Annotated in this window: 53 protein-coding genes and 1 riboswitch (1 of these 54 running past the window's edge); of the genes, 25 read left to right on the forward strand and 28 right to left on the reverse strand. The window is 47.9% G+C overall.

The window, feature by feature from the left end; all coding sequences use genetic code 11:
* Nucleotides 1–276: 276 nt before the first annotated feature.
* From AZH43_RS17670 to gluQRS, 6 genes are all read left to right on the forward strand, one after another.
* Nucleotides 277–1,320: a hypothetical protein gene (locus AZH43_RS17670; protein ID WP_067672720.1), complete on the forward strand. Its 1,044-nt coding sequence runs from the start codon at nt 277–279 to the stop codon at nt 1,318–1,320.
* A gap of 92 nt (nt 1,321–1,412) precedes the next feature.
* Nucleotides 1,413–1,542: riboswitch (TPP riboswitch) on the forward strand.
* Between the two features lie 143 nt (nt 1,543–1,685).
* On the forward strand, nt 1,686–3,581 hold the full coding sequence (gene thiC / locus AZH43_RS17675; RefSeq protein WP_067672723.1) for a phosphomethylpyrimidine synthase ThiC: 1,896 nt from the start codon (nt 1,686–1,688) through the stop codon (nt 3,579–3,581).
* Between the two features lie 82 nt (nt 3,582–3,663).
* Nucleotides 3,664–4,284, forward strand: coding sequence for an NUDIX domain-containing protein (locus AZH43_RS17680; protein ID WP_067672885.1), 621 nt, complete (start codon nt 3,664–3,666; stop codon nt 4,282–4,284).
* Nucleotides 4,285–4,294: 10 nt separating this feature from the next.
* A complete protein-coding gene (gene cpdA, locus AZH43_RS17685) occupies nt 4,295–5,104 on the forward strand; it encodes a 3',5'-cyclic-AMP phosphodiesterase (RefSeq protein ID WP_067672725.1) in 810 nt (269 codons plus the stop codon).
* 207 nt (nt 5,105–5,311) lie between these two features.
* A complete protein-coding gene (dksA, locus tag AZH43_RS17690; RefSeq protein WP_067672728.1) occupies nt 5,312–5,827 on the forward strand; it encodes an RNA polymerase-binding protein DksA in 516 nt (171 codons plus the stop codon).
* Nucleotides 5,828–5,829: 2 nt separating this feature from the next.
* Nucleotides 5,830–6,747: a tRNA glutamyl-Q(34) synthetase GluQRS gene (gene gluQRS, locus AZH43_RS17695; RefSeq protein ID WP_067672731.1), complete on the forward strand. Its 918-nt coding sequence runs from the start codon at nt 5,830–5,832 to the stop codon at nt 6,745–6,747.
* Between the two features lie 172 nt (nt 6,748–6,919).
* Here the strand turns inward: gluQRS and ftsW are convergent, their stop codons facing one another.
* From ftsW to AZH43_RS17720, 5 genes are all read right to left on the reverse strand, one after another.
* Nucleotides 6,920–8,116 carry a putative lipid II flippase FtsW gene (gene ftsW, locus AZH43_RS17700; protein ID WP_067672734.1) on the reverse strand — a complete coding sequence of 399 codons (1,197 nt, stop codon included), beginning with the start codon at nt 8,114–8,116 and terminating at the stop codon, nt 6,920–6,922.
* A gap of 21 nt (nt 8,117–8,137) precedes the next feature.
* Nucleotides 8,138–9,484 (reverse strand): UDP-N-acetylmuramoyl-L-alanine--D-glutamate ligase, encoded by a 1,347-nt coding sequence (gene murD, locus AZH43_RS17705; protein ID WP_067672737.1) that lies wholly within the window; start codon nt 9,482–9,484, stop codon nt 8,138–8,140.
* 175 nt (nt 9,485–9,659) lie between these two features.
* Complete coding sequence (locus AZH43_RS17710; protein WP_067672740.1) at nt 9,660–9,911, reverse strand: DUF6587 family protein; 252 nt, start codon at nt 9,909–9,911, stop codon at nt 9,660–9,662.
* Nucleotides 9,912–9,951: 40 nt separating this feature from the next.
* A complete protein-coding gene (feoB, locus tag AZH43_RS17715) occupies nt 9,952–11,805 on the reverse strand; it encodes a ferrous iron transporter B (protein ID WP_067672743.1) in 1,854 nt (617 codons plus the stop codon).
* Nucleotides 11,802–12,056, reverse strand: a complete 255-nt coding sequence (locus tag AZH43_RS17720; protein ID WP_067672746.1) for a FeoA family protein — start codon at nt 12,054–12,056, stop codon at nt 11,802–11,804. Before AZH43_RS17720 ends, feoB begins: the two co-directional genes overlap by 4 nt.
* A gap of 171 nt (nt 12,057–12,227) precedes the next feature.
* Here AZH43_RS17720 and xerD point away from each other — a divergent pair, with 171 nt between their 5' ends.
* The 4 genes from xerD to thrC all read left to right on the forward strand — a co-directional run bounded on the left by xerD (nt 12,228) and on the right by thrC (nt 16,687).
* On the forward strand, nt 12,228–13,145 hold the full coding sequence (gene xerD / locus AZH43_RS17725; RefSeq protein ID WP_067672749.1) for a site-specific tyrosine recombinase XerD: 918 nt from the start codon (nt 12,228–12,230) through the stop codon (nt 13,143–13,145).
* Between the two features lie 103 nt (nt 13,146–13,248).
* Nucleotides 13,249–14,061, forward strand: coding sequence for a DsbC family protein (locus AZH43_RS17730; protein ID WP_067672752.1), 813 nt, complete (start codon nt 13,249–13,251; stop codon nt 14,059–14,061).
* A gap of 124 nt (nt 14,062–14,185) precedes the next feature.
* On the forward strand, nt 14,186–15,490 hold the full coding sequence (locus tag AZH43_RS17735) for a homoserine dehydrogenase (protein WP_067672755.1): 1,305 nt from the start codon (nt 14,186–14,188) through the stop codon (nt 15,488–15,490).
* A 57-nt stretch (nt 15,491–15,547) separates the two neighbouring features.
* Nucleotides 15,548–16,687, forward strand: coding sequence for a threonine synthase (thrC, locus tag AZH43_RS17740; protein WP_067672758.1), 1,140 nt, complete (start codon nt 15,548–15,550; stop codon nt 16,685–16,687).
* A gap of 132 nt (nt 16,688–16,819) precedes the next feature.
* Here the strand turns inward: thrC and AZH43_RS17745 are convergent, their stop codons facing one another.
* A complete protein-coding gene (locus AZH43_RS17745) occupies nt 16,820–17,881 on the reverse strand; it encodes a serine hydrolase (RefSeq protein WP_162840087.1) in 1,062 nt (353 codons plus the stop codon).
* Between the two features lie 208 nt (nt 17,882–18,089).
* Between AZH43_RS17745 and gacA the strand changes: the two genes are divergently transcribed.
* The 3 genes from gacA to AZH43_RS17760 are packed head-to-tail and all read left to right on the forward strand — an operon-like array spanning nt 18,090 to nt 21,742.
* Complete coding sequence (gene gacA, locus AZH43_RS17750; RefSeq protein WP_067672764.1) at nt 18,090–18,725, forward strand: response regulator transcription factor GacA; 636 nt, start codon at nt 18,090–18,092, stop codon at nt 18,723–18,725.
* Between the two features lie 20 nt (nt 18,726–18,745).
* Nucleotides 18,746–20,311 carry a sensor histidine kinase gene (locus tag AZH43_RS17755; RefSeq protein WP_067672767.1) on the forward strand — a complete coding sequence of 522 codons (1,566 nt, stop codon included), beginning with the start codon at nt 18,746–18,748 and terminating at the stop codon, nt 20,309–20,311.
* 15 nt (nt 20,312–20,326) lie between these two features.
* A complete protein-coding gene (locus AZH43_RS17760) occupies nt 20,327–21,742 on the forward strand; it encodes a sigma-54-dependent transcriptional regulator (protein WP_406564636.1) in 1,416 nt (471 codons plus the stop codon).
* Between the two features lie 14 nt (nt 21,743–21,756).
* Here the strand turns inward: AZH43_RS17760 and AZH43_RS17765 are convergent, their stop codons facing one another.
* The 4 genes from AZH43_RS17765 to lptF all read right to left on the reverse strand — a co-directional run bounded on the left by AZH43_RS17765 (nt 21,757) and on the right by lptF (nt 26,800).
* A complete protein-coding gene (locus tag AZH43_RS17765) occupies nt 21,757–22,929 on the reverse strand; it encodes a S41 family peptidase (protein ID WP_067672773.1) in 1,173 nt (390 codons plus the stop codon).
* A 27-nt stretch (nt 22,930–22,956) separates the two neighbouring features.
* Nucleotides 22,957–24,504 carry a 2,3-bisphosphoglycerate-independent phosphoglycerate mutase gene (gene gpmI, locus AZH43_RS17770; RefSeq protein ID WP_067672776.1) on the reverse strand — a complete coding sequence of 516 codons (1,548 nt, stop codon included), beginning with the start codon at nt 24,502–24,504 and terminating at the stop codon, nt 22,957–22,959.
* Between the two features lie 122 nt (nt 24,505–24,626).
* A complete protein-coding gene (lptG, locus tag AZH43_RS17775; RefSeq protein WP_067672779.1) occupies nt 24,627–25,697 on the reverse strand; it encodes an LPS export ABC transporter permease LptG in 1,071 nt (356 codons plus the stop codon).
* 2 nt (nt 25,698–25,699) lie between these two features.
* Nucleotides 25,700–26,800, reverse strand: coding sequence for an LPS export ABC transporter permease LptF (lptF, locus tag AZH43_RS17780; RefSeq protein ID WP_067672782.1), 1,101 nt, complete (start codon nt 26,798–26,800; stop codon nt 25,700–25,702).
* 159 nt (nt 26,801–26,959) lie between these two features.
* On the opposite strand from lptF, the gene AZH43_RS17785 reads away from it, so the two are divergent.
* The 4 genes from AZH43_RS17785 to AZH43_RS17800 all read left to right on the forward strand — a co-directional run bounded on the left by AZH43_RS17785 (nt 26,960) and on the right by AZH43_RS17800 (nt 29,859).
* Nucleotides 26,960–28,408, forward strand: coding sequence for a leucyl aminopeptidase (locus AZH43_RS17785; RefSeq protein WP_067672785.1), 1,449 nt, complete (start codon nt 26,960–26,962; stop codon nt 28,406–28,408).
* Complete coding sequence (locus tag AZH43_RS17790; protein ID WP_067672788.1) at nt 28,401–28,808, forward strand: DNA polymerase III subunit chi; 408 nt, start codon at nt 28,401–28,403, stop codon at nt 28,806–28,808. Before AZH43_RS17785 ends, AZH43_RS17790 begins: the two co-directional genes overlap by 8 nt.
* Before the next feature lie 36 nt (nt 28,809–28,844).
* The gene (gene blhA, locus AZH43_RS17795; RefSeq protein ID WP_067672791.1) at nt 28,845–29,474 is read left to right on the forward strand and encodes a cell division protein BlhA; all 630 of its coding nucleotides are present in this window, start codon (nt 28,845–28,847) and stop codon (nt 29,472–29,474) included.
* Nucleotides 29,475–29,640: 166 nt separating this feature from the next.
* A complete protein-coding gene (locus AZH43_RS17800) occupies nt 29,641–29,859 on the forward strand; it encodes a hypothetical protein (RefSeq protein WP_067672793.1) in 219 nt (72 codons plus the stop codon).
* 84 nt (nt 29,860–29,943) lie between these two features.
* Here the strand turns inward: AZH43_RS17800 and AZH43_RS17805 are convergent, their stop codons facing one another.
* The 7 genes from AZH43_RS17805 to glnK all read right to left on the reverse strand — a co-directional run bounded on the left by AZH43_RS17805 (nt 29,944) and on the right by glnK (nt 36,086).
* The gene (locus AZH43_RS17805) at nt 29,944–30,489 is read right to left on the reverse strand and encodes a VTT domain-containing protein (RefSeq protein ID WP_067672796.1); all 546 of its coding nucleotides are present in this window, start codon (nt 30,487–30,489) and stop codon (nt 29,944–29,946) included.
* A gap of 110 nt (nt 30,490–30,599) precedes the next feature.
* Nucleotides 30,600–31,259, reverse strand: coding sequence for a riboflavin synthase (locus AZH43_RS17810; protein WP_067672799.1), 660 nt, complete (start codon nt 31,257–31,259; stop codon nt 30,600–30,602).
* A gap of 24 nt (nt 31,260–31,283) precedes the next feature.
* Nucleotides 31,284–32,576: a DNA adenine methylase gene (locus tag AZH43_RS17815; RefSeq protein ID WP_067672802.1), complete on the reverse strand. Its 1,293-nt coding sequence runs from the start codon at nt 32,574–32,576 to the stop codon at nt 31,284–31,286.
* The gene (ribD, locus tag AZH43_RS17820; RefSeq protein WP_067672804.1) at nt 32,573–33,661 is read right to left on the reverse strand and encodes a bifunctional diaminohydroxyphosphoribosylaminopyrimidine deaminase/5-amino-6-(5-phosphoribosylamino)uracil reductase RibD; all 1,089 of its coding nucleotides are present in this window, start codon (nt 33,659–33,661) and stop codon (nt 32,573–32,575) included. The genes AZH43_RS17815 and ribD overlap by 4 nt, the downstream gene beginning before the upstream one ends.
* 23 nt (nt 33,662–33,684) lie before the next feature.
* Entirely contained in the window at nt 33,685–34,143 is a 459-nt protein-coding gene (nrdR, locus tag AZH43_RS17825; protein ID WP_005013430.1) for a transcriptional regulator NrdR, read from the reverse strand.
* Nucleotides 34,144–34,293: 150 nt separating this feature from the next.
* Nucleotides 34,294–35,688, reverse strand: coding sequence for an ammonium transporter (locus tag AZH43_RS17830; RefSeq protein ID WP_067672807.1), 1,395 nt, complete (start codon nt 35,686–35,688; stop codon nt 34,294–34,296).
* Between the two features lie 59 nt (nt 35,689–35,747).
* On the reverse strand, nt 35,748–36,086 hold the full coding sequence (gene glnK / locus AZH43_RS17835) for a P-II family nitrogen regulator (RefSeq protein WP_067672810.1): 339 nt from the start codon (nt 36,084–36,086) through the stop codon (nt 35,748–35,750).
* 275 nt (nt 36,087–36,361) lie between these two features.
* Here glnK and AZH43_RS17840 point away from each other — a divergent pair, with 275 nt between their 5' ends.
* Both AZH43_RS17840 and AZH43_RS17845 read left to right on the forward strand, forming a co-directional pair.
* Nucleotides 36,362–36,589 carry an accessory factor UbiK family protein gene (locus AZH43_RS17840; RefSeq protein ID WP_067672813.1) on the forward strand — a complete coding sequence of 76 codons (228 nt, stop codon included), beginning with the start codon at nt 36,362–36,364 and terminating at the stop codon, nt 36,587–36,589.
* 66 nt (nt 36,590–36,655) lie between these two features.
* Nucleotides 36,656–38,143, forward strand: a complete 1,488-nt coding sequence (locus tag AZH43_RS17845; protein WP_067672816.1) for a YifB family Mg chelatase-like AAA ATPase — start codon at nt 36,656–36,658, stop codon at nt 38,141–38,143.
* Nucleotides 38,144–38,230: 87 nt separating this feature from the next.
* Here AZH43_RS17845 and AZH43_RS17850 read toward each other — a convergent pair whose 3' ends face one another.
* Together AZH43_RS17850 and AZH43_RS17860 are read right to left on the reverse strand one after the other, a co-directional pair.
* Nucleotides 38,231–38,995 (reverse strand): TorF family putative porin, encoded by a 765-nt coding sequence (locus AZH43_RS17850; protein ID WP_067672819.1) that lies wholly within the window; start codon nt 38,993–38,995, stop codon nt 38,231–38,233.
* Between the two features lie 370 nt (nt 38,996–39,365).
* Entirely contained in the window at nt 39,366–40,136 is a 771-nt protein-coding gene (locus AZH43_RS17860; protein WP_067672825.1) for a TorF family putative porin, read from the reverse strand.
* Nucleotides 40,137–40,873: 737 nt separating this feature from the next.
* Between AZH43_RS17860 and AZH43_RS17865 the strand changes: the two genes are divergently transcribed.
* Nucleotides 40,874–42,181: an OprD family outer membrane porin gene (locus tag AZH43_RS17865; protein WP_067672828.1), complete on the forward strand. Its 1,308-nt coding sequence runs from the start codon at nt 40,874–40,876 to the stop codon at nt 42,179–42,181.
* 85 nt (nt 42,182–42,266) lie between these two features.
* On the opposite strand, the gene ppa is transcribed toward AZH43_RS17865, so the two are convergent.
* Together ppa and AZH43_RS17875 are read right to left on the reverse strand one after the other, a co-directional pair.
* A complete protein-coding gene (gene ppa / locus AZH43_RS17870; RefSeq protein WP_067672831.1) occupies nt 42,267–42,803 on the reverse strand; it encodes an inorganic diphosphatase in 537 nt (178 codons plus the stop codon).
* Nucleotides 42,804–42,921: 118 nt separating this feature from the next.
* Nucleotides 42,922–43,320: an MAPEG family protein gene (locus tag AZH43_RS17875; protein ID WP_067672834.1), complete on the reverse strand. Its 399-nt coding sequence runs from the start codon at nt 43,318–43,320 to the stop codon at nt 42,922–42,924.
* Nucleotides 43,321–43,425: 105 nt separating this feature from the next.
* Here AZH43_RS17875 and AZH43_RS17880 point away from each other — a divergent pair, with 105 nt between their 5' ends.
* A complete protein-coding gene (locus AZH43_RS17880) occupies nt 43,426–43,806 on the forward strand; it encodes a hypothetical protein (protein ID WP_067672837.1) in 381 nt (126 codons plus the stop codon).
* Nucleotides 43,807–43,857: 51 nt separating this feature from the next.
* Here AZH43_RS17880 and AZH43_RS17885 read toward each other — a convergent pair whose 3' ends face one another.
* From AZH43_RS17885 to AZH43_RS17910, 6 genes are all read right to left on the reverse strand, one after another.
* Nucleotides 43,858–45,534, reverse strand: a complete 1,677-nt coding sequence (locus AZH43_RS17885) for an AMP-binding protein (protein WP_067672840.1) — start codon at nt 45,532–45,534, stop codon at nt 43,858–43,860.
* A gap of 151 nt (nt 45,535–45,685) precedes the next feature.
* Complete coding sequence (gene parC, locus AZH43_RS17890; protein ID WP_067672843.1) at nt 45,686–47,905, reverse strand: DNA topoisomerase IV subunit A; 2,220 nt, start codon at nt 47,903–47,905, stop codon at nt 45,686–45,688.
* A gap of 281 nt (nt 47,906–48,186) precedes the next feature.
* Complete coding sequence (gene niaP / locus AZH43_RS17895; RefSeq protein ID WP_067672846.1) at nt 48,187–49,506, reverse strand: niacin transporter NiaP; 1,320 nt, start codon at nt 49,504–49,506, stop codon at nt 48,187–48,189.
* 190 nt (nt 49,507–49,696) lie between these two features.
* Complete coding sequence (locus tag AZH43_RS17900; RefSeq protein WP_067672849.1) at nt 49,697–50,341, reverse strand: trimeric intracellular cation channel family protein; 645 nt, start codon at nt 50,339–50,341, stop codon at nt 49,697–49,699.
* A gap of 60 nt (nt 50,342–50,401) precedes the next feature.
* A complete protein-coding gene (locus AZH43_RS17905) occupies nt 50,402–50,869 on the reverse strand; it encodes a YchJ family protein (protein WP_067672852.1) in 468 nt (155 codons plus the stop codon).
* 75 nt (nt 50,870–50,944) lie between these two features.
* Nucleotides 50,945–52,528, reverse strand: a complete 1,584-nt coding sequence (locus AZH43_RS17910) for a TerC family protein (protein ID WP_067672855.1) — start codon at nt 52,526–52,528, stop codon at nt 50,945–50,947.
* Nucleotides 52,529–52,853: 325 nt separating this feature from the next.
* On the opposite strand from AZH43_RS17910, the gene AZH43_RS17915 reads away from it, so the two are divergent.
* On the forward strand, nt 52,854–53,474 hold the full coding sequence (locus AZH43_RS17915) for an LOG family protein (protein ID WP_067672858.1): 621 nt from the start codon (nt 52,854–52,856) through the stop codon (nt 53,472–53,474).
* 86 nt (nt 53,475–53,560) lie between these two features.
* Here AZH43_RS17915 and AZH43_RS17920 read toward each other — a convergent pair whose 3' ends face one another.
* Nucleotides 53,561–54,529, reverse strand: a complete 969-nt coding sequence (locus tag AZH43_RS17920; protein WP_067672861.1) for a hypothetical protein — start codon at nt 54,527–54,529, stop codon at nt 53,561–53,563.
* Between the two features lie 285 nt (nt 54,530–54,814).
* Between AZH43_RS17920 and mdtD the strand changes: the two genes are divergently transcribed.
* The 3 genes from mdtD to AZH43_RS17940 form a co-directional block, all read left to right on the forward strand.
* Entirely contained in the window at nt 54,815–56,206 is a 1,392-nt protein-coding gene (gene mdtD / locus AZH43_RS17930) for a multidrug transporter subunit MdtD (RefSeq protein ID WP_067672867.1), read from the forward strand.
* A gap of 81 nt (nt 56,207–56,287) precedes the next feature.
* The gene (locus AZH43_RS17935; protein WP_067672888.1) at nt 56,288–57,073 is read left to right on the forward strand and encodes a glycoside hydrolase family 25 protein; all 786 of its coding nucleotides are present in this window, start codon (nt 56,288–56,290) and stop codon (nt 57,071–57,073) included.
* A 76-nt stretch (nt 57,074–57,149) separates the two neighbouring features.
* Nucleotides 57,150–57,671, forward strand: partial view of an MBL fold metallo-hydrolase gene (locus AZH43_RS17940; RefSeq protein ID WP_067672891.1) — the 5' portion only. The gene runs 477 nt beyond the window's last position; the window shows 522 of its 999 coding nt (coding positions 1–522); it begins with the start codon at nt 57,150–57,152; its stop codon lies beyond the right edge, outside the window.

The raw sequence follows: 57,671 nt of genomic DNA on the forward strand, positions 1-57,671 counted from the left end.
TTCATTTTTTATCGTAAATCCATCACAGCCAAGCTTTTTCAGTATGGCACCGAATATCAATTGTAAGCAGATCCTAAAGCGGTTTATGCAATATCGCGTATGTTTTTTATTAATTTTTTATCAATTTCTTCTCACTGTACCGCACTTTAAGCAAAGCAACCGCATTGCATACGGCGCTGTAACAAACAACTCCACAATACTACACAGTATCATGCCGTTTCAGCTATAGAATATGCGCATTCCATCGAACAACCCTGCTATCAGCTTTATTAACGGATGACTGTGTCAAAGCGCTTTATTATTGCAGCAAAGCTTCTCTTTGCCTATTTTTGCATATCCCTGCTTTCAGGCTGCCAACAGCAGCCTGAGCCGCAGCCTATGCAAGAACAGCTCGAATCTGCACATAAACAGCAGGAAGCGGATGACTTGACGCTGCTGTGTCAAAAGCTCGAAAAAAATATGCTGGAAATTAATAACCAGCGCACCACTTTTGCTCTTGAGCAAGTCAATCAAGACCTAAAAGTCTGCCTGCCGCTGCAGCCTTTAGAAAAACAGAAAGCACTGCTCCAGCGCTCTAATCAAATGTACCGCAATTTTCTGCATGTAGAGCGCTCTGCCTCTCAGCAGCTCACGTTTGAACAATATGCATTTGATATGGCGCAGCATCCGACCATTCATCAAAGCCATTTTGAACAGTTCACGCTTCGCGACCAGTATTTGCTGAAGCATCAAGGGCAAGCTTATGTTGAATTAGTCGACGCCACCGCAGCTGAAGCGCATTACCGCCGCAGCCCAGACTATTTAGCCAAAATATTTGCGCCTTATATGCCGGATGCCGAGCGGATATTTATTGAAAATTTAGCCCTGCAAAATGTTGAACCTGCATTCTCAGACCAGACCTTGCTGATTGAACCGTTTGAAATTGTCAGGCGCGCCCTGTTTTGGGAAGACTATATTCATACCTATCCTAAAAGCAGTTATCTGAAAGATGCTAAACATTTACTGTATCAATATAAAATATTCCTGTTCAAAGGTCTAAAAAACACGCCGGTTTCCAGCAATTATTCTGACCCGATGGATGTTAAGGTCAGCACCTTAGAAGAACTGAAAAAAGCTTCAAAATTCAAGCGTTCAGAACTGGCGCTGCAGTCCAGCCTCTTCCTGCAGTTTTTGGAAATGAGTCCTGAACAGCGCAGAAAATATGCAGCAGGACAAACCGGACTCAGCCCTTGGCAGCAAATGGAGCTGTACATTAACTTGCGCAATCCTGCGCCCAATTATCAGAAAGACTGTTTTTCAGACTCTGTTTGCCTTGAATAACGAGGCTGCCTTAATCCCAGCCAAAGCGGAATGGGCAGAATAAATCACGCTTTCTGACTGTTTTTTATCATCCGACTGAGCTACCATCTGTGCATCGCTTGACGGAGCGCGAGTAAGTCCTCGCTGAGATCGGGTCAGTTCCTCCTTTAGATGAACTTAAGCCCGAGTACCGTTGAACCTGATCAGGTTAAGACCTGCGTAGGAATCAAGCCATCTAAAAACTGAACACATGCAATTGGTCTGTTTTGTAGAAATACACGGCTGCTCTCTATATTTGAATCGAGGACAGCTGCAAAAAACAGATCAAATCCGCTACGTTTTTGGTCGTGCTTGATTCGTTGATTTCATTCATAAGGATCATTGCAATGAACCAGTTAACGAATCTTTCTTCTCATGATCTTTCTGCTCAACATGAGCAAGATGCAAAAGATCTCACCCGTATTTTACCCGCATCATCTAAAGTCTATATTCAAGGCTCACGCCCTGACATTCAAGTGCCCATGCGCGAAATTGCGCTGACCGACACCCCAACTGGTTTGGGCGGCGAGCAAAACCCGCCGGTGATGGTCTATGACACGTCGGGCTTCTATACCGATCCGAATACAGAAATTGACCTGAATAAAGGTCTGCCTAATGTACGTGAAAAATGGATTGAAGAACGTGAAGACACTGAACGCTTAAGCACGCTCACTTCAACGTTTGGGCAGGAACGCCTGAAAGACATCCGTACCGCGGGTATTCGTTTTGCGCATATTCAAAACCCGCGCCGCGCCAAAACCGGCAAAAATGTCACTCAAATGCACTATGCCCGGCAAGGCATCATCACCCCGGAAATGGAATACATTGCCATCCGTGAAAATCAGCGCCAGCATGAAGGCGCCGATATGCGGCAGCATGCCGGCCAAAATTTCGGCGCGCGCAATTTGATGGAAATCACACCTGAGTTCGTGCGTAAAGAAGTCGCTGAAGGACGTGCAATTATTCCTGCCAATATTAACCACCCTGAAATTGAACCCATGATTATCGGGCGTAATTTCTTGGTGAAAATCAATGCCAATATCGGCAACTCTGCGCTCGGATCATCCATTGATGAAGAAGTCTCCAAAATGACGTGGGCGACACGCTGGGGCGCAGACACCATTATGGATCTTTCAACGGGTCAAAATATTCATGAAACCCGTGAATGGATTATCCGCAACTCGCCTGTTCCCATCGGCACCGTCCCTATTTATCAGGCTTTAGAAAAAGTGAATGGCGCTGCAGAAGACTTAACATGGGACATTTTTAAAGACACGCTGATTGAGCAAGCGGAGCAAGGCGTTGATTACTTTACCATTCACGCCGGCGTACTTTTACGCTATGTGCCGATGACGGCTAACCGCCTGACCGGCATCGTTTCGCGCGGCGGATCCATCATGGCGCAGTGGTGCCTCGCGCACCATGAGGAAAATTTCCTGTACACGCATTTCGATGAAATCTGTGAAATCATGAAAGCCTATGATGTTTCTTTCAGCCTAGGTGACGGCCTGCGTCCGGGCTGCATACAGGATGCCAATGATGAAGCGCAGTTCTCTGAGCTGCGCACATTGGGTGAACTGACTCACCGCGCGTGGCGGCATGATGTGCAGGTTATGATTGAAGGCCCAGGGCACGTGCCAATGCATATGATCAAAGAGAATATGGATCTGCAGCTGGATGTCTGCAAAGAAGCGCCTTTTTACACCCTTGGCCCATTAACGACCGATATTGCGCCGGGCTATGACCACATTACCTCTGCCATTGGCGCGGCCATGATCGGCTGGTACGGCACCGCCATGCTCTGCTATGTGACGCCAAAAGAGCATTTGGGCCTGCCGAATAAGAAAGATGTCAAAGACGGCATCATCACCTATAAAATTGCCGCTCATGCTGCAGACTTGGCCAAAGGCCATCCGGGAGCGCAGGCGCGTGACAATGCCTTATCGAAAGCGCGTTTTGAATTCCGCTGGGAAGATCAGTTCAATTTGAGCCTGGACCCAGATACAGCCCGGTCAATGCACGATGAAACCATGCCGAAAGAAGCGCATAAATCGGCCCATTTCTGCTCGATGTGCGGACCCAAGTTCTGCTCCATGAAAATTACGCAAAATGTTAGAAATTATGCTAAAAATCAACTAAATGAGAAACCAGATGCAAAGCACAGTCCGGACATTGACGCCGGCATGGAAGCGATGAAAACCGCCTACCATAAACATGGTCAAAAGTTGTACCACAAAGTGTAACTGAATAAAAAAGAAATTGGTGTTCCTTTAAATCTCAGTTAGGATGAAAACAGACGTTTTCATCCTTTCCATTTTTAAGCGTATGAATATTATTAGACAAGCTTCATATAACAAAAAAGATTTCACTATCGAAGGCCGTGAATATCAATTCAAAGGCTTTATTCAAGTTGAAAAAATCAGCCTTCGGCACCGCTTGTTTGCGCAAGCACTTTTTACGCCCGTGATTCATAGAGAATTAGTGCATCGGCCAGAAGCTGCCGGCGTGCTGATTTACAATGACCGGCAGGCAAAATTCGCATTAATCGAACAATTCCGCATTGGCGCCATAGATGATGCCGTATCCCCTTGGCAGCTGGAAATTATTGCCGGCGTGCTGGACGGAGACGAATCTGCGGAAAACTGCATCCGCAGGGAAAGTTTAGAAGAATCCGGCTGTGAGCTGAATCAGCTGCAGCATCTGTTCAGCTTCTATCCTTCAGCGGGCGCATGTTCCGAATTGTTTCATCTATATGCCGCAGAGGCTGTTTTGCCAGAATGCGGGGGCATTTTCGGCATGCCGGATGAAGGTGAAAATATTCTGCTGCATATTTTAAATTATGCAGACCTGCCTGAACTGCTTGCCGGCGGTCGGTTAAAGAATGCGCCTGTCATTATGGCCTTGCAATGGCTGCAGCAGAAAATTCATACTATAAAGAGTGTCTAAGGGGAAGGACATGCCTTTATCAAATCATACAAATTCATCATCCGATTGGACGATTGTCCAAATTTCAGATACGCATCTCATGGATCAGGTTAATCTAGAGTTTGCGGCGATGAATCCGGAACAAAGCTTTCATGATGTAATGCAGCATATGGTGCAGCATCTGCCTGATGTTGACGCCGTCATTCATACCGGCGATTTAGCGCAGGTGCCGGTCTCTAAAACATATGAGCGCTATTTGCGCTATATGCAGGCGCTGGGCGTGCCGCATTTTCAGATTCCCGGCAATCATGACGACACCGCGATCTTCCCTTTTCACCGTCAGCAAAACTGCGCGCATATGCTGAGTTTTGGCAACTGGCGGCTGATTCTGCTCAACAGTGCAGTTGAAGGGCAAGTCGATGGCTGGGTTGCGCAAGAACAGCTGGAACAGCTGGAGCGCATGCTGACAGAACAGGCGGATCATCATGTCTTGATCGCCTGCCACCATCACCCTTTTGCCATGCAGTCATTCTGGATTGATCAGCACAGATTGAAAAATGCGGATCATCTGCTGGACGTGATTGCCAGACATCAGAATGTCAAAGCCGTGCTGTACGGGCATGTGCATCAGGATTCCCGCAATGACCTGCATGGCGTGCAGTTTTTATCAACGCCGTCCACCAGCGTTCAGTTCAAGCCGCGCAGCGATTCTTTTGCATTGGATGAGTCCTTGCCGGGTTACCGCGTGCTGCATTTGAATGATAATGGCGAGTTTTCGACGGAAGTCATTCGTGTAAAAATCAACCAACCTAAAATTAATACCGAAATTTCCGGTTATTAACTTTTCATTTTGTTTTTTTTCTATTAATTTATGGCTTCTGATGGAAAAGTGATAGTTAAGAACCCAGCATCTAAGACTATCAAAATCGAAAAAAAGTCTATATGATGACGACCCTGCTGGAGGAATCTCTTTCAGGGTCGATAAAAAACTTGCATATCACCATATTTTTTGCGTATTGATATATGCATATGATGAGGAATGCCCTATATGGCGAATGACAACCAAAACCAAGTCTTAGACGAACAAGCTGATACAACAGTTAAACGCGTCCGTAAAACTAAGCCAAAGGCATCTGAAGGTGGTTCAACTGCTAGCTTATTTGGTATTGAGCCTTATCAGCCTAAGAAAAATGAAGAATATATGTCCGAAGGCCAGCTTGTGCACTTCCGCCAAATATTGCTGGCATGGAAAGCTGAGCTGATGTCTGAAGTAGACCGTACTTTAAACACCATGCAAGATGAAAACACGGCGCTTCCTGACGTAAATGACCGTGCAACGCAAGAGGAAGAATTTGCAATTGAATTGCGTACACGTGACCGTGAGCGCAAATTGATCCGCAAAATTGAGCAGTCTATTGAAGCCATCAAAAATGATGACTACGGTTTCTGTGAAACTTGCGGTATTGAAATTGGCCTGCGCCGTTTAGAAGCACGTCCGACTGCGACTTTATGCATTGACTGCAAAACCCTTGCAGAAATCAAAGAGAAACAGAATAACGGTTAAGCATGCTGAGTAATCCCTCCCTGACTCCTCCTTGCAATAAGGACGGGAAAGATGAAGTGAATTACGTGGGCCGGTTTGCGCCATCGCCAACCGGCCCTTTGCATTTTGGTTCTTTGATTACCGCTGTCGCCAGCTATTGCGATGCCCGAGCGCACCGCGGCAAATGGCTGGTGCGTATTGAAGACACCGATATCCCCCGCATTTACCCCGGCAGTGAAGATCATATTCTTCGTTCAATTGATGCTTTTCAGTTTGATCCCGATGCCGAAATCATCTTTCAAAAAGACCGCCTGAATCTCTATGAAGCTGTGATTGAGCAGCTGCATCAGCAAGGCTTGGTGTATGCCTGTCAGTGCACCCGGAAAATGCTGGGTTCCAATCATATTTATCAAGGCACCTGCCGCAATCTGGATCTGCCCTTAGAGCATCAGGCCATCCGCGTCAAAGTTGATGACCAAGAAATCTGCTTTACAGACCGCCTGCAAGGCACGCATTGCTGCAATTTACAGCAGGATCTTGGCGATTTCGTATTGAAACGGCGCGACGGGATTATTAACTATCAGCTGGCGGTTGTGGTGGATGACTATTTGCAGGGCATGACGCATGTTGTACGCGGCGCCGACCTTTTAGACAATACAGAACGGCAGATTTGGCTGGGTCAGCTGCTGGGCTATCCTAAGCTGCAATATATGCATCTGCCTTTGGCCATGAATGATCAGGGCCAAAAATTGTCTAAGCAAAATATGGCGCAGGCCTTGGACTTAACACAGGCGCCGCAGCTCCTGCAGCAGGCTTTACGCGCTTTGCGTCAGCCGGAAGTCGATTTGGACCGCCCGGCTCAAATGCTTCAGCAGGCCATCGCGCAGTGGGATATTGCCTTGATCCCGCACTGCACGGAACTGCACGGCCATTATCTATAAGCCGGCCTTCTGTAAAATTTCAAATTTCTGCACTGATATCCGCTTAAGGCCTCACTCAGCAACCGAAAGATAAACACCGGCTGAAAAATTCTGAATTCCAATCTTTTAAAACATAAAAAAGCCGGGCACAGTTTACAGCTATGCCCAGCTTGGTATTGCAGTTTCACCCTATCTAGAAGCTGGATTCTTCTTTGCTCGGGTTAGTCTGGCAAGTCGTGGCTTCAATTTTTAGAATCAGGCTGATCATCACGGCACACATAATCAAAGATGAGCCGCCATAACTGATAAAGGGCAGCGTTAAACCTTTGGTTGGCAGCATGCCCATATTCATGCCCGCATTCACTAAAATTTGCAGCAGAAAAATAATACTGATGCCATACGCCAAATAGCCTGCACGCAGGTACTGGTTTTTCAGCGCGCGGTGTCCGATTTTAATGCAGCAGACCACCATGGTGAATGACAGCACCAGAACCGTCGTGATGCCAAAAAATCCGAATTCCTCACCTAAAATGGCCAGCATGAAGTCGGTATGCGCTTCCGGCAAATACGACATTTTTTGGATACTGTGGCCAAGCCCCACACCAAACCACTCACCGCGGCCAAAAGCCATTAAGGCATTCGACAGCTGGTAGCCAGTCCCTAACGGGTCTGCCCATGGGTTTGTGAACGACAGCGCGCGCTGCAGGCGGTAAGGCTCGAAAACAATCGCAATGACTAAACCTGCAACAATAAACGCCATAAAAGCAATAAACTGGATAGCCGGCGCGCCTGCAAGGAAAAATACCCCTAGGATCATTAAGACAATCACTGCTGTCGCGCCCAAGTCCGGCTCTGCCAGAATCAAGCCCACGGTAATAATCATCACCACGCCCAAACGCACAAGCCCGGAAACACTGGTCCGCACTTCCTCGGCCCTGCGCACGACATAATCTGCAGTAAAAATCGCCATCATGACTTTGGCGACCTCAGAAGCTTGCAAAGTAAAACCGGCTATCCGGATCCAGCGCGTTGAGCCATTGACTTCAGTTCCCGCCACCAGCACCACCGCCAGCAGAAGAATAGTCAGCAGCCACAGCGGGAAGGTATTGTTGAACCAGACATTCATCGGCACTTTATAGGCCATGAATGCGGCAATGCACGCCACCAGAATTGAAATTCCGTGCCGTGTAATATAGTGAAATGCATTTTCATGCAGACGGTCTGCATACGGCATTGATGCCGAAGCCACCATAATGGAGCCTAAGCACAAAAGCGCCAGCACGCAAAAAATCAGCACATTGCGCATGTTGACTTCGGCAGGCAGCCGAGGCGCCCACCGGTCATAGACTTCATTTATTTTACTGATGGTCGTCTGAGCTAACCCAGCCATACAACGTTCCTTATCATTCTTTTAAGCCAATGAATTCACGCAGTCAACAAACTGATGACCGCGCTCGCTGTAACCTTTAAACATATCAAAACTTGCGCATGCCGGCGACAATAACACGACATCATTGGCCTGCGCATGCTGCTGGCAGATTTCAACCGCTTCTTTTAAAGTCGCGGCAGGCAGCAGTTCAGCCGTGCCTGAAATTGCAGCTTCAATAAGCGGACGGTCTTCGCCTATCAATACCGCCACTTTGGCGTATTTGCTGAGCGAGTCACGCAGCGCCGTAAAATCTTGACCTTTGCCCTGCCCGCCCAAAATAATCGCCACCTTGCCGCCTTTGGCCTCAATGGCTGCGCCTAAGCCATCAATCGCCGCCAGTGTTGCGCCAATATTGGTGCCTTTCGAGTCATTGTAATAGCGCACACCGGCCAATTCTTTTACAAACTCACAGCGGTGTTCTAAGCCTTTAAAGGTTTTCAACGTATTCAGCATGCTGTCTAAAGGCAAGCCGATCGCTTCGCCAAGCGCCAAGCAGGCCAAAGCATTCGCTACATTGTGCGTGCCTTGAATATACATATCAGAGCTTTGCAGCAAACGTTCACGGCCGCGCGCCAGCCAAATCGTGCCGTCATCATCCCGCAAAACACCGAATTGATTCATATCCGGCGCATTCAGCCCGAAGCTTTGCATCGGTGTCGCATCCGGCACCAGCGGGCGGGTTAAAGAATCATCGCGGTTAAACACCACTTTCTTCACAGCTTGGAAAATACGGTGTTTCGCTGTGTGATAGCCCATCATATCGCCGTGGCGGTCTAAATGGTCTTCACTCATATTCAGCACCACTGCCACTTCAGCAGCCAGATTTGAAGTCGCTTCCAGCTGGAAACTGGAGAGCTCAAGCACATACAGCTCTGGATCATCTTTGATTAAATCCAATGCCGGACGCCCTAAGTTGCCGCCTACAGCCACCTTCCGTCCCGCATCTTTAACCATTAAACCCAGCAGTGTCGTGACAGTGCTTTTGGCATTAGAACCCGTAATGGCAACAATCGGCTTATCCGTTGCGCGGCGCAAAATTTGAATTTCGCTGACAATCGCAATGCCTTTGGCTGCCGCTGCCTGAATTTCCGGCAGTTTCGGGTCTAATCCTGGGCTAATGATAATTTCTTCAGCCTGAAGCAGCAGGTCCTCATCTAATTTGCCAAAGCTGGTTTGGACTTTGGCAGGAATCTGGTCATGGCCTGGCGGGGTAGCTCGTGAGTCTGTAACAGCAACGCGGTAACCTTGTTCATGTAAAAAATTAACCGCGGCGACACCTGAAATTCCAAGTCCAGCAACGACCTTTAAACCACCACGCTGTATTAACATTTTTGCCCCATTTTATGGTCTGTTTTTAAAACTGACAAAATGTTAGCACTTTGCTGTTTTGAATGCTTTTTCAGTTTTGACTTTCTGGCAGTTTTTTTGTGTCAGCGCGTAAAAAAACCGTCATAAAAATGACGGTTTTTTTATTTTGCTGAAAAGCGCTTTCAATAATTGGAGCTTATTTCCATTTTACTGCCTGCACTTCAGTTTTTTTCTGCGCAGGCTCTTCGGCAGCAGAACAGCCGCAGCCGCCGCCGCAGCCCGATACCGCAGCAGGTTTCAGCCATTTTGCCGCCGCCTTCCAGCCCTGTTTTTCAAAGATATTTGAAAGTGACATGAAAACTGAAAATGCCGCTTTAGGAAAAACTTTCTTAAACACCACGACCGCGCTCCAAATCACCAAGGCAGCCACAATTAAACCTTCAATCATTTCAGTCTCCTTTCGCATGCTGCAGAGCATGCTTTCAGTATTAACCCAAGTAATGCGAAGCAATCTGATATGTCAGGAAGGCCATGAAATATGCCAGCCCGAACAGATACACCGTCATAAAGCCGACTGTTTTCCATGAACCTGTTTCACGTTTCACAGTCGCCAGTGTCGCCAAGCAGTGCGGCGCATAAATAAACCACACTAACAAAGATAAGCCTGTCGCCAATGACCAGCCCAAATCACCCTGACTGATCAGGGTAGATAGGCTTTGCGCGACAGCATCATCATCAGCCGCCGACAAGGCATATACAGTACCCAATGCCGCCACCACCACTTCACGGGCAGCCATCGCAGGGATCAAGGCAATACAGATCTGCCAGTTGAAGCCAATCGGCGCAAAAATCGGCTGCATCAAATGCCCCAGCATGCCGGCAAAAGAATAATCGATTGCAGGCAGCGCAGCATTCTCCGGCGCCTGCGGGAAGGTGCACAGGAACCACAGCAAAATAGACAAGGCAAAGATGATGCCGCCGACCCGCTTCATGAATATTTTGGCGCGGTCCAGCAGGCCAATCCAAATGCTCTTAATATCTGGAATGCGGTAGCTTGGCAGCTCCATCAGCAAGGCATGCTGAGATTTATCTTTTTGGAAGAATTTCAGTACCGTCGCGACAATCAAAGCGCTGACAATGCCCGACATATACAATGCAAACAGCACCAATCCTTGCAGATTAAGGATGCCCCACACCATTTTTTCAGGAATAAAGGCTGAAATCAGCAACGCATATACCGGCAAACGCGCGGAACAAGTCATCAATGGCGCAACTAAAATCGTGACCAAACGGTCGCGCGGGTCACTGATGCTTCGGGTTGCCATAATGCCCGGCACAGCGCAGGCAAAACTGGACAGCAGCGGAATAAACGCACGTCCGCTCAGGCCGGCTTTGAACATCAGCTTATCCAGCAGAAAAGCTGCACGCGGCAAGTAACCGGACTCTTCCAATACCAAAATAAAAAAGAACAGGATCAAAATCTGCGGCAGGAATACCACAACACCGCCTGCCCCGGCAATGATGCCATCCACCACCAAACTGTTCAGCAGCGGATGCGAAATATGCGGGCCAATAAATTCGCCCAGCCAGCCAAAGAACGCTTCAATGCCGTCCATAAATGGCGCAGCCCAAGCAAAGACAGCCTGAAAGATAATGAACATCATGACCGCTAAGCTGACTAAGCCCAATACTGGATGCAGAAAAATCTTATCTAAAAAGTCAGAGCGCTTATCTTCTTGATCGACGAAATGCACCACATCATTCAAAATCGTATCAATCTTTTGATGATTGTCACCCGTCAGGCCGCTGAGTTCAGTATGCGGCGCAGCAAATTTTTCCTGATCCAAAGCGCTCATCAGGCTTTCAATGCCGGCATTGCGTACAGCCACCGTTTCCACGACAGGAATACCCAAACGCTCTGACAGCTTTTGCGTGTTGATCTGCATGCCGCGGCGGCGCGCCTCGTCCATCATATTCAGCACCAGCAGCATTGGACGCCCCAGCGCAATCACTTCCATCACCAAGCCCAAATGCAGTTTCAAGTTTGTCGCATCAACCACGCACAAAAACGCATCCTGATGGCCTTCTTCCGCAATTTTGCCTTGCACAACATCCCGGGTGATGGCTTCATCCGGACTGGTCGCGTTGAGGCTGTATGTTCCCGGCAAATCCAGCACACGCACAGGCTTGCCTGACGGCAGTGCAAATTGGCCGACTTTGCGTTCAACCGTCACGCCAGCGTAGTTGGCAACTTTCTGACGTGTGCCGGTTAAATGGTTGAATAAAGATGTTTTACCGCAGTTAGGGTTACCGACAAGGGCAATACGCAGCGCATCACTCATGCAGGCGCTCCTTCAATTTCAATTTTTTCTGCTTCTGCTTTACGCAATGCGAAACGGGTAAAACCGATTTGGATTAAAATCGGATCCCCGCCAAAAATTCCTTTGGTAATGACTTGCACTTTTGTACCTGGAATAAAGCCCAATGTTTCCAAACGGCCCGCCACCAGATCAGCTTGGGAGCGCTCATCTTCAATACGGTGAACCTTTTGAATGATGGCAGATTGTTTGACTTTCAAATCAGATAAACGCACGCATCTAATCCTAAAAAATTTTGAACATTATACAAGCAAATGAGAATAATTACCAAATCAGATTCGATTTCAATTCTCATTTCCAAACGGCGCATCGACAGGAAAAACAAATTGCATTACATTGCATCATGCCCTCTCTTTCGGGGCAAAGCGCCAATAAGTTGAAATTGCATGTTAAATAAAAAACCGCGTGTCCCTGCGCCCGTTACAATTCCTGAACAGCTGAGCTTTTTACAAGGCTTCCGCGATTTTCTGATCGCCCAGACGGTCAGCCCGCATACGCGCAATGCTTATTTATCTGATTTGATTCAATGCAGTGAAAGCTGCTTAAGCCCTATGCCGGCGTGGAGCAGCGATGATATTTCTGATGTGCTGCTGGCCTTGACCAAGCAAGGCAAGAGTCCGCGCTCCATTGCCCGCACGCTGTCTGCGCTACGCTCTTTTTTTAAATTTCTGCGTGAACAGAAGCTGCGTGACGACAATCCGGTCAGTACCCATAAAACTCCTAAGCTAGGCCGCGCCCTGCCCAAAGACTTATCTGAGGCTGACGTGGAAGCGCTGATTCATGCGCCGGACATCAGCACCGCCTTAGGCCTGCGGGACCGGGCAATGCTGGAAGTCTTATATGCCTGCGGCCTGCGGGTGACAGAATTGCTGAACTTGCGTTTGGATCTGATCAATTTAAAGCAGGGCTATTTGCGCATTGTCGGCAAAGGCAACAAAGAACGCTTGGTTCCATTAGGGCAGTTCGCCTGCGAATGGGTGGAAAAATATTTAAATGAAGCCCGTGCAGCTTTATATAAGACATCAACCGATTACCTGTTTTTAACCCAGCACGGCGGCATTATGAGCCGGCAGAATTTTTGGTATGCCATTAAACGCTATGCGCTGCAGGCCAATATCCAGTCAGAACTCTCACCGCATACCTTAAGGCATGCTTTTGCCACCCATTTGCTGAATCACGGTGCGGATTTGCGGGTGGTGCAAATGCTGCTTGGCCACAGCGATTTATCCACCACGCAAATTTATACCCATGTTGCGCAAGTGCGCATGCAGCAGTTGCATGCGGCGCATCATCCGCGCGCGTAATCAAATTGGCTTAGACGTCTAAGACTAAGAAGTTTTATGCGTTATGCGTTTTTTTGCTATGCTAACCCACCAGTTTTATAAAGCTAAAAGAAAAGGGTTGTTTATGTTATTTACCCGTTCAACATTTTTTATTGCATGCACTCTTGCCGCCGGCATGGGGCTAAGCGCGTGTTCAAAATCCAATAATGAAGAAAAACAAGCGCCCTTGACCGCCAGCACCCCCGCAACAGGTGAAGCATCCACATTGACTGAACGCAATGCGCAGCAGCGTCTGGTCAGCACCCTGCAGGACGGCCTGAAAAAAGCCAATATCAATGCCAAAATCACCAGCGCTCAGCCCACTGAAGTGCCTAACTTATACTGGGTAAGTTTTGAAGGCATGCCTTCCGTTTATGCCACAGCGGACGGCAAATACATTTTTCAGGGCGAAATTGTCCGCTTAGGCGGCAAAGAATTGCATAACGTCAGTCAAAATCTGCAGGCAGCCAATACTAAAAAAATCTTTGAACAGCTGAAAACTGAAGACCTGATCGTCTACAAAGCCAAAGGCAAAACCAAGCATGTGGTCTATGTCTTTACTGACGCCAGCTGCCCGTATTGCCACAAGCTGCATGAGCATATGGATGAAATCAACAGCAAAGGCATAGAAGTCCGCTATATCGCTTGGCCGCGCGGCGAACAGTTTATTCCTGCAATGGAAAGCGTCTGGTGCAGCAAAGACCGTCAGGAAGCGTTCAATCAGGCCATTTCTGGCGCACAGCTGCCGCCTGCCGCATGCAAAAACCCAGTGCGTGACATGTATCAAATGGGCCTGAATATCGGTGTCAACGGCACACCGGCCATCTACACGACTGACGGCGTTTATTTGGGCGGCTACATGGAGCCGGGCGAGCTGCAAGAACGTTTAAATAAATAATTTTTATTGGTTAAATTACTGTTTTTTATACATAGTGAGAAAGTTGTGAATCTCCTAGAGTCAGGGCATTTTTTTAGCTATGATCTAGGTTCGCTTAAAGTAGATGAATATTATGGAGTGTGACGTGAAACCAGTTCGTCTGGCAATCCTCGGTCTAGGTACTGTGGGTGGTGGTGCCCTTAAACTATTAAAAGAAAATGCTGCTGAGATTAAACGTCGCACCGGTCGTGAAATTGAAATTACCCATGTCGGTACGCGCCGCCCGCGCCCCGACCTTGATCTTCCTGCATCGGTTAAGCAAAGCGCCGACCTGATGGACATTGTGCGTCAGCCCGATGTTGATGTCGTCGTGGAAGTCATGGGCGGTATTCATCCGGCCTATGAAGTCATCATGGAAGCGATTAAACACGGCAAGCAGGTTGTGACTGCAAATAAAGCGCTTTTGGCAGAATATGGCAATGAATTATTTAAGCTGGCAGATGACCATCACGTTCAGATTGCCTATGAAGCAGCGGTCGCCGGCGGTATTCCGATTATTAAAGTGATGCGTGAAGGCTTGGCTGCCAACAAAATTGACTGGCTGGCCGGCATCATCAACGGCACTGGCAACTTCATTCTGACTGAAATGCGTGAAAAAGGCCGCGCGTTTGCTGACGTGCTCAAAGAAGCGCAAGAGCTCGGCTACGCAGAAGCTGATCCAACTTTTGACGTTGAAGGCATTGATGCGGCGCACAAGCTGACATTATTGGCATCCATCGCTTTTGGCATTCCGCTTCAGTTTGACAAAGTCTTCACTGAAGGCATCAGCAAAGTGACTGCTCAGGATGTAAAATACGCTGAAGAACTCGGTTTCCGCATTAAGCATCTAGGCATTGCCCGCCGTGCGGCAACGGGCATTGAACTTCGCGTCCATCCTACATTGATTCCTGAAGACCAGCTGATTGCCAATGTGAATGGCGTTAAAAATGCTGTGCTGGTTCAAGCCAATGCGGTTGGCCCAACACTGTATTACGGCGCAGGCGCCGGTGCTGGCCCTACTGCTTCTGCCGTGGTTGCAGATGTGGTGGATATTGTCCGCGATATTTCGTATACCGAAGATGGCGCAGGCACTATTCCGCAGCTGGCATTTGAAAATCTGACCGACTTGCCGATCTTAAGCCGTGAAGAAATGACCACAGGATACTACATCCGCATCAATGCCGAAGATCAAACCGGTGTTCTTGCAGATGTCACAACTATTTTAAGCCGCAATGGCATCAGCATTGACGCTATTCTGCAGCAGCCGCGCTTAAAAGACCTTATTCCTATCGTGATTCTGACAGATCCTGTGAAAGAATCAAAAATGGATGAAGCCCTTCAACAAATTCAGGCATTGCCCGTCATTCATGGCGAAATTGTACGAATTCGTTTAGAATCGCTTGATAATTAACCGGGTCAGGGGGAAACTCTCCCCTTGCCAAGCTCTACACACAATTGGAACATCATCATGTCGAATGCCAATCGTTATACTGGTTTAGTTGACCGCTATCGCGACCGTTTACCAGTGTCTGCAACTACTCGCGCAATTTCTTTGGGCGAAGGCAACACCCCACTGATTAAGCTGGAGAACATTCCACGCATTATTGGCAAAAATGTTGAAATTTATGTGAAGTACGAGGGCTTAAACCCGACTGGTTCATTTAAAGACCGCGGCATGACTATGGCTGTAACAAAAGCTGTGGAAGAAGGCTCTAAAGCGATTATCTGCGCATCTACCGGCAACACATCTGCTGCCGCTGCCGCTTATGCTGCACGTGCAGGGATCAAAGCGTTCGTTTTAATCCCAGAAGGCAAAATCGCCATGGGTAAAATGGCGCAGGCGATGATGTACGGTGCTGTAACCATGCAAATTCACGGTAACTTCGATGACGGCATGCGTCTGGTAAAAGAAGTTGCCGACCAAGCGCCGGTGACGATTGTAAACTCAATCAACCCATACCGCTTGCAAGGTCAAAAAACCATTGCCTACGAAATCGTTGATGAGTTAGGCCGCGCGCCGGATTACCACTGCTTGCCAGTCGGTAACGCAGGCAACATTACCGCGCATTGGATGGGCTATACAGAAGCGGTAGCCAATCAGCCGAAAGAAGAATTTGAGCAAGTGGTTTATGATCCGGCAACTGATCAGTTTACAGGTCCTAAGCCTGCTGGCTTGCCAATCATGGCGGGCTATCAAGCTTCTGGCGCAGCGCCTTTCTTGCGCGGCGCGCCTGTTGAAAACCCAGAAACTGTGGCTACAGCAATCCGTATCGGCAACCCGCAAAGCTGGAATCACGCTAAAGCGGTTGTACGCGATTCTAAAGGCTGGTTTGACGAGCTTCAGGATGCTGAGATCCTAGAGGCGCAGCGCCTGCTTTCAATGTATGAAGGCGTCTTTGTCGAGCCTGCATCTGCGGCTTCTATTGGCGGCGCAATCCGCGATATTAAAGCAGGTAAAATTGCTGAAGGTTCTGTAATTGTCTGCACGGTAACCGGCAACGGCCTGAAAGATCCAGATACAGCCATCAAACAATGCCAAGATGCAGTAATGCTGTCGATTGACGCGACTATGGATCAAGTACGCGATTCGATTCTTTCAAATATGTAATCCGTCTTTGAAAATGAAAAAGCCCTGCAGTTGCAGGGCTTTTTTATTTCAGACATAAAAAACACCTGATCATGCTGCAATCAGGTGTGAGTCGAATGAATTAACTTTACGGCACTAAAATAAATTCATGCATTAAATGCGTTTTGGAAGCTGTGAAACCCAAGTCATTAAACGGGTTGCATCATTTGTGCGGGCTGCTGAAGAGTCTGCACCCAGCAGCACAACAACGGCAGGACGGTTATTCAGCGTAGTATGCATGACCACACAGCGCCCCGCTTCATTGATATAGCCGGTCTTCGACAAGTTGATATTCCAGCCACCATTGCGCACCAGCGCATTGGTATTGTTCGATTTCAGCACGCGGTAACCCAGATTGAAATCATAGCTTGGCGTTGTTGAAAATTGGCGGATCAAACCATACTGAGATGCAGTATTGACTAAAATCCCCAAATCACGCGCCGAAGCGACGTTGCCAGGGTGCAAACCAGTCGATTCAACATAATGTGTTGAGTTCATGCCAAGTGAACGCGCTTTAGCATTCATGGCCGCAAAAAATGCAGGGCGGCCGCCCGGATAAGTCCGCGCCAAAGCTGAAGCTGCTGGGTTTTCAGATTTCATCAAAGCGAACAGCAGCGCTTCTGCACGGTTCATGCTGTCGCCCGCACGCAGCGTTGAACTTGAACTTTTACAGCCTGAACAAGAAAAATCGCCTTGCTGCAGCGTAATTTTTTCAGACATATTCAGGCGGGAATCAGAAATCACCACCGCAGTCATCAGTTTAGTCAATGAGGCGATCGGGAACGCGGTGTTGCTGTTTTTACTGTACAGCACTTCGCCGGTCTGTCCATCCATCACCAAAGCCGCACGGGCATTGACTGAAGGCTGGTTCGAATAGCCGCTGGCGCTGGTGTCAAAGATCTGCACCTTTTTAGCCGGAGCAGCCGGCGCTGCGCCATTTGAACTGCGGACAGACGTGCTGACTTTAATTGAGCCTTGCGGTGAAAGTTCACCTTCATCACCTGCTGTCGCAGATACGTCGCCATTCAGCAGCTGGTTGGCTTCTTCAGAAGACCAGCTGAGCTTTGCTTGATCGGAACCGGAATTCATCACAATTTCAGCAAAACTCATTGAGCTCATGCCAAACAGAAATGAAATTCCCAGCACACGCATTAAAGATTTATTTGAATTCTTCACCATGATTCACTCAACTCAATAAGGCAATATTTGCGTATTGCCTCTAATATGCCGTACATTTATACAATGGAGAACAATTTTCGTTCAAAGAAAGTTTAATAAGTTCTCCATTTTAGATAAGAATAGCATTGCTAATTTTGTCGTTTCATTGCAAGCTTATTTTGCGTTATGTAACAAAAAAGACGTTTTTCAGACAGGGAGAATACAGGTGATCACAGTTTTAGTTGTAGATGACCATGAATTGGTACGCACGGGAATTTGCAGAATGCTCGAAGACCATGCCGAAATTCAGGTTATTGGCCAAGCTGAATCTGGTGAAGAAGCGATTTCCTTGGTCCGGCTGGACCATCCCAATGTTGTTTTGCTCGATGTGAATATGCCTGGAATTGGCGGTGTAGAAACGACCCGCCGCCTGCTGCAAACTGCTCCTGAAACAAAAGTTCTGGCTGTCAGCGGCCTTGCTGAAGAGCCTTACCCGTCTTTACTGCTAAAAGCCGGAGCCAAAGGCTATATCACCAAAGGCGCGCCTGTGACTGAAATGGTTCGCGCCATCAATAAAGTCATGCAGGGCGGAAAATATTTCAGCGCAGATATTGCAGAACAGCTGGCCAGCTCGTATTTATCCGATACGCAGCAATCCCCTTTCGATGCCTTATCAGAACGTGAAATGCAGGTCGCGATGATGGTGGTCAACTGCATCAGCGCGCAGGAAATTGCAGACAAGCTGTTTGTCAGCGTAAAAACCGTCAACACTTACCGATACCGCATTTTTGAAAAACTGAGCATTGACAGCGATGTAAAGTTAACTCATTTAGCCATCCGTTACGGACTCATTAAACCTTAAATCATTCCTCAGCAGGTCTCATGAGTCAGCGCCTCAACCTTTCAGAATTCAATCAATATCATCTGGGCATTTGGTACAGCGCTTACCGTTTCATTATCAGCTCTTGCCTGCTGATGATCTTTTTTATGACATATAGTCAGCTTAATACTCAATATCAATATCCGAAACTGTATCTGTATGCCCTGACCGCTTACGTGATTGTGTCCAGCCTGCAGTTTTTTGTGCTGAGTAAAGTGAAAGCGGGCATTGCAAAGCAGATGGTGCTGATTTTCTTTGCCGATGTGACTGCTTTGAGCCTGCTGACTTTGGCGCTGGACGGCCCCAACCTGCATCTCAGCCTGCTCTTTGTCATTACCATTTTTGCCGCCTCGATCTTGCTGGATGCAAAAAAAGCGCTGGTGATTACCTTGGTGGCAGTGATCAGTGTGGTGTATCAGCTGTTTTTAGGCTCCATTCTGGATTTTGCCTCACTGCGCAACATCGGCAACAGCGCCCTGCTGGCTTTTTTATTTTTTGTGGTCTACGGATGCGGTCAAATTGCTGTACGGCGCTTTCAAATTCTGGAAAATTTAAACTTTTCGCAGTCGATTGAACTGAATCAGCTGCAGAATATCAACCGCTATATTCTAGAACAAATCGAAACAGGCTATCTGGTGCTGGATGAAAACTGTCATGTCGTGCTCAGCAATCCTGCCGCCTGCCATTTATTGGGAATCCCTGCCGCCTTCAGCACGGATAAATACCCGCTGTACATGACCCAGCCGGATTTATTTGAACTGCTGAAATTTGAAGATCTGAAAGACGGCGAGAAATTTCAGTTTGAATCTCAGCAAAGCCTCTACCATATTCATGTGCATGTGCAGAAACTGATTGTGCCTCAGCAGCTGCTGACGCTGCTGGTGCTGCAGGATGCTCAAAAACTGAATCAGCAGGTGCAGCAGCTGAAACTGGCCGCCTTAGGCCAGCTGTCCGCCAGTATTGCCCACGAAATACGCAATCCTTTGGCTGCGATTGTACAGGCCAACGAACTGCTTGCGGACAGCGGCCCTGCGCAGCAGCAAATGCTCAGCGGCATGATTGCCAAGCAGGCAAAGCGTATAGACAGCATTGTGCAAGATACGCTGAACATGGTGAAAAACCGCGAAACGCATGCTGTACAGCTGTGCTTAAACCGCTTCATACCGCAGCTGATTCAGGAAGATTTGGCCGATATTCAAACCAAAATTCAGCTGAATATTCAGAAGGACAGTGATATTTATTTTGACGAGGCGCAATTGCGTCAAGTGCTGATTAATTTAATCAGAAACGCGATTCGGCATAATGATGCCAGTGCGCCCTATATCGAACTGAATATTTATCCGCATGAGAAAATAATGAGACTGGATGTCCGTGATTTTGGGCAAGGGGTTGCTGTTCAGCATCGAACTTCACTATTTCAGCCTTTTTTCAGTACCGAAATTACTGGAACTGGTTTAGGATTGTACCTTGCACACAGCTTCTGTGAAGCGAATCAGGCTCAGCTCACCTATGTAGAACAACAACGGGGCGCCTGCTTTCGGCTGATTTGCCAACGTGCAGCGATTTAATTTTTTTGGGGTGAAATTGTGGAAAAACGGCCGCTGGTATTACTGGTAGACGATGAAGAAGATTTATGTCTGCTGATGCAAATGTCACTGTCTCGTATCGGCATAGATACGCATAGCGCGCACAGCCTGAGTGAAGCAAAAAAATGCTTGGGCGAACATGCCTATGACGCATGCTTAACCGATCTGAATTTGCCGGATGGCAATGGCTTGCAGCTGCTGGAATGGATCAACCAGCACTGCCCGAGCTTACCGGTCGCCATGCTGACCGCTTACGGCAATATGGAAGTCGCTATTGCTGCTTTAAAAGCCGGCGCATTTGATTTTGTCAGCAAGCCTGTTAACCCAAAGCATCTTGAACAGCTGCTGCAAAAAGCCTTGAACAAGCCAGCCGGGCCAAAACAGCAGCAGGCGGATGCCTTGGAATATAAAATGCTGATTGGGCAATCTGAACCAATTCAGCAGCTGCGCATCACCTTAAAAAAAATTGCGCGCTCACAAGCTCCAGTATTTATTACCGGTGAATCCGGCACAGGAAAAGAAGTCGTCGCCAATCTGGTTCACCGTTTAAGCAACCGCAACGAAGGGCCATTTATTGCCATTAACTGCGGTGCAATTCCGACAGAATTAATGGAAAGCGAACTCTTCGGCCATAAAAAAGGCAGCTTTACCGGTGCGGCGCAAGACAAGCAAGGCTTGATTCAGTCCGCGCATGGCGGCAGCTTATTTTTAGATGAAATTGCCGAACTGCCGCTCAGCATGCAGGTCAAACTGTTGCGCGCTGTACAGGAAAAACGCATCCGGCCTGTCGGTTCAGATGCTGAGATTGATGTCGATTTCCGCGTCATCAGCGCCAGCCATCAAGATTTGGAAGCCTTGGTCCAGCAAGGAAAATTCCGGCAGGACTTGTTCTTCCGCATTCATGTCATGGACTTAATCCTGCCGCCATTGCGCGAACGCGGGGATGATATTTTGCTGTTGGCGCAGCACTTTATTCAAAAAATCAGTACTGAATGGGATATTTCGGCCAAGCAGCTGACCGCACGCGCCAAAGAGTTTTTGGTGACGCAGTATTATCCGGGCAATGTGCGTGAATTGCGCAATATCATTGAACGCGCCATGACCCTAAGTGATGACGGCAATATTGACCTGCCCCAGCTGCAGAGCGCGCCGCAGCGTCAAATGGCGCAAAATCTGGCTGCAGCCACGGGAGCGGTCTCCAGTTACAGTGCTGCCGAAGCCTCAATTGCAGCAAAAAAACTGCCAGAAGAAGGCCTCGAAATTCATTTAGAAAAGATTGAAAAAGAAATTTTGCTGAATGCGCTGAATTTAACCCATTGGAACAGAACGGTCGCGGCTAAAAAATTAGGCATGACGTTTCGATCACTGCGCTACCGTTTAAAGAAATTCGGCTTGGACACCGATGAGGATTAATCCCCTCACGGCGGCTACTTCTGAAGCAGCAGCAAATCGGCGATATGCTCAACATAACTTTCCTCCCGCATGTCATGCGGGATTGGATAGTTGAAGTTAGGCTGTATGCCGATCCCCTCAATCATTCGGCCATTGGGCGTGTAATACTGTGAAACAGTCATTTGTAAGGCAGCGCCGTTGCTCAGCGGAAATAATTTCTGCACTACGCCCTTGCCATAGCTTTTTTCACCCGCAACCCATGCCCGCCCATGCTCTTTCATAGCCGCAGTAAAGACTTCTGCTGCAGACGCTGACCGGTTATTGATTAAGATTCCGACTTTCAGATTTTGAAATTCAAAACTCGGCAGCGCCTGAAACTGCTGATCACCTTCTGAACGGCTTTTGGTTGAGACAATTACGCCTTGGTTCAAAAATAAATCTGCCGATTCCACAGATGCAGACAACAAGCCGCCCGGATTATTGCGCAGATCAAACAGCACAGCCTTTAATTTTGATGTCCCATGGCTTTCAATCAGGCGCTTCACCTCATTGGCTGTATCTTGCTGGAACACCTTAATGTGCAGCACCAGCACCTGATTGTTCAGCAGGCGTGATTCGATATCCGTTTCAATTTTAGTATTGCGCACCAAATTCATCGGCACGCTGTTGGGCGACAGCTGCAGGCTTAACGTCGAGCCGATCGCGCCATCAAGCACATGTTTAACCTGATCCTGATTCAGTTTTTTCAGTTCTTGATCTTCTATTTTATAAACCGTCACGCCATTTTTCAGGCCTAATTTCGCTGAGTCCGCATCCGGTTTTAAATTATGAATCACCCAATGCTGCAGCGCGCTGTCAAAGCGCAGATCAAAATCGACTGAAGCCAAGTCGCCTTCGGTGTATTGCAGAAGCTGTTTATAGTCTTCTGGGGAGAGATATCTGGAATAGCGGTCTAAACCGCCGACCAAGCCTTTGATGGCTTGCTGGAACAGTTCATCGTCATTTTTTTCTTTAACATAATTGTCTTTAACGATGCCGTAAATTTGCACAAACTGCTGAATGGATTCCACTGGAATTTCTTGGTAGCTGGCCTCAAAATCCCCGTCAAACTCATCGGAAGCAGGCGCTTTGCCTGCTCCCCATGCCAAATGGCCAGCGCACATCAATGTGGTGAAAAGTACCGCAGATCGCCAATGCGCTTTCGCCATTCTTCTATCCTTGCATGTGCTTAATGCTTAAGCCTTGATATGAATTAAATTGCGGCCTTGCATTTCTGCAGGAACCGGAACATTCATTAAATTCAGCAATGTCGGCGCGACATCCGCCAGCACGCCGCCCTCATCAATGACTGCAGCCTCTGGGCCAACATAAATAAATGGCACCAATTCAGTTGTATGCTGCGTATGCACCTGACCGCTGACATAGTCCTGCATTTGCTCAACATTACCATGATCGGCGGTAACAATCATATGGCCTTTGCTGGCCATAACCGCTTCGTAGACACGGCCTAAACAGGTATCAACCGCTTCGACCGCTTTCACGGCAGCATCAAATACGCCTGTATGGCCCACCATATCGCCATTGGCGTAGTTCACCACCAGCAGGTCAAACTCGCCTGAATTAATCGCGGCCACCAATTCATCGGTGACTTCATACGCACTCATTTCCGGCTTTAAGTCATACGTTGCCACACTTGGTGAAGGAATCAAAATACGCTTTTCGCCTGGATATTCATCTTCACGGCCGCCGCTGAAGAAAAATGTCACGTGTGCATATTTCTCTGTTTCCGCGATACGCAGTTGGGTTTTACCCAAGCCCGACAAGTATTCCCCAATCGAGTTCACCAGCGCTTCCGGCATATAGGCCACAGGCGCGTCAATGGTGGCCTGATAGCGGGTCAGCATGACAAATTTAGATAGCGCTGGAACAACCTTGCGTTCAAAACCAGCAAAATCTTTTTCAACAAATGCTTTGGTAATTTCACGCGCGCGGTCAGCCCGGAAGTTCATGAACACTACGCTGTCATTGTCTTGAATCTTCGCAAAATCACCGATGCGGGTCGCTTTGACAAACTCATCCGACTCACCGGCCGCATAAGCCTGTTCCAATCCATCGACCGCGGTTGCAGCCGTACGCAACGCTTCACCCTCGGTCAACAAACGGTACGCCTGCTCTACGCGGTCCCAGCGGTTATCGCGGTCCATCGCGAAATAGCGGCCAATCATGGTCGCGATGCGGCCTTGCCCTGGATATTGTGCAAATAGGGCATCCAATTTTTCTAAAGACGGCTGCGCGCTTTTTGGCGGTGTATCACGGCCATCCAAAAACGCATGCAGATAAACTTGAGCGCCGCGTTTCAGCGCCAATTCCGCCATCGCCACAATATGGTCTTCATGCGAATGCACGCCGCCTTCAGACAGCAGGCCCATAATATGCACTGCGCCATGGGCCGCCTTGGCTTTTTCTACGGCATCCACCAGCACTTCATGTTCAAAGAAATCACCCGTACGGATGTCTTTGGTAATGCGGGTAAAGTCCTGATACAGCACGCGCCCTGCGCCGAGGTTCATGTGCCCCACTTCAGAGTTGCCCATTTGACCATCCGGCAAGCCGACGTCTTCACCAGAACCTGAAATTAAACCATGCGGATGCTTTGCTTCCATCGCTGTCAAATTAGGGCGTTTCGCCGCTAAGAAGGCATTATCTTTCTCTTCAACACGATGTCCCACACCATCCATAATCACTAAAACGTGAGGGATTTTTTTAGCAGATGCATCCGACATAATTGCACACTCTTCAAGTCTATAAATTAATCACGCTATCTTACCGAATTTTCGGTCAAGACTCTATGATCCCGGTACGGTTAATACTGTTCAGGAACATAGCTTTCCTCGATGCCTTCCGCTTATCTGGCGCGGTGAAGCAGGTAGCCGCCAGCTGCGAAAATCAGCACAATCGGCACAAAAACGAACCACGCCGGCGACGGCGAATACACCAGGCTGGCATAGCCCAGAAAATCCTGCAGATAAAAAAAGCCCAAGCCGACAAACAGCGCAATCACCAAGCGGAAACCCATCGACTGCTGGCGCAATGGCCCAAAAATGAAAGAGCAGGCAATTACCACCAGCGCAATTAAGGCCAGCGGTGAAGCGGCTTTCTGCCAAAATGCCAGCTGATAGGTTTTCGGCACTTGGCTGTATTCATTCAAATAGCTCATAAAGCTCACCAGCTGGCTTGGCGATAGATCTTCAGGATCCAAAGTCACCATATGCACATATTTAGGCTGCAGCGCCAGCGATAAGGGCAGCTTGGCATTTTCTTCAAGCACCGCATCGCCGGTTTTTAAAATGTCGACTTGCGTGGCGCTTTGTAATGTCCAGCTGCCGTCTTTGATAAACTGCCCCTGCTTCGCCTCCAGCGTGCCGCGCAAATGGTAGCTGTCGTCAAAATCCACCACCTGCACATTTTTCAGCTCGCCTTGTGAATTGGCGTAATCAATATAAATAAAGCGCTGGCCTTCGCGGGTCCAGTAGCCTTTCACTTCGCCCAATTCGGCGGCCGTGCGGTGGCTTTTAATGCTGTCAGCTTTTTCATTGGTATAAGGGATAACCCATTCGCTTAAGGCGAAGGATAAAATCACCAAAATTAAGGCGGAACGGATCACCCAGCCGACAATGCGCCACAGGCTGACCCCGACGGAACGCATCACAATCAATTCACTGTTGGACGCCAGAGTGCCTAAGCCCAGTACAGCGCCAATCAATGCGGAAATTGGCAAGATTTCATACAGCGCATGCGGTGCGCCCCACAATACATACAAAAAGGCATCCCATGCGCCATAGCCCTCTTTGATCGAGCCCAGCTCACCTAAATAAGTGAACAGCACCTGTAAACTAGATAAGACCGCTGTAGCACCCAGCATAGAGAGTGCTGTGGTTTTGGTCACATGTTTGGCAATAATACGGCGCGCTAACATTATTAAGACCTCACTCGCTGAATTTGTTTCTTAATTTTCGGCGCGAGTTTTTGCTTGCGCGAGAACAGCGCAGCGGCTATGCCGTACACCACTAAAATCACAGGATAGATCCAGATATCCATCTCGCCTTTAGAAATTCGGGTTTTCACTGCCATCAAAGCCACAATCAGGCTGGCAAAAATCAATAAGGCAGGAAAAAGCTTTAAATAACGCCCTTGACGCGGACTGACTTCGGACAACGCAACCGACAGCATCAGCGCCACCACAATAGAAAACGGCACGAAAATACGCCAGCCCAATTCACTGGCCACCACAGGGTCTTCACGGTTATTCCATAGTTTGGAAATCGGCAGCGCTTCCACCTCAGCACTTTCAAACTTAGCTTCCGAATCATTTTCCAAGCGCAGGCGGTAGCTTTCAAATTCCGCCTGTGAATAGCGCGGCTGGCCCGGATAAATTTCATAGCGGCGGCCTTCGCTCAAATCCACTACGCTGGCAGAATCATTCTGCATCTCAACGCGGGTGGCTTCTTTGGCCAAAATAATCACATCCGGCTTACCTTCTTTTTCTGCCCGCTGATAGAAAAAGATGTCTTTTAAATTTCTGCGGTCTTCGGATAAATCACCTGCATAGATTGTATAAGGGCCAGAAGAAATAAACTCTTTCGGACGCACCAGGTCAAATCCCGTGCGCACCGCCTGGCTGGTGGTCAGCGCTTCGAACTGGCGGAGGCCCCAAGGCGATGCCCAGATCATTAAAAAAGCCTGTATGGCTAAAAAAACAACGGTCATCGGAACCAATAAGCGCGCCAGCTGATGGCGGCTGATCCCGCTGCCGTTCATGACCGCCATTTCATGGTCGACATACATTCGGCCAAAAACCAGCATTAAGCCAATAAAAAAGCCCAGCGGCAGAATAAGTGTTAAAAATTCCGGCAGGCGGTAGCCAATAATGCTGAACAGAATGCCCGCGTCCAAGCGGCCTTGGGCTGCCACGCCAAAATACTTGATCAGCCGGCCACCCATCATGATCAAGGTCAATATGGCAATCACAACCAAAGATGTCGAAACAACCTGCTTGACCAGATAACGCCGAATAATCAAATTAATTCTTCCAAAAAAGATAAGCGGATAAACTCCCAATAGTTTACCCGAATGCTGAAAATAAAAAACCTTTCCCCGTGTTGTGCATTGAAACCCTATTCAGGAAATTGTTTCAATGGTTTAATGGTTTGCAAATTTTAAAAGGCACGAATACCGTCTATGAAACTAACGATAAATACGTCATTCCAAGCGAATGCGTCTAGCCAGTCTTTGTTGATATTAGTAGATTCTGAACACGTTCAAAATGCTGCCGATTCATATCAAATCAATGATTTAAACAAATTAACAGAAGCGGCTCAATTCAAAGCCGGCCTCAATGAAACTTTAGCATTAATCGGTTCGGTCAGCGCTTGCCTGAATACAGCATTGGTCGGAATTGGCAAAGCGGAAGAGCTTCAGCCAGCCAAATTAGCAAAAATTGCACAAACCATTATCAAATTTTCACAAAAAAAATTCCAACAAATCAGCATTGATATTTCAGCGCTTCCGCAAGAAATGCATTATTTATTTGCATTGAGCCTGACGCAGGCCGCCTATGCTTTTGATGAATACAAATCTAAAAAGAATGAGTTTGCCCTTGAACAGGTGCATTTGGTTGCGGCCGAAACCGCGCTGACGCAGCAGCAGTTAAGCCTGATTGCGGCCATTCAAAACGGCCAAAACTTTACCCGTGACTTGGGCAACCGCCCAGGCAATATTTGCTTCCCTGAATATCTGGCAGAACAGGCGCAGGCTTTGGCCGCAGAATTCCCTGACCTGCTGAAAGTCACTGTGCTGAACGAGCAGCAAATGGCGGATTTAGGCATGGGCGCATTTCTTGCTGTCAGCAAAGGTTCAGACCGTCCGGGCCGCATCATTACAATTGAATATCAAGCGGGCCGCGCAGAAGCGCCCGTCGTGCTGGTCGGTAAAGGCGTTACTTTTGATACCGGCGGCATTTCATTAAAACCGGGCGCAGGCATGGATGAAATGAAATATGACATGTGCGGCTCTGCCTCTGTATTAGGAACCATGCGCGCGCTGTGCGAATCGCAGCTGCCGATTCATGTGGTGGGCGCCATTGCTGCCGCAGAAAACATGCCGTCTGGCCATGCAACCCGACCAGGCGATATTGTGACAACCATGAGCGGCCAGACCGTTGAAATTTTGAACACCGATGCTGAAGGCCGTTTAGTGCTGTGCGATACGCTGACCTATGTGAAGCGCTTCAACCCTGCGCTGGTGATTGATATTGCAACGCTGACAGGCGCATGCGTGGTGGCTTTAGGTTCAGTCCTGACCGGCATGTTCACGCCGGATGATGACCTTGCCGCAGAGATTTCCGCTGCCGGCCAGACCTCATTTGACCGCGTATGGCGCATGCCGGTGATTGAAGACTATCAAGAACAGCTGGATTCTCCATTTGCGGACATCGCCAACATTGGCGGGCCGAAAGCCGGCTCTGTTACAGCGGCCTGCTTCCTGCAGCGCTTTACCCGCGACTACCGCTGGGCGCATTTGGATATTGCCGGCACAGCATGGAATTCAGGCGCGAATAAAGGCGCAACCGGCCGTCCAGTGCCGCTGCTCATGCAATTCCTGATTAACCGTACTCAAGCCAATGGCTAAAGTCAGCTTTTATCTGTTTGAAAAAAGCCCTGAACGGCAAGTCGAAAGCGCTTGCCGTTTATGCCGCAAAATTCTGCGTCAGTCCGAACGGATTTGGCTCTTAAGCGATGATGCAGAACTTCGGCAGCAGCTGGATGAGCGCCTGTGGAGCTTTGATGCCGCAGGCTTCATTCCGCATGGCATCAACCAGCAGGATACGCCCGTCTGCATTTCAGAGCATTTGCCTGAACAGCCGGACTGGATTGTGTTTAATTTTAACAATCAAGCACTTGAACAATATGGAAATTTTAGTCACATTATTGAAATTATCGAAAATAATGAGCCGGCTAAAATGATTGGCCGTAAAAAATTCAAAAAATACCGTCACTTAGGCATTGAACCGCAAACATTCAAGCTCTAACTGACGTCTGATATTTATATTTAAGGAGATGCTGCAGTGGCATTAAATGTTGGTCCCGATTTTAAACAGCGCTGGTTAAACGTGCCTGAAGCTGTGCGTCAGACCTTTATTGATGACCTTGGGCGCATCTGCGATGTCCTCCAGCCAGAAAACAATATTGAGCAATGGCTGGAAAAGGATCAAAAACAGCAGGCGCTGTCTTTTGAACGCATTGACGCAGCATATGCCGAAAGAAAAGCGCAGCTGATAGAAGAAGCCCGCATCCGCAAGCAGCAAGCGCTGGAACAGGCGCTGGCCAAGAAGCGCGCAGCGCAGCAGGCCTATGCCGAACAGCTGAAACAGGATGAATTGCGCCAATTTGCCGAGCAGGCGCAAACCCTTGCGCTGATTCGGCATAGCATTGACCGCGACACGCTGACGTACACATCGCGCTACCATAAAAACCCGGAAAGCACTCCTTTCAATTTTGCCAAAGGCTTGTCTGTTCCTGAGCATGAAATGCTGTCAGAGCTGGAAAGTGTGCGGATTCGCTTAGAGCTTGAAGCTGAAACGCAAATTGAACAGGCGGTTTCTGCCTTTCGCGCCAAGCTGCAGGCTGCGGCGCAGGAAGAAATTGAATATGTGCTGAAAAATTCAAGTTTTTCAGAGGAACAGCCTAAAAATTAAAGGCGCGGATGGATTGTTTCTTTACGGATCGCTGAAATAGCTGCAAATTGAAGAACTGATGTCATGAAAATGACATAATTTTGCAGCAGGATGTTCATGCACTCAGAATGCTTTCATTTTCAAGGCATTTTATCAGCGAAGCTACCGTTTTGATCAGGACAGATCTATGGACATCTTGAACCGCATATCCCGCAAAATTGAAGCCCTTTCCGCAGGTGAACAATGGAGCATTACCGCGCAAGAACTTTGGATGAGCCGCGGCGATTTTCAATCGATTTCAGCATTTTTGGCCCGTGAGTCAGAAAAAGGCCACTTCACCATTGCCGCTGCAGAAGAAGCATCGGTACGATGCGGCAGCGCCTCCCTGCTCCTTACCAAGCAGTAATTGCTCTTTTTAATCTGAATGACCGTAAACAGAGTCCGCAGCAGCGGGCTTTTTTATTGCCTTGGTTTTTGAGCCGCTGACGTTTTAGATTAAATCTGCAACTGCATTTACAGTGTGGCCAAAACCATAGCCGATTCCCAGCAGCAGGCCCAGCCAAAAAATACTGCCCACCACATTATAAAAAGTGAAGACCGCAAAATTCATGCGTGCAGAACCGGCCGCAAAAGGCGCAAAAGAACGGACAAAAGGAACAAAACGCGCCATAAGAATGGTCTTGCCGCCATGTTTCATAAAATACGCATTGGTTTTCACCATGTATGCGGGTTTAAAATAGCGTGAATGCTGATTGAAAAACTTCAGCCCCAAAACACTGCCCGTATAATAATTAACGGTGTAGCCTAAAATGGAAGCTGCAAACAGCAGGCTGAACATATAATGCAAATGTACAGCATCGGTTGTTGAACAAAGTGCGCCAATGGCAAGCAGCAGGCTGTCTCCCGGCAAAAAAAACATGAAGACTGAACCGGTTTCTGCAAAAATCACCAGAAACAAAATGGCGTAAATCCAGATGCCGTATTGTTCCAGCAGCATCGGCAGCCATTGCTCAATATTCATCATAAAATCAATCATCGGCACCTGTCCAAATCATCTGTTCAAGTCTATTCGTGCAGCATTATGACCCAAAAACAAAAAAACAGCCTAATTTTTCAACCAGACTGTTTTTATATTCAGCACTCAGCTTATTTCATGAAGCCATTTTCCGCAAGAAATTCCATGCTGATTTTTGACTGCTCTGGCGCTTGCGCGGCTTTATCGCCCAGCAGCAAGCGTTCAATATAGCGCGCCAGCACGTCCACTTCCAAATTTACTTTAGCTCCAGCTTTCCATGTTCCAATATTGGTGCGCTCAGCCGTATGCGGGATTAAATTCAAGCTCAGAATATTGCCGCGCAAATGGTTGATGGTTAAGCTGATGCCGTCCACAGTGACAGAGCCTTTTTCGGCAAGATATTTAGCAATTTCTGCCGGCGCAGCAACTTCAAAATAAATTGAACGCGCATCTTCACGCACTACGTTAATTTCACCGACAGCATCAACATGACCACTGACAATGTGGCCACCAAAACGGGTGGTCGGCAGCATGGCTTTTTCCACATTCACCGGCTGCCCTGCTTTCCAGCTGCCCAATGTTGTACGGTTTAAGCTCTCACGCGAAACATCGGCTGCATACCAGTTCGTGCCCCAGTCAATGACCGTCAGGCAAATGCCGTTAGTGGCAATCGAGTCGCCTAAATGCACATCAGACATGTCTAAATCGGTTTGAATGCGCAGCCGCACATCACCGCCAACGTTCTGCACGCTTTCGACTTTGCCTAAACTTTCAATAATGCCTGTAAACATAGCGGTACTCAATGATCTAAAGGGTTACCACAGCGCCAGCTGTGTGCTGACGCCGGAAGTGTCCACGCCGCCCAGCTCTGCAAAATGATGCAGCTGGCCAAGAAGCTGGCGGATAGGCGGGCCTGATTTTGCATGCGTATCGGTAATCACAATGAATTCCAAGACACGCGCGCGTTCAGACTGGCGCTGTTTGCTGACGCGGTAGCGCGGCACATCTTGAGTCAGCAGCGTCACGCGGCCGCGCTTCAAGTTCGCCTGCAGCAAATCGGCAGCCTCAATATTGCCGTCTGTAGAATAGCTGGTCAGAATAAACCGCGCATTAATAGTTTCCAATAATTTTTCATACGCCGCTTTCGCATGCTTAGATGAATTATAAGGACTTGGCCGCTCTTTACGCCATGCACGGTCAATCCCGCTCTTAAAGCCTTTGGTGTCCGGAGTCGGCAAATCGTTCTGATCCCACAGCGTCAGCGCATTCAGCACATGGTAATTGCTGCTGTACGCATGCTGGTTATACGGCGGATCCAAATAAGCGACATCCACTTCAAAACCGGCCATTTGGCTGGCCAAGTGCTGTGCATCGACACACCACATTTCTGCCGCCGGACGCTTGGGATCGCCAATTTCACAAAAACGGCTGGGCGTAAGCCACAGCAGGGATTCAATCCGCTCCAGCGCAGTTTGGGTCTTGCCGCCCCAGCCATGGTGAAAGCTTTTGAATACACCTGACGTATTGCTGACAAAGCTGGCTGAATATAACAGCGGCGCCAGCAATGCGCTCATCTCAACATCATCAATTGCGCCCTGCGCCTGCCAAGCCGCAATTTGCTGACGGATCGCATCGATACGCATGCCGTTGCGGCGCTTAAAGAATAAACGGTCACGCGCCGGATCATAAATTTCGTCATTGCGCGGGCATAAATTATGCGTCACCCAGCCTTTGACTTCAGGCAGCCGGTTCAAATAGTCTATGGCCTTTTGATAGCCGCCCAGCTCTTTAAATGCCGGCGCTTCAACACAGGACAATATGGCGCTGTTCAGCGCATGGCTGTAGGGCTCCCAGTCATTGGCAATGACACGGTAGCCATTTTGGCGGGCCAGCCGTGACACCACGCCAGAACCGGCAAAAAAGTCAGCAAATATCGGCGCTCGGCCATCTTCACGTTTCAGTGTGCCCGTACTTTCCAGCGCTTCTAAAATCAGATGCAGCAAACGGCGCTTGTTGCCTAAATAAGGCACCAGCTGATGGAAAAGATATTCATCGGTAGTGCGGGCCGCGTGACGGCGTTTGTGATAAACCGTAGACTCTGAATTCATAGTGTCTCTTGTGAAGGAATGAGCCTTAAGCGCACATCGCTGCCCACTTGGGCAACATCTATCAGCTTAAAGCGAAGCTGCTCTGCCATGCGGTCAAATTCCGCATTGAACATCGCGCGTGCTGAACGGCCTAAAAACGACGGCGCAATATAGCTGATCAATTCATCAACTAAATTCCCCTGCAAAAAAGCAGTCGAGAGTGTCACTCCGGCTTCCACCAGCACATCATATATCTGATACTGCTGAGATAGGGTCTGCAGCAATATTTTTAAAGGCTGTACATCTAATTGAGTGACGCCTAAATCAGCCAATTCCTGACGAAATGGCCCCATCACCATGACCGTTTCAGCGTGCGCCAGTATTTTAGCGCTTAACGGCAGCCGCCCCTGACGGTCTAAGATCACCCGCTTGGGCTGCACAATGCCATTCAAGTTTTCAATATTCTTCAGCTGGCGCACATTGAGTTGGCAATCATCCGCCAGCACAGTTTCAATCCCGGTAATTACCGCGCCTGAAATAGCGCGCCAATGCTGTACGTCCAAACGCGCCTCAGAGCCTGTAATCCACTTCGATTCACCCGAGGCCATGGCCGTTCGGCCATCCAAGCTTGAGGCAATTTTCAAGCGGACATAAGGCGCACCTGTAGCAATCGCTTTTAAGAATCCTTTATTTTGCGCAGCGGCCGGTATTTCGCACACGCCCTGCAGCACATCAATGCCGGCATCTTTTAAAATTTGCACGCCTTTTCCAGCAACCAAAGGATTAGGATCTGAACAGGCTATCACGACCCGCGCAATGCCTGCTTCGACCAGACCTTTAGCGCAGGGCGGAGTCCGCCCATAGTGCGCGCACGGCTCTAAAGTTACATAGGCTGTTGCGCCCCGCGCCTGTTCACCGGCTTGCTGCAGCGCAAAAACTTCAGCATGCGGACCGCCGACTGGCGCAGTTGCGCCGCGCCCCACAATTTGATTATTTTTGACAATAACACAGCCCACGGCAGGATTGGGCCGTGTCCGGTAAATGGCTGCGGCGGCTTCAGCAATTGCAAATTGCATCCAGTCCTGATCAGACTTGATTTCAGACATGCTCATTTTCCATTTGAATGCGCTTATTGACCACGATGCTGCATTTGTTCAATTTGACGGCGGAATGCTTCAACATCCTGAAAGTCCTGATACACCGAAGCGAAACGCACATAAGCCACATGGTCCAGTGCAAACAGCGACTGCATGACAATCTCGCCAATGGTCAGCGAGCGCACATCGCGCTCCCCTAAACGGCGGATCTGCAATTGGATATCGCTCAGCACCGTTTCAATCTGTTCTTGAGTGACTGGACGCTTCTGCAGCGCATGCATCAATGAACGGCGCAATTTCGCTTCGTCAAAAGGTTCACTTTTTCCATCCGACTTGATGACACGGGGCATCACGACTTCGTAGCTTTCAAAAGTGGTAAACCGCTCGCCGCAGCAAACGCATTCACGGCGACGGCGGATTTGACAGCCTTCAGCCGCCAAACGCGAATCGATTACTTTACTGTCAGCAGCGTTGCAAAATGGACAATGCATAGCGGTTTAATTGAACAAATCAAGAAGGTTTTAGAGTGTAGCAAAAATTAAGAGTTTTGTAGAGCATTACGCAACATATGGAAAAAAAACAGCCCTTTCGGGCTGTTTTACACAATATATTGATATTTTATAAATTACTGTACTGAATTATTATTCTACACGCTCGCCGTGCTGGCTCAAGTCTAGGCCCATGCGTTCATCGTCAGATTCAACACGGATGCCAATCACCAGATCAATGACTTTCAAAATAATGAATGTCAGCACTGCAGAGTAAGCAATCGTGGCCAGCACGCCTTCGACTTGCACCCATAATTGATGCATTACATCTGTTGGCGCTTTGTCGCCCATAATGAACGGGCTGGCAAAGAATGCAGTTAAGATCGCGCCCACAATACCGCCAACGCCATGCAGACCAAACGCGTCTAAAGAGTCATCGGCTTTCAATGCGCGTTTCAGCGCAGTAATGCCCCAGAAACAGACCACACCGCCAATAAGGCCCATCGCCATCGCGCCGCCAACCGTTACAAAACCGGCAGCAGGAGTAATGACGACCAAACCCGCTACTGCGCCAGATGCGCCACCTAAAACTGAAGATTTGCCGCGAACTACTTTTTCAGTAATCAGCCATGCTACAGCAGCAGCAGCAGCAGCCACTTGAGTAACGACCAGCGCATAGCCAGCAGAACCGTTTGCCCCCAAAGCGGAACCGCCGTTGAACCCGAACCAGCCGACCCACACCAAGCTTGCGCCGATTACAGTAAGCGCCAAATTATGCGGAGCCATTGATTCACGGCCCAAGCCCATACGCTTGCCCAGCATATAGGCAGCCACCAAGCCAGCCACACCCGAGTTGATATGAACCACAGTACCGCCGGCAAAGTCCAGCGCACCGTCATTGCCTAACCAGCCGCCGCCCCATACCCAGTGCGTGATCGGTGCATAGACAACCACTGACCAAACTGTAATGAAGGCCACAAAAGCGCCAAATTTCATCCGTTCTGCAATAGAACCGGTAATGATGGCAACCGTAATGATGGCAAAGGTCATTTGGAAAATGACAAAGAGAATTTCAGGAATTGTGCCTGTCAGCGCATCTGTTGTAATGCCCGACAGCATCAGTTTGTCCAGCCCGCCGACAAAGGCGTTGCCGGAACCAAACGCCAGCGTATAGCCAATCACAACCCAAGTGATGCTGACAATCGCCGCCGCTACAAAGCTGTGCGCCATTGTGCTGAGGACGTTTTTCTTACGGACCATGCCGCCGTAAAACAGCGCCAAGCCTGGAATCGTCATTAACAGCACCAACGCTGTTGAAACTAAAATCCATGCGGTATCGCCAGTATCCAATTTTGGTTCTTCTTCTGCAGGAGCAGGCGCCGCTTCTGCCGCTGCAACTGGCGCGGCAGAATTTTCAGCAACAGTATCCGATACCGCAGCTGAAGTAATTTCTGAGGAAGCAGGCGCTGTTACGGCCTCTTCAGCCCACGCAACAGAACCGCCTAAGAGTGCGCCAGATAAACTAAGCGCGAGTAGCATTTTTTTCATTCGTATCCCCCGACCTATTTTGTGAGTTATAAGGTACTCAGCAAACTTCGTGCCAATCTTTAGACTGCATCAGCACCTGTTTCACCAGTACGAATACGGATGACTTGCTCTAAATTAGTCACAAATATTTTTCCGTCACCAATTTTTCCTGTGCTTGCAACACGGGTAATTGATTCAATAACCGATTCAACCATTTCATCGCTGATTGCGATTTCAATTTTTACTTTAGGCAAGAAATCAACAACATATTCCGCACCGCGGTATAGTTCGGTATGGCCTTTTTGACGGCCAAAACCTTTGACTTCTGTGACAGTGATCCCTTGAACACCAATTTCAGACAGTGCTTCACGCACATCATCCAATTTAAAGGGTTTTACAATTGCAGTTACGAGCTTCATGTGTGTTTTCCTTCGGCTTCTTTCACCAGTAAGGTTTTATGTTCAATTTTCATGCCAAAAGCTCCAAGGTCGGGGAAATAGACACTTCCAGCATGAGATTTATTTATAACCTATTTTAATGGCTTGTTGCGGTTTTAGACGCGAAAATTAGACATATTTATCATAAGAATTACGAGATTACCGTTCAGAACCCCGTATATTTTTGCTTCAAATACTATAGTCTGCATTCAGGCAATGCTAAACTGGCCGCTCATCTGCATCAGACGGAGATAAAAATGATTGAAACATTGCTGCAGGCCATTTTGGAACAGATCGATCAGCCTAAAAAAGATTTGGAACAGAATGTACGCGCATTGCTGAACGAAACAGTCAGCAAGATGGATTTAGTGTCCAAAGATGAAATAGAACGCCAGCGTACCGCGCTGAATAATGCAAACTTGCGTTTAAATGAGCTGCTCAAGCAAGTTGAAATGCTGGAATCAAAAATACAGAACAAAAAATAAGCACTTTTTTAGTGCAGCATAAGACGCATAATGATTAAAAAAAATGCACTATAATGGAACAATAATATGTCTTTTGCCAAAATTTATACCCGCGGGCTATTGGGCCTGCATGCCCCTTTAATTGAAGTTGAAGTGCATGTCAGCCAAGGCCTGCCTTCGTTAACGATTGTCGGACTGGCCGAAGCGGCTGTTCGGGAAAGCAAGGACCGGGTCAGGTCGGCCATCATCAATAGCGGATTTCAATTTCCAACCAAACGCCTGACCATCAATTTAGCCCCGGCGGATTTGCCCAAAGACGGTTCACGCTTAGACCTCGCTATTGCTTTGGGCATATTGATTGCCTCTGGGCAATTGCCTGAAAATGCCGCTGAACATTTGGAATTTATTGGCGAATTGGCTTTAGACGGCCATTTGCGTCCGACGACCGGCACATTAAGCATTGCAATTGCCTGCCAGCAGGCACAGCATCAGCTGGTTTTACCTGAGAAAAATGCGCAGGAAGCGTCTCAACTGCCTGACTTTAAAGTCTTTGCGGCGCAGTACTTAAAAGAAGTCTGTGACCATCTCAGTAAAACTGCCCCGCTGCCTCAATATGCTGGGGATGGCCGCACTGCAATTTCCAGCTATAAATTTGATCTGGCTGATGTCAAAGGTCAGCTCCGCCCGCGCCGGGCACTGGAAATTGCCGCTGCCGGAGGGCATTCTCTGCTGTTCCGCGGGCCTCCGGGCACAGGCAAGACTTTGCTGGCTTCACGCTTATCCAGCATTTTACCGCCATTGAATATGCAGGAAAATTTAGAAGTCGCCAGCATTTATTCCATTGCCAGCGCAAAGCATGAATTCGGGCATCGGCCATTCCGCGCGCCGCATCATACCGCGTCTGCTATCGCGCTGGTGGGCGGCGGTTCCAATCCCAAGCCCGGCGAAATTACACTGGCGCATTTGGGCGTGCTGTTTCTAGATGAGCTGCCTGAGTTTGACAGGAAGGTGCTTGAAGTGCTGCGCCAGCCTTTAGAATCCAGAGAAATTATTATTTCACGCGCCTCGCGGCAAATTACCTTTCCGGCCAATTTTCAGCTGATTGCGGCCATGAATCCCTGTCCTTGCGGCTATGCATTCAATCAGGATGCACGCTGCCAATGCTCCCCCGATGCCATCAAGCGCTATCAAAACCGGATCTCCGGCCCGCTGCTGGACCGCATTGACCTGCATATTGATGTTCCACCGCTGCAGGCCCATGAACTGCAGAATACACAGTCTGCAGAATCCTCTGCTCAAGTGCGTGAACGGGTGTTCAATGCCTATCAGCTGCAGATCAATCGGCAGAATTTTGCCAATATGGCGCTCAGCCCGAAACAGCTGGAACAACACGCCATTTTAGACAGCAGCGCTCAAAACATGATGAATCTGGCGCAGCAGCGCTTGAATCTATCTGCCCGCGCCTACCACCGCGTATTGCGTGTAGCCAGAACAATCGCCGATTTGGCGCAGTCCGAAAGCATTCAGACTCAGCATCTTTCCGAAGCGCTGTCCTATCGAGGGCAAATGCCTTAAATTAACCAAACTGAGCGCGGTTAAAGCTATACGTACAAAAAAGCCCTTGGCGCAAATGCGCCAAGGGCTTTTAAAATAAATGAGTAATTAGAATGTCTTGGTGAGTGTAAATACTGCACCTGTTTCGACCCCGCGGCTTTGCGCATCCGTCATGCCGTCGGTATCAATATTGGTGCCCACAGCTGCCAATTCCGCTGATGCGCCTTCAAGCGATTTAAAGCCGTAGGTCACGCCCACTTTCCAATCAATATAGTTATCATCACCATTAAATGAATATTTATCTTCGTCATTTACAACTGTGTAGCCTAAACCTGCAACACCGCCAAAGCCTGAAGCGCCGAATGGAATAGAATAAGCCGCGTTGACATTCCAGCTGCTGGTATCCGCAGCCACATAATCATTGGTATAGTTGATATTGGTCAGCAGGCTGTCACCCGACGCCAGCACATCTGCAAAAGTCAATTTACCGTACAGTTCAGCCCAATTAAGGTCGCTTGCACTTGGGTAATTATAGTAAACCACACCGACATCCAGTACAGGCTTGCTGCTGAAACCTTCCAGTGTGGTTGCATAGCCAATTGACGGATCTAATTCTAAGCTTGGCGTGCCTGAACCGAAGTTCACATTAGAACCCCATAAGCCGAAATATACGCCTGAATTATGCGACAGCGTAAAACCGGCCTGCACTGCTGGATCAGTTTCAGTTTGCGTCATGCCGCGGAAACGGTAATCCGTGGTTACCGCAGCGCTGCCGCCGAATGACAAGCCAAATGGCAGCGCAGGCGCATCTTCTGCGAACACAGCACCGGAAGCGGCAGTTAATGCAGTCACAGCAAATAATTTTTTTAACATTGTGGAATCCCCAGCAGATTTTTTTAAACTCACTAGGAATTAGCAAACACTATGCCAACTTAGAAAAAGTACGTCATAAAAACTGAATCGATGTTTCTGAAAAACCTTATTTATGAATATAGGATATTGTTTTATATATTAATTAAAACAATAAAAGCTCATTTGGACAAATTCTCACGCGCTGTACAACCGAATGCCCGCCACTTGCGGACCATAAATGTCTGCTGAATCTGCAACTTGTAACTATTTATAAATAACGCATCATTTTGAGTACATTTTTTAAGCAAGAAATATAAAAGTGCATAAAAAAAGTGCATAAACAGATATTCATGCACTTTGAAACAGTCGGAGCCTAGTTCATGCATTGCGCTTAAAAAGCGTAATTCAATCCAATTAAGGTGTGATCATCTAAAGATTCGCCCATCCGGTCCTGGCCGCCCCATACATATTCCACCACCACTTCTGCACCGGTCTTGCCTAATGGCTTCGCCAAACCCAAGCGCGCTTCTGAAAATACAGCGCTTTTTGCCGTGTCCACAATCGCGTCATCACGGCGGTTATTGTAAATATAGCCGCCAATTGAAGTTCTTAAGGCAAAATTCTGCGGCAATGCCTGTTCATATGCCGCGCTTAAATAGATATCACCGGCATTGCTGTAATTGACATCGGCCAGCATGATGCCCAGCCCCAAACTTAAGTTTTTATAATCCAAATTGTTCAGCAGCTCTACACCCGTCGTACGGCGCTTTTCATTGCCATCCTCACTGTAGACTTTCCCGCCGTTTTGATAGACATAAGCTGTCAGCTGAGTTTTATAACTCCAGTCGTCATTCAGTGCATGGCCATAGCCGATATAAAAATCATGTTCAAAGCCTGAGTCTTTGCTGTCATCAGTCGAATCATAATCTAGAGTCGAACCCCAATAGCCGGCAAAGGCGCCGCTGTTATGCGCGTATTCCAAACCAGCTTGTAAAGCGGCATCGTCATTTTCCACACCGCCGCGGTAAATGTATTTGCTTAGGATGGATGCACTGCCTGTCAGCGTGCCGCTTGCAGGCGCCTTTACTTCATCAGCCATTGCAGGCAGTGAGCCCAAAGCCAAAAATACAGCCGCAGCCGCCTTTTGAGAAAAATTTGACATGCTCGTCCCCTCAGCAGAATGTGCTATTAATAAAGCGGTGATAATTTCCGGGAAGGGAGTTTAATGCTTTTTTATAATCAATGGTTAAATTTCATGATGTTTTCTTCTGTATTTTCAATAACTTTTAACTTAATAATAAGCTTTTACCCGAAAACAAATCAGATCGAGAAATGCTTTGTTCTTCAGCGCAGCATTCCTTTCTGAATTATGACTAATCATGATAATTTTTAAACAATTATTCATTCATCATCAAAACTAAAAACAATCAATTCAAAAACAGCCGTTATTTGACCAAAAATTCAATTTTATACATTTAAGCCACGGTCAAAATGCTTGCACAGCATTGAGCGAAAATAGTGAATATTAAAATACGCTTCAATACTTTGCCTCCGCCTTATGCGCAGTAAAAATCATGCCGCCTATTAAAAGTACAGGCCTTGCTTATTCAGGAGAATCATTCACCAGATAAAACAGAACTATTCAGTCATGCGCAACGCTTTCCAACCGGAACAAAACCGCCGAATATTTTTCGGAAAATTTATCTTTTTGTTTTTACTTAAAATTAAAAAATAGATAATAAAAATCAGCATTTTTTATAGCAGAATTTCTCATTCTCTTTATCTGGAATATGCATAACTTTAGTGGAATAAACTTAATAAAAATGATCTTTTTTTAATAAATCCTTATACAATCTATCAACTCTTTAACTATATATTTATGCATGAGGCTCTCTCCCAATGCTCAAATCGAAACAGCTAACACTGACGCTACTTGTAAACGCGGCTTTAATCTCAACTGCATTTGCAAGCGAACAAAGCGAATCTAAAGGCTTTATAGATGATGCAGAAGGTTCTGTACTGTTTCGTACTGGATTCATAGACCGTGATAAAAAAAATGGCGCTGCCAATAACCGTTCTTCAGCACAATCAGCGATTTTCAACTTAGAGTCTGGCTATACCAAAGGTGTAGTTGGTTTTGGTGTAGGTGCAGTAGGCGACGCATCTTTCAAGCTGAGCGACAATAAGCATGCCGGCAATAATATGATCCCGCGTGAAACTGACTACAACGATAAAGGCGAATTAACAAAACAAGCCGGAGATACCTATGACCACTGGGCTCGCGGCGGCGCCAATGTAAAAGCACGAATTTCAAATACTGAAGTGCGTTACGGTACGCAAGTACTGGACTTGCCTGTACTTGCCAGCAACACGGGCCGTATGGTTCCTGAATATTTCGAAGGTGTATTAGCCACTAGCCGCGAAATTAAAGGTTTAGAATTAACTGCCGGTAAATTCACTAAAAACCAAATGTCTGAACAAATCAATACTGACGGCAACCATTTGGACAGCGCAGTAGTTTGGGGTGCAAAATACAAATTTAATGATGCTTTAAATGCATCTTACTATGGTATCGACAGCAAAAACGCGCTGGAACGCCATTATGTAAATGCTAACTACAAGCAAGCATTAGCTAACCAAGCTTCCCTTACTTATGATTTCAGTGGTTACCATACTGAATGGGATGAAGGTACTAGCGTTTCGTCTTCAAAATTAGATAGTAATTCTGCAGACCGCAGCAACAATATTTGGGCGCTTTCAGGTACTTACAGCCAAGGTCCTCATGCTGTAATGCTGGCTTATCAGCAAAGCACAGGCAATTCAGGATATGCTTACGGTGAAAATGCGGATGGCTTCCAAAGTATTTACCTGCCAAACTCATACCTGTCTGACTTTAATGGCCGCGGCGAAAAATCTGCACAAATTCAATACAACCTTGATTTTACTGGTTATGGTGTTCCAGGCTTGAACTGGACTGCTGCGTATGTATACGGCTGGGATATTGATACCAAAACTACAGGCAATGCCAAAGAAAGTGAAATTTTCAACCAAGTGAAATACACAATGCAAAGCGGTTTCGCTAAAGATGCCAGCTTGCGCCTGCGTTATTCGCATTACCGTAACGATGATGCTTATGCCAATGACTACTATATGCCAGATACCAATGAATGGCGTATTTTCTTAGATATCCCTGTGAAATTGTTCTAATTCACAGCCTATCTGAAATAAAAAAAACCTGCACAATGTGCAGGTTTTTTTTATGGGACTGGATACATCCCCTTATTCAAAGCAATTATTTATTTGCTTCTTTATATGCTTCGATAGAGCTTAGAACTTCTTGCTTAGCCACTTCAGAGCCTTCCCAGCCGCTTAACTTAACCCATTTGCCTGGCTCTAAGTCTTTATAGTGCTGGAAGAAGTGTTCAATTTGGCTGATCAACAATGGTGGAAGATCTGTATATTCTTGAATATCTTTGTAAATTGGTGTTAGTTTGTCGTGCGGCACTGCAACTAATTTCGCATCAACACCGCCGTCATCTTCCATGTTTAGTTTGCCGACTGGACGGCAGCGGATGACTGAGCCCGGCTCTACTGGGTGCGGTGTCACCACCAAAACGTCCAGCGGATCACCGTCCAAAGATAAAGTGTTTGGCACATAGCCGTAGTTTGCTGGGTAGAACATTGCTGTACCCATAAAACGGTCTACAAATAATGCGTCAGAATCTTTGTCGATTTCGTATTTGATTGGCGCTGCATTTGCAGGAATTTCAATAATGACATAGATGTCATTCGGCGCATCTTTACCCGCTGGGATATTGCTGTAGCTCATAGCATTGCTCTTTAACTAGTTAAATCTTTTTAAACCGGCATAATTATAGCGGGTTTTTGATATTTTTTTTTGATTTTGCAATTCGGCATCAAAATTTTCGTCGAATTGCTGTGCTGGCCTAAACAATTCTAATAATCAGCAGCAGCAGACAAACTGAGCACAGCATAGACAAGGTCCAGACTATCGAGCGCAAAGTCGCCCAATTGACCAAATAGCAGATGCCGTAAATAATGCGCAGCACAATATAGGCGATGCCTAAAGTCATGATAAATGTTTGCGGAATCACCATATATTCCGCCATCAGCACAGCGCCAATAAACAGCGGCAGGCTTTCAAAGCTGTTTTGCTGTACTGCATTTGCGCGGCGGGCCAGCCCAGTGGCATTGGCTAAAAATTCTCTGGGGTTTTGGTTATCTTTTGCCGTAAAGCCTGATGCCTTTTTTGCAATAAAGGTAAAAACATAAGGCAATAAGCAAGCGGCTAAAATGAGATAGATGATCCCACTTATGCTTTGCATGTGTTTTTTCTCTTAATGGATTTATAAGCGCCATGATAGCATGGCAATTCCTGAATAAATTTTGTTAAATAGGGTGTTTTATTTAATTATGTATATAGGGTGAATATGGCCAGTCCAGATCAAAAAGAGATGTTCGATGTCCTGGAACAGCAGCGCCAGAATCAGCGGCAGGTTGACCGCGTTTTAAAGATCGTGATTCCGGTTACAGCATTCCTGCTTACTGTCATCTGCGCCAACATGAATATCTGGTCTACGGTCTTTACCTTTGCCGTGCTGTGGGTGGCGTTTTATGCAGTGGCCATCAAGCAATGGCCGTTATGGCACTGGGTCATCGCTATTTTAGTTTATTGCATAATTGACAATGTGCTCAGCCACGGGACATTTAAACAAAGCCAATTCAGCCTGCAATTTGGCGCCATGTTTATCTTTCTGGGTATTTTTGGTGTAGGGCGCCGTTACTTTGACCGCTGGCTGATGAAAAAATAAAAATCCAGATCATAAAAAAAGCGCCATTTGGCGCTTTTTTTATGATCTGGATTATGCTGTTTTACGCAAATCTTTACGCAGAATTTTACCGACGTTGGATTTCGGCAATTCATCCATAAATTCAACATAACGCGGACGTTTATAGCCGGTTAAATTTTCTTTCGCGAAAGCTAAAACTTCTTCTGTTGTTAAAGACGGATCTTTTTTCACAACGAATAGCTTCGGCACCTCACCTGATTTCTCATCCGGCACGCCAATTGCAGCTACTTCAAGCACTTTTGGATGCTGTGAAACAACTTCTTCAATTTCAGAAGGATATACATTGAAGCCAGACACCAGAATCATGTCTTTTTTACGGTCAACAATTTTCACATAGCCTCGCGGATCCATCACACCGATATCACCGGTACGGAAGAAACCGTGAGTCATCACTTTTTCAGTTTCGTCCGGGCGGTTCCAATAGCCTTTCATTACTTGCGGGCCGCGGATTGAAATTTCACCCTGTTCACCCAGCGCCACTTCATTGCCGTCATCATCTAAAATAGCAACTTCAGTTAATGGCAATGGAATACCGATGGTGCCGCTGAACTCCATAGAAGCAGGCGGATTTGCGGTCGCTACCGGCGATGTTTCTGACAAGCCGTAACCTTCAATGATATTGGTGCCTGTCACTTTTTTCCAAGCTTCAGCTGTCGATGGAAGCACAGCCATGCCGCCGCCCATCGCCATCTTCATTTTGCTGTGATCCAGCTGCTTGAATTCTTCGTTGTTCACTAAAGCATTGAACAGTGTATTCACCGCAGGGAAGAAAGTCGGCTGGTATTTGCGCAATTCTTTAATGACAGCAGGCAGATCGCGCGGGTTTGGAATCAATACGTTAGCCTGACCTTTGTACATGCCGTACAGCGCGCAAACCATGAATGCAAAAATATGGTACAGCGGCAATGCGCAGAAAATGCGGTCATCTGGCTGGCCGTCTTGCTGGCCGAACTTGCTTTGGAAAATACCGTCACACTGCAGCATGTTTGAAACCAAGTTGCGGTGAGTTAATTCTGCGCCTTTAGAAACACCTGTCGTGCCGCCGGTATACTGGAGCACAGCGGTATCGCTTAGCGTTAAATTTGGACGCTTGTAATTACTGGCGCTGACTTTAGACATGGCCGCATTAAAGCGGATATGGCCCGGAATATCCCACGCTGGAATCTGCTTGCGGACAGAACGCAATACAAAATTGACCAATGTGCCCTTCAATGCGCCAAGCATGTCACCCACAGAAGCCACAACCACATGCTTCACTGGTGTTTTACCCAAAATTGCCTGATAGACAGATGCAAAATTTTCTACAATGACCAGCACTTCCGCGCCTGAGTCATTCAATTGATGCTCCAGTTCACGCGAGGTATACAGCGGATTCACGTTAACCAGCACCAAACCTGCGCGGAACACCCCTAAAGCCACAACAGGATACTGCAGAACATTCGGCATCATGACAGCAACACGCGAACCTTTTGCTAGGCCTAAGCTTTGCAAATACGTTGCAAATTTACGGCTTGCCTCATCCAGCTCGCTGAATGTCAGGACTTTATCCATAAAAATAAAGGCATCACGCGAGCCGAATTTCTGAAAATTACGTTCAAAAATATCGTTTAATGATGTATTTTCCGGCGGTAATTCTACAGTTTCTGGAATACCCGTCTTTTGGTATTCTGCAAACCAAATTTTTTCCATAATGCCCGATTCTCCTGTCTGTAATCCTTAATAATTCAACTGTTTTTCTCAATATTAAGCCGCTCATTATTTAACTTGTGTGAGCCTAATATTGCATCCATTTCACGAATACTTTGCATATATAACGTATTTCGATCCATGGATGCTAGTATTATCTTTGAATGAACAGTCTATTTGCTTTTTGATATCCACGCGGCAGCACCACTCCTTTCGAAGCCCGCTTGCCAATGTATTTGTGCAGATCATCACCTTTTAATTTTAATTGCTGCTGACCCGCAACCACTTGAATTATTTCATCTAAAGTTAAAGCTATCATGGATACGACCTGATCTTTAGCTTCAAGTTGTATCAATTTATTACCTTTACCTTTATTCAAGCTCGGCAATTCCGCCAAATCTACAATCAGCAGGCGGCCGGCTGAACTGAGCAGTGCAAGATGTGTGGCCTGTTCAATCATCTGCAGATTCATCGGCTGCGCATCGTCAGACAAACTCAAGAAAGCCTTGCCGGCTTTGGCATTGGTGTCCAGCTGCTTGGCCTGCGTTTTAAAGCCGTAGCCTTTGGTGCTGACCGCCAACAGTTCAGCCTCATCTTCTGCAATCAGAATCTGCTGGAAGCCGATCCCGCTTGCCGGAGCAAGCTTAGAACTTAAAGGTTCGCCCAATCCGCGCGCTGAAGGCAGCGTATTGATGCCAAGCGCATAACTGCGGCCACTCTCATCCAGCACATACACCCGCTGATTGGATTTGCCCTGCGCATGGCTCAGGTACTGGTCACCCGCACGGAAATTCAGGTTTTCGGCATCCACTTCATGCCCTTTGGCAGAACGGATCCAGCCCGCTTCTGACAGCACCACAGTCACTGGATCTGCCGGAAGCATGTCTTGCTCATTAATAGTCTGCGCATCTTCCCGGCGCACAATTGGCGCACGGCGGTCATCGCCAAATTTTTTGGCGTCTTCTTTCAGCTCATTGATAATCAGGTTTTTCAATGATTCAGGATTGGCCAGCTGCTCACGGATAATTGCCGCTTTGGCTTCCAACTCTTCCTGTTCACGGCGCATTTCCATTTCTTCAAGCTTCGCCAAGTGGCGCAATTTGAGCTCTAAAATGGCTTCAGCCTGAATTTCGTCAATCCCGAAATGCTCCATCAGTACAGGTTTCGGCTGATCTTCTTCACGGATGATGCGGATAACTTCGTCAATGTTCAGGTAAGCAATAATCAGCCCGCCTAAAATATGCAGGCGCTTTTCAATTTTATTCAGATGATACTGCAGACGGCGCGTTACCGTATTTTTACGGATTTCGATCCATTCCAGTAAAATGCGGCGGATCGATTTCACCTGCGGCCGCCCGTCAGCGCCAATCATATTCATGTTGACGCGGTAACTTGACTCAAGATCAGTCGTCGCAAACAAATGGCTCATCACTGATTCCGCATCAATACGGTTTGAGCGCAAGACAATCACTAAGCGGGTCGGATTTTGATGATCGGATTCATCGCGCAAATCGCTCACCAGCGGCAGTTTTTTCGCCTGCATCTGATCTGCAATCTGGGTAATGATTTTTGAACCCGACACCTGATAAGGCAATTCGGTAATCACGATCTCATTTTTTTCAATCGTGTACACAGCGCGGGTACGGTAGCTGCCGCGGCCTGTCGTTTGAATTTTCAGCAATTCATCCGGCGCGGTAATAATTTCCGCTTTGGTCGGCGTATCTGGACCCGGAATATATTCAGCAACTTTTTCATCGCTTAAGTTCGGATTGCGGATCAGCGCAATGGTGCCTTTGACCACTTCACGCAGATTATGCGGCGGAATGTCCGTCGCCATCCCGACAGCAATGCCGGTAGTGCCGTTTAAAAGAATGTTCGGCACACGCGCAGGCAAGCTTACCGGCTCTTTCATGGAACCGTCAAAGTTGTCCTGCCAGTCACAGGTGCCCTGTCCAAGTTCAGACAGCAGCAAGTCGCTGTAAGGCGAGAGCTTAGCTTCGGTATAGCGCATAGCGGCGAAGGATTTAGGATCATCCGGTGAACCCCAGTTGCCCTGCCCTTCAATAAATGGATAACGGTAGCTGAACGGCTGCGCCATCAGCACCATGGCTTCATAGCAGGCAGAGTCGCCATGCGGATGGTATTTACCTAAAACATCGCCCACGGTACGCGCCGATTTTTTCGGTTTTCCGCTGGGCTTGAGGCCCAATTCACTCATCGCATAAACGATACGTCGCTGTACAGGCTTTAAACCGTCACTGATATGCGGCAATGCACGGTCCATAATCACGTACATGGCGTAATTGAGGTAGGCTTGTTCGGTAAATTCCGCTACGGAACGGTTTTCTGTCGCATGATGCGCAAGGCTTGTCATAACAACCTGTAATCCTAATTAATTCATTTTTGTATCTGGGTTCTTATGCTATGTCGCGGCTGCTGCATACACAAGGGCATGTTCTTCAACACAGCGACAAATCGTGTCTTATGATCGATCTGATGCCGTAAAATTATCCATTTTTTAGAAAATGAGCAACTGATTATTTTCAAATAGCCGCAGGATTGCGGTTACTGCGGCCCTTAACGCATTCCAAACTAAAAAGCGCAGCCCGGTATATACGGGCTGCGCTTTTTATTGACGGAATTTCACAGCGGCGGCTATAGGCCCATAGATTCTAAAGTTTTGCCTTTGGTTTCTTCGCCTAAAACCACAATCACAAAAGCCACTGCCAGCAGCACCGCGGTAAACATGCTGAATACATAGCTGAAGCCATTGCTCATGACCATCATATGCGTCACGGCCAATGGCGCCACAATACCGCCCATGCGCCCGATGGCCGCTGCCCAGCCAGAGCCGAAAGCGCGGATATTGGCTGGATACTGTTCAGGGGTATACGTATACAGCACGCCCCATGCGCCTAAATTAAAGAAAGACATCAGGCAGCCCCAGACCACAATCATGGTGACTGTTTCAGACTGGCCAAAGAAATAAGCAGAGACCGCGCAGCAGCCGATGAACCCTGCCAGTGTCGCCTTACGCCCCAGCTTTTCGACCAGCCATGCCGCGGCAATATAGCCCGGCAGCTGCGCCAGAATCATCACCAGAACATATTCAAAAGACTGCACAATGGTATAGCCCTGTTTGACCAGCAGGCTCGGCAGCCAAGTGAAAATACCGTAATACGAATACACAATACCGAACCAAATCAGCCACAGCATCAGCGTCCGGCGCGCAAAAATGCCTGACCACAGCTGCTTGAATGAGGTGTTTTGCTGTTCCGCCACCGGCTTAACTTCAAAAATTTCCATCACTTCCACACCGCATTTGGCTTCAATTTTTTTCACCAAAGCATGCGCTTCTTCTAGACGGCCGCGGTTGATCAAATACGGAATAGATTCCGGCACCATCTTCCAGATCACAATGGCATACAGTGCAGGCAGCCCGCCCACGAGAAACGCAGCATGCCAGTTATAGTGCGGAATGACAAAATACGAAATCAGCGCGGCGCACAGCCAGCCCAGCCCCCAAAAACTTTCCAGCAAAACAATGAAGCGGCCGCGTACATGGGCTGGAATGTATTCACTCACCAAAGTCACAGCGACAGGCAATTGGCCGCCCAAACCTAAACCGACAATAAAGCGGCACACCAGCAGCCAAGTTAAATCTGGCGCAAATGCGCAGGCCGCTGTTGCAAAGCTGTAAATGACCAATGTGGATGCAAAGACCGTCTTACGCCCGACCCGGTCTGCCAGCGCCCCTGAAAAGACCGCGCCAATCGCCATGCCGACAAAGCCAATCGACACGACCCAGCCCTTTTCAGCCGGGCTCATCGCCCAGTCTTCGGCCATTTTTGCCAAGATAAAGGAGATTAGCCCCGTATCCATAGCATCAAACATCCAGCCCAGTCCAATGACCCATAGCAATGTGTAGTGAAACTTGCCGATAGGCAAGCGCTGTATCCGTGAGACTAAGTCCATAACAAGATCTCTGATGAGGTGAAAGGATGCATGCTGCCTTCACAACAGGATTTTATGATTTGCTTTTTTATTAGAATACGCAAGTGAAAAGCGCCGAAGCAGGCTTCGGCGCAGCTGTTTAAACCGGATGATGAAATACTCAAACCTAATGCGGTAAGGCTTTACGCTGTCCTAAGTCAAACGCGGCCATTCAAGACACGTCTTTAGAAGAGGCAGACTGATCATCATCATCTTTATAGATGAATTTCGGCATTTCCAAACCAAAATAAATTGCAATGCAGCGCAAGGAAAAGCCAAAAACCAAAGTTGAAATAACCGTGATTTCCAAAGACAGTCCAAAATCGATACAGAACCAATAGAAGATGACCGCGACAAAAGAAATTGAAGCGTACAGCTCACGGCGGAACACCAAGGGCACATCGTTGCAGAGAATATCCCGCAGAATACCGCCAGACACGCCGGTCAGCACTCCCGCAACCGCGGAAACGACAAAGCCCTGTCCCATTTGCAAAGCAATTTGACAGCCGATAATGGTGAAGCCGATAAGGCCCAAAGCATCCAAAAGCAAGAAGATGGAATGCAAATGCTTCATCCACTTGGCAATGATAATCGTGAACAGAGCGGCACAGCAGGTCAGCACCAAATATTCAGGATGCTTGACCCAAGTCAGCGGATAGTGCCCCAATAAAACATCCCGGACAGACCCCCCGCCCAATGCAGTGACACAGGCAATCAGTGTCACGCCAAACCAGTCCATACTGCGCCGTCCAGCGGATAGTGCCCCCGTCATGGCTTCTGCCGTAATTGCAATAATGTAAATAACGGTGAGTAACATTGCCCTTCATCCACTGAGGGTAAAAGATGCGCGCTATTTTAAGGCATCTTCAGAAAAAAACTACAGGTATTGCGCGCAGCATTGTTTAAATTTTTTGCCTGAACCGCAGATGCAAGGCTGTTTCATGGTGATTTGCAGGCCAGTCGTCGGATCTAAGAAAAACCATGCGCCATTTTGCTTCACAAAATGCGACACCTCATGATGCACATGCGCCTGCTTGCCGTCATGATAATGCGCTTTAAATTCCACCTGCGCATGGGTTTTATCCAGGTTTTCATCCGCCTGCACCACCTCCAGCCGAAGCCATTGATTGGATTTGCTCCAATTTGCAATAGCCGGCACATCTAAGGCCTGCTGCTGGCCCAGCGCAGTGGTTTGCACAATATAGTCAATTTCGTGCCGGGCAAATGCGCTGTAGCGGGAACGCATCAGCTGTTCAGCGCTTTGCGCTTTCGCCTGTACTGTATGCAGCGGCTGGCAGCATTGGGCATATTCGCCCTGACCGCAAGGGCATGATGTCTCTGGCATGTGCATCTCAAATAAAAAAATAGCCTGCAGTGCAGGCTATTCTAATAGAAGATGGGCTGAATTCAGCATCTATCTTTACTTATCATGCAAATTATGGGCAATTGCAGTGACATGGACTTTCTCAATTTTATGGCCTTCCATTGTGACCACTTCGAAAATGTGGCCATCCGCAGTAAGTTTTTCGCCATTTTCCGGCAAGCGGCCCAAATGAAATAAGATATAGCCCGACAGCGTTGAATATTGCTCAGACTCATCCACCAAATCGCGGCTCAGCAATAAAGACACGTGACGGATATCTGTTGATCCATCCAAAATCAGCGAGCCATCATCCAGACTGGCAGCAGCTGTTTCCAGCTCATCTTCATCCGGGAATTCCCCTGCAATGGCTTCCAGCACATCGATAGGCGTGGCGATCCCTTCAATTGAGCCGTACTCATTCAGCACCAGCGCCATTTGCAGCGGCGCCTGACGCAGCTGTTCCATCACCATCAAGACCTGCGCATTTTCATGCACAATCACGGGTTCACGCAGATGCTTTTCAAAGTTGAGCACGCCGGTTTCGATATATTCGTTCATCACTTTATGGGTCAGCACCACGCCGGCAATATTGTCCAGTTCACCGCGCGCAACAATCAGGCGTGAATGGGTCATGCTCAGCAGCTGGTGCTTGATGGAAGCTTCATCTTCTTCCAAATCAATCCATTCCAGTTCTGGGCGCGGCGTCATCACCGATTTCACCGGACGTTCAGACAGGCCTAACACCCCTTGCACCATCACGCTGTGATAGACCCCGTTGTCTTCATCAAAGACATCATCGGCAAAGGCGCGGGTCGCCAGCACATCTTCATGCTCATCATTTTTGATTTCTGAACCGCTCTTGCCGCCCAGCATGCGCATCACGGCAGAGGCCGTACGGTAACGCAAATCTGTAGTGGTCACCATTTTTTCCTGATTATGGCGCATGGTCTGGTTCAAGAATTCAATCAGCACAGAGAAGCCAATGGCTGCATACAAGTAGCCTTTTGGAATATGGAAGCCGAAGCCTTCGACCAGCAAGGAGAAACCGATCATCATCAGGAAGCACAGGCACAGAATCACCACCGTTGGATGACGGTTGACGAAATTCATCAGCGGTTTAGAAACCCACAGCATAATGCCGACGGCAATCACCACGGCAATCATCATGACGGGCAGATGTTTCACCATGCCGACCGCAGTGATGACGCTGTCCAAAGAAAACACTGCATCCAATACGACAATCTGAATAATCACCATCCAGAATGTTGCATGGACTGGGTTTTCTTCTTTCAGCATCGGCTTGTTTTCGAGGCGTTCACGCAGTTCCATGGTGCCTTTAAACAGCAGGAATACCCCGCCGAACAGCAGAATCAAATCGCGTCCGGAAAAAGGATGGCCAAAAACATGGAACAGCGGCGCAACCAGCGTCATCACCCAAGCGATAGACGCCAGCAGCACCAAGCGCATGCACAGCGCCAGCAGCAGGCCGACGATACGGGCAGTATTGCGCTGCTCGGGCGGCAATTTTTCCGCCAGAATCGCAATAAAAACTAAGTTATCAATACCCAGTACAATTTCCAGCACCACAAGGGTCAGCAGGCCGACCCAGGCTGAAGGATCAGACATCCACTCAAAGATCATGTGTCCATCTCCTGAGCAGAATGCAGGCATGTACTGATGTTTAGAATATTCGAATTTGAAAAGGTGCGCGCTGCAGCACCCATATGATTAATTTCTAAGAAATGTTTTTTTGCGGAGCGACAACAACCACTGCCCATGACGATTCATATGTTGAAAAACAAGGGTTCAGTATAGCAAGCTGGGACAGAATTTCATCTTTTTTTACAGCATCAGCCGCACCGCATTGTGAAATTTTGCTGCCCTGCCTTCATGCGGCATCTTTCTGTCATATTTCCAGACTAAGCTAGAGCCATAAAAAATAAAGTGCTAAGGTGAATAAAACGAAATGAATAGCGTATTAAAAATGACAGAACCATTTAACCTTTCCTCTCCCCAAACAACACAGCCGCTCATTGCCCTGTATTGCGGTTCCCGCTCAGGCAACAATCCGATTTATCAAGAAAAAGCCGTCGCCTTAGCCAAAGGCATTGCAGACCGCGGTTTTGGCCTGGTGTATGGCGGCGCCAGCATCGGGCTGATGGGGCAAGTTGCGGATGCCGTGGTGCAAAATGGCGGCGAAGCTGTCGGTGTGATTCCAGAATTCATGCTGGATTATGAGATTGCCCACCACAGCCTGACAGAATTGCACGTTGTTCAGACCATGCATGAACGCAAAGCCATGATGGCGGAACGCGCCAGCGCTTTTATTGCCTTGCCGGGCGGTTTGGGCACCTTTGAAGAAATTCTGGAAATTGCCACTTGGGGCCAATTGAACCAGCATCAGAAACCGATGATCCTATACAACGTAAACCGTTTTTATGATGCGCTGATTGCACAGCTGGATCATGCCGTTCAAGAAGGCTTTTTGCCGCCGCAGCACCGCGCCAAATTAATTGTCTGCAATTCATCGCAGCAGATTTTCAGCGCTTTAAGCAATCTGGGTTCTCCGAAACATTTTGTGGTTTAAGCAATAAAAAAACGGGCAATCATGCCCGTTTTTTATGTGCCAAAATCAGTTCCCTTATGCAAGGAGATGCTGATTCGGCTTAATCCTTATTGACCGGACACCAAATGGTAGAACCACGGCAGCGTTGTCGCCAAGAAAATACTGATCACCAGGCCAAACATCAGCTTCATGGCGTCTTTGCTGACATTGCGCGAGGTTTTATATTTATTGACTTCATGCAGATGCATCGCCATGGCAAACTCCCGGCCCGCCAGCAAACCTAAAAATACCCATGTGGTGCTCATTGGAATATTGCTCCATTCTTTGAATACCAGCAAAATAGTGGCGTAAATGAAGTCAATAATCGTGGCGGAACGGATATCCGCTACACCCGTTTTGGTATCAATAATATTCTGAATGGCGCCGCCGCGCTGATACAGAATAACACCCAGCAGCACGACAAAAACGGTAATCGCAAAAAGCAGGAACCACAGCGGCACCGCACGCGGCACATAAACGAAAATATTCGCCAAATCCTGAATCAGCCATTGGCTCCACAAGAATGCGGTAGACACCCACTGCAGCCCGACCCAAATATGAGAATGCTTTTGATCGCGGGTTTTACTGAAATGTACGGATATTTGCTTAATAACAAAACGGTAGACAATAATGGCGACAATAAACGCCACCGCATAGCCCATCATCGATTTGGTCAGCATAGAGCCCAAACTGCTGGGCGAGAAGATTGTCAGCACCAAGAACGTGGTACTGACAGGAATGCCGTATTTGGTCAAAATAATCAGCAGAATCGGCGGGACTACATACAGCCACGTTACACCGTCTTTCGGAAAGGGGATGGTTTCCAATCGGCCATAAGACGCATCGCCTACGCCAGAGGCAAACCAGCCATACAGCAGCACAGCGACCAAAATTGAACTGACGTACAGCCACAGCAGCCACCAAGGCCTGTGCGCATTGGATGAAATAAATGTTCCAAGCGTTTGCGGCACATCATTGCCGACGATTGAATAGGCGGCCAAACAGAAGCCGATCACCATTAAAATTTCAATTGTCATAGCATTTCAAAACCTGAGTCAAAAACGGCACCCTGCCTTAAAATTGAGGCATCGCTAAAATTGTGACCATGATATTTCATTTCGGGAAAGCTTTGGAGATATTTATTTTATCTTCCCGCTTTGCGCTGCGCAGCCAACCATAATGCGCTGACCGTCAGATGCAGTTAAGCATATTGAAAACAGCAGAAAAGATCTCCGCTGATCAATAAAGAATGAATGCATATTGCAACAGTATCGCCAATTAATTTCAGCTAAACTGCTTAAAAATTTCAGTTTTCCAATGCTATGAATGCCACGCCCTCTCATCAAGCCTTACAGCCCGAATTCCGACTGCTGGTTCTATTGGTATCTATTGGCTTTTTCATGCAGGGGCTGGATACCACAATTGTCAACACTGCAATTCCATCCATGGCTGCTCATCTGAATGAAGATCCGCTGAATATGCACAGCGTGGTGGTCGCCTACGTGCTTTCCGTGGCTGCCTGCATTCCGCTCAGCGGCTGGCTGGCTGATCGTTTTGGCGTGCGCAATACCTACTTTAGCGCAATTATTGTGTTTACCTTGGCGTCACTGGGCTGCGGCCAATCTGACAGCCTGAATGAACTGCTGGCCTACCGCGTTTTGCAGGGGATTGGCGGCGCATTGCTCTTGCCTGTGGGCCGTTTGGCCATGCTGAAAGTCATCCCGCGGACGCAGTTCCTATCGGCCATGAGCCTGATGAGCCTGGCAGGCCTCATTGGCCCGCTGATCGGGCCGACCTTAGGCGGCTGGCTAGTCGAGGTCACCACTTGGCACTGGATTTTCCTCATTAATATTCCAATGGGTATTTTAGGCTGCCTCATTACCTTTAAAGCCATGCCGAATGTCACGGAGCCTACTGTCGCCCGTTTTGATTTCTGGGGCTTTTTCCTGCTGGTGATTGCCATGGCGGGGCTGTCTTTGGGTATTGAAAACTTTGCCAGCACCTCGCATACACTATATTGGAGCATTGGACTGATTGTCGCGGGGCTCGGCGCCTCGGTCATTTATGCGCTGCACTCTCACAGTCATCAAAACGCATTATTCCGCAGTAAGCTGTTTAACAACCGAGTTTATGCCATTGGCATTCTAGGCAATTTTTTTGCGCGCCTCGGCGGCAACGCCATGCCTTTTTTAATTCCGCTGATGCTGCAGGTGGCATTCGGCTTTGAACCGTTTGTGACAGGCCTGCTGATGATTCCGACCGTGCTGGGGTCATTGGCGTCCAAACCCGTCATTCGGGCCATTATCCAGCGCTTCGGCTACCGCAATGTGCTTTTGGTCAATACCCTGCTGGTGGGCGCCTGCATCGCCAGTTTCGCCCTCAGTTCTGCCGAAACGCCGATTTGGCTGCGCGCGTTGCATTTCTTTGTTTTCGGCATGCTGAACTCCCTGCAATTTGTCTCCATGAATACGCTGACGCTGAAAGATTTGCCGCAGCAGGATGCCAGCAGCGGCAATAGTTTCCTGTCGATGATCATGATGGTTTCAATGAGTATCGGTGTGGCTCTGGCAGGCACATTGGTCAATGCATTCAGCGCTTATTTTGATACTGAGCACATCACTTCCGCCTTTCATGCCACCCTGATCTGTTTAGGCTGCATCAATATCATTACCGCGGCCATTTTCTGGCACATTCCGAAAGATACGGCAGTTTAAAAATGATTCGCACAAAGCGCATAGTGTCAGGCCAAGCTTCGCGCTATGATGTTGTTTCAATATCAGCAAATTTTATGGCACATGAATAAACGCAAGCCCGCTGCAACTGCACCCAAAGCTTACCGCCGCGCTGCATTAGGCCTGCTGGGATGCGCTGCCATGGCATTGCTGACGTACCTGCTGATCATGCCGCACCGCTTTGCTTCTGCCGAAGAATATCCAGTCAAAGGCTTTGATGTTTCACACCATCAGGGCGATGTGGAATGGAAAAAAATTTCGCCCAAAACCTATCAATTTGTCTATTTAAAAGCCACTGAAGGCGGCGATTTTAAAGATACCAAGTTTCAGGACAACTGGCTACAGGCCCGTGAACAAGGCTTTTTAGTCGGCGCGTATCATTTTTACCGCCTGTGCCGCGAGGGCAAAATTCAAGCCGAAAACTTCATTGAGACAGTGCCGAACAAGCCCGATGCCCTGCCGCCGGTCATAGATTTGGAATATGACAGCAAATGCATCAATGCCTTCAGCAAAGAACAGCTGCTGCAGGAAATTCAGGTCATGCATGATCAGCTCTTTAAACATTACGGCAAGCAGCCCATCTTCTATATCTCTAAATCATTCTATAATATTGTCTTGGCTGGAGAATTTAAAAAAACACCGCTGTGGGTGCGTGAATATCAAGGCCAGCCCGTGCTGAAGAACAATCCTGAATGGCTGTTCTGGCAGCATACCAACCAAGGGCAAATACAGGGCGTGCCCAAAACTGTCGACTTGAATGTGTTTAATGGCGATGCCAAACAATGGCAGGCTTTTTTAATCACAAACGGCCTAAGCATTCCTGCGATTGAAAAAAAACAGAAAAAATAACATGATGCATCATGCCTAAAATATTGATGCCGCGTGAAGCCATAAAAAGAAAAGATATGCAAAGGACCTGCAGATGATGCCCACCGTTTATAAATGGCTAACCGGATTAGCCAGTATCGCCATCTTACTGATTTCAGTGACGGCCTATCTGCTGCAGCCTTCTGGCTCAGTCGCGGATTTCAAGGCATGGCAATATCAGCACAATGCCGGCACCCAGCACAAAAGCAAACTGACCGTAAAATTTTTCGGGGTGTCGACTTTATTGTTTGATGATGGGAACGATCAGATTCTGATTGACGGTTTTTTTAGCCGCCCCGCTTTATCTCAAGTGATCTTTCAAAAAATCCACAGCAGTCCTGAGCTGATTCAACAGTTAATACAGCAGTATCAGCTGCAGCGCACACGCGCTGTGCTGGTCACGCATTCACATTATGACCATGCCTTAGACATTGCCGTCCTCGGCCAAAAATTGCCGAATGCCAAAATTATCGGATCATCCAGCACACTGAATATCGCACGCGGCGGACACATGGCTGAACAGCAGCTCATCCCTGTTGTTGCTTGGAAAGCCATGCATTTCGGGGTTTTCAGCATAACT

It is taken from the genome of Acinetobacter pragensis (assembly GCF_001605895.1).
Taxonomy (GTDB): domain Bacteria; phylum Pseudomonadota; class Gammaproteobacteria; order Pseudomonadales; family Moraxellaceae; genus Acinetobacter; species Acinetobacter pragensis.

Excerpts from the sequence above, each read along its gene's own strand:
- AZH43_RS17670 (WP_067672720.1), top strand. The coding sequence starts at position 277 with ATGACTGTGTCAAAGCGCTTTATTATTGCAGCAAAGCTTCTCTTTGCC.
- thiC (WP_067672723.1), top strand. The coding sequence starts at position 1,686 with ATGAACCAGTTAACGAATCTTTCTTCTCATGATCTTTCTGCTCAACAT.
- AZH43_RS17680 (WP_067672885.1), top strand. The coding sequence starts at position 3,664 with ATGAATATTATTAGACAAGCTTCATATAACAAAAAAGATTTCACTATC.
- cpdA (WP_067672725.1), top strand. The coding sequence starts at position 4,295 with ATGCCTTTATCAAATCATACAAATTCATCATCCGATTGGACGATTGTC.
- dksA (WP_067672728.1), top strand. The coding sequence starts at position 5,312 with ATGGCGAATGACAACCAAAACCAAGTCTTAGACGAACAAGCTGATACA.
- gluQRS (WP_067672731.1), top strand. The coding sequence starts at position 5,830 with ATGCTGAGTAATCCCTCCCTGACTCCTCCTTGCAATAAGGACGGGAAA.
- ftsW (WP_067672734.1), bottom strand. The coding sequence starts at position 8,116 with ATGGCTGGGTTAGCTCAGACGACCATCAGTAAAATAAATGAAGTCTAT.
- murD (WP_067672737.1), bottom strand. The coding sequence starts at position 9,484 with ATGTTAATACAGCGTGGTGGTTTAAAGGTCGTTGCTGGACTTGGAATT.
- AZH43_RS17710 (WP_067672740.1), bottom strand. The coding sequence starts at position 9,911 with ATGATTGAAGGTTTAATTGTGGCTGCCTTGGTGATTTGGAGCGCGGTC.
- feoB (WP_067672743.1), bottom strand. The coding sequence starts at position 11,805 with ATGAGTGATGCGCTGCGTATTGCCCTTGTCGGTAACCCTAACTGCGGT.
- xerD (WP_067672749.1), top strand. The coding sequence starts at position 12,228 with ATGTTAAATAAAAAACCGCGTGTCCCTGCGCCCGTTACAATTCCTGAA.
- AZH43_RS17730 (WP_067672752.1), top strand. The coding sequence starts at position 13,249 with ATGTTATTTACCCGTTCAACATTTTTTATTGCATGCACTCTTGCCGCC.
- thrC (WP_067672758.1), top strand. The coding sequence starts at position 15,548 with ATGTCGAATGCCAATCGTTATACTGGTTTAGTTGACCGCTATCGCGAC.
- AZH43_RS17755 (WP_067672767.1), top strand. The coding sequence starts at position 18,746 with ATGAGTCAGCGCCTCAACCTTTCAGAATTCAATCAATATCATCTGGGC.
- AZH43_RS17765 (WP_067672773.1), bottom strand. The coding sequence starts at position 22,929 with ATGGCGAAAGCGCATTGGCGATCTGCGGTACTTTTCACCACATTGATG.
- gpmI (WP_067672776.1), bottom strand. The coding sequence starts at position 24,504 with ATGTCGGATGCATCTGCTAAAAAAATCCCTCACGTTTTAGTGATTATG.
- lptG (WP_067672779.1), bottom strand. The coding sequence starts at position 25,697 with ATGTTAGCGCGCCGTATTATTGCCAAACATGTGACCAAAACCACAGCA.
- AZH43_RS17785 (WP_067672785.1), top strand. The coding sequence starts at position 26,960 with ATGAAACTAACGATAAATACGTCATTCCAAGCGAATGCGTCTAGCCAG.
- AZH43_RS17790 (WP_067672788.1), top strand. The coding sequence starts at position 28,401 with ATGGCTAAAGTCAGCTTTTATCTGTTTGAAAAAAGCCCTGAACGGCAA.
- AZH43_RS17800 (WP_067672793.1), top strand. The coding sequence starts at position 29,641 with ATGGACATCTTGAACCGCATATCCCGCAAAATTGAAGCCCTTTCCGCA.
- AZH43_RS17805 (WP_067672796.1), bottom strand. The coding sequence starts at position 30,489 with ATGATTGATTTTATGATGAATATTGAGCAATGGCTGCCGATGCTGCTG.
- AZH43_RS17810 (WP_067672799.1), bottom strand. The coding sequence starts at position 31,259 with ATGTTTACAGGCATTATTGAAAGTTTAGGCAAAGTCGAAAGCGTGCAG.
- AZH43_RS17815 (WP_067672802.1), bottom strand. The coding sequence starts at position 32,576 with ATGAATTCAGAGTCTACGGTTTATCACAAACGCCGTCACGCGGCCCGC.
- ribD (WP_067672804.1), bottom strand. The coding sequence starts at position 33,661 with ATGTCTGAAATCAAGTCTGATCAGGACTGGATGCAATTTGCAATTGCT.
- nrdR (WP_005013430.1), bottom strand. The coding sequence starts at position 34,143 with ATGCATTGTCCATTTTGCAACGCTGCTGACAGTAAAGTAATCGATTCG.
- AZH43_RS17830 (WP_067672807.1), bottom strand. The coding sequence starts at position 35,688 with ATGAAAAAAATGCTACTCGCGCTTAGTTTATCTGGCGCACTCTTAGGC.
- glnK (WP_067672810.1), bottom strand. The coding sequence starts at position 36,086 with ATGAAGCTCGTAACTGCAATTGTAAAACCCTTTAAATTGGATGATGTG.
- AZH43_RS17840 (WP_067672813.1), top strand. The coding sequence starts at position 36,362 with ATGATTGAAACATTGCTGCAGGCCATTTTGGAACAGATCGATCAGCCT.
- AZH43_RS17845 (WP_067672816.1), top strand. The coding sequence starts at position 36,656 with ATGTCTTTTGCCAAAATTTATACCCGCGGGCTATTGGGCCTGCATGCC.
- AZH43_RS17850 (WP_067672819.1), bottom strand. The coding sequence starts at position 38,995 with ATGTTAAAAAAATTATTTGCTGTGACTGCATTAACTGCCGCTTCCGGT.
- AZH43_RS17860 (WP_067672825.1), bottom strand. The coding sequence starts at position 40,136 with ATGTCAAATTTTTCTCAAAAGGCGGCTGCGGCTGTATTTTTGGCTTTG.
- AZH43_RS17865 (WP_067672828.1), top strand. The coding sequence starts at position 40,874 with ATGCTCAAATCGAAACAGCTAACACTGACGCTACTTGTAAACGCGGCT.
- ppa (WP_067672831.1), bottom strand. The coding sequence starts at position 42,803 with ATGAGCTACAGCAATATCCCAGCGGGTAAAGATGCGCCGAATGACATC.
- AZH43_RS17875 (WP_067672834.1), bottom strand. The coding sequence starts at position 43,320 with ATGCAAAGCATAAGTGGGATCATCTATCTCATTTTAGCCGCTTGCTTA.
- AZH43_RS17880 (WP_067672837.1), top strand. The coding sequence starts at position 43,426 with ATGGCCAGTCCAGATCAAAAAGAGATGTTCGATGTCCTGGAACAGCAG.
- AZH43_RS17885 (WP_067672840.1), bottom strand. The coding sequence starts at position 45,534 with ATGGAAAAAATTTGGTTTGCAGAATACCAAAAGACGGGTATTCCAGAA.
- parC (WP_067672843.1), bottom strand. The coding sequence starts at position 47,905 with ATGACAAGCCTTGCGCATCATGCGACAGAAAACCGTTCCGTAGCGGAA.
- niaP (WP_067672846.1), bottom strand. The coding sequence starts at position 49,506 with ATGGACTTAGTCTCACGGATACAGCGCTTGCCTATCGGCAAGTTTCAC.
- AZH43_RS17900 (WP_067672849.1), bottom strand. The coding sequence starts at position 50,341 with ATGTTACTCACCGTTATTTACATTATTGCAATTACGGCAGAAGCCATG.
- AZH43_RS17905 (WP_067672852.1), bottom strand. The coding sequence starts at position 50,869 with ATGCCAGAGACATCATGCCCTTGCGGTCAGGGCGAATATGCCCAATGC.
- AZH43_RS17910 (WP_067672855.1), bottom strand. The coding sequence starts at position 52,528 with ATGATCTTTGAGTGGATGTCTGATCCTTCAGCCTGGGTCGGCCTGCTG.
- AZH43_RS17915 (WP_067672858.1), top strand. The coding sequence starts at position 52,854 with ATGAATAGCGTATTAAAAATGACAGAACCATTTAACCTTTCCTCTCCC.
- AZH43_RS17920 (WP_067672861.1), bottom strand. The coding sequence starts at position 54,529 with ATGACAATTGAAATTTTAATGGTGATCGGCTTCTGTTTGGCCGCCTAT.
- mdtD (WP_067672867.1), top strand. The coding sequence starts at position 54,815 with ATGAATGCCACGCCCTCTCATCAAGCCTTACAGCCCGAATTCCGACTG.
- AZH43_RS17935 (WP_067672888.1), top strand. The coding sequence starts at position 56,288 with ATGAATAAACGCAAGCCCGCTGCAACTGCACCCAAAGCTTACCGCCGC.